This window comes from Peptoanaerobacter stomatis (assembly GCF_000238095.2).
Classification (GTDB): Bacteria; Bacillota; Clostridia; order Peptostreptococcales; family Filifactoraceae; genus Peptoanaerobacter; species Peptoanaerobacter stomatis_A.
Genome location: NZ_JH815225.1, coordinates 1713761 through 1771431, shown reverse-complemented (window position 1 = coordinate 1771431; position 57671 = coordinate 1713761). Strand labels below are relative to the sequence as shown.

51 protein-coding genes (1 of these 51 cut by a window edge) are annotated in these 57671 nt (G+C 31.0%); 18 read left to right on the top strand and 33 right to left on the bottom strand.

Going from position 1 to position 57671, the window contains the following annotated elements:
- Nucleotides 1-271 precede the first annotated feature (271 nt).
- From HMPREF9630_RS07765 to HMPREF9630_RS07710, 12 genes are all read right to left on the bottom strand, one after another.
- Nucleotides 272-613: a hypothetical protein gene (locus HMPREF9630_RS07765; RefSeq protein WP_009527947.1), complete on the bottom strand. Its 342-nt coding sequence runs from the start codon at nt 611-613 to the stop codon at nt 272-274.
- 353 nt (nt 614-966) lie between these two features.
- Entirely contained in the window at nt 967-1971 is a 1005-nt protein-coding gene (gene pta / locus HMPREF9630_RS07760) for a phosphate acetyltransferase (protein WP_009527946.1), read from the bottom strand.
- A gap of 180 nt (nt 1972-2151) precedes the next feature.
- The gene (locus tag HMPREF9630_RS07755; protein ID WP_009527945.1) at nt 2152-2343 is read right to left on the bottom strand and encodes a hypothetical protein; all 192 of its coding nucleotides are present in this window, start codon (nt 2341-2343) and stop codon (nt 2152-2154) included.
- 248 nt (nt 2344-2591) lie between these two features.
- On the bottom strand, nt 2592-3182 hold the full coding sequence (gene yihA, locus HMPREF9630_RS07750; RefSeq protein ID WP_009527944.1) for a ribosome biogenesis GTP-binding protein YihA/YsxC: 591 nt from the start codon (nt 3180-3182) through the stop codon (nt 2592-2594).
- Between the two features lie 274 nt (nt 3183-3456).
- Complete coding sequence (locus HMPREF9630_RS07745; protein WP_009527943.1) at nt 3457-4206, bottom strand: hypothetical protein; 750 nt, start codon at nt 4204-4206, stop codon at nt 3457-3459.
- Between the two features lie 71 nt (nt 4207-4277).
- A complete protein-coding gene (locus HMPREF9630_RS07740; RefSeq protein WP_009527942.1) occupies nt 4278-5621 on the bottom strand; it encodes an MATE family efflux transporter in 1344 nt (447 codons plus the stop codon).
- Between the two features lie 20 nt (nt 5622-5641).
- Nucleotides 5642-6100, bottom strand: a complete 459-nt coding sequence (gene smpB / locus HMPREF9630_RS07735; RefSeq protein WP_009525201.1) for an SsrA-binding protein SmpB — start codon at nt 6098-6100, stop codon at nt 5642-5644.
- A gap of 310 nt (nt 6101-6410) precedes the next feature.
- On the bottom strand, nt 6411-6614 hold the full coding sequence (locus HMPREF9630_RS07730) for a hypothetical protein (protein ID WP_009527941.1): 204 nt from the start codon (nt 6612-6614) through the stop codon (nt 6411-6413).
- A 27-nt stretch (nt 6615-6641) separates the two neighbouring features.
- The gene (gene frr, locus HMPREF9630_RS07725; protein ID WP_009525203.1) at nt 6642-7199 is read right to left on the bottom strand and encodes a ribosome recycling factor; all 558 of its coding nucleotides are present in this window, start codon (nt 7197-7199) and stop codon (nt 6642-6644) included.
- Between the two features lie 52 nt (nt 7200-7251).
- Nucleotides 7252-7467: a hypothetical protein gene (locus HMPREF9630_RS07720; RefSeq protein WP_009527940.1), complete on the bottom strand. Its 216-nt coding sequence runs from the start codon at nt 7465-7467 to the stop codon at nt 7252-7254.
- Nucleotides 7468-7476: 9 nt separating this feature from the next.
- On the bottom strand, nt 7477-8178 hold the full coding sequence (gene pyrH / locus HMPREF9630_RS07715) for a UMP kinase (protein ID WP_009527939.1): 702 nt from the start codon (nt 8176-8178) through the stop codon (nt 7477-7479).
- A 35-nt stretch (nt 8179-8213) separates the two neighbouring features.
- On the bottom strand, nt 8214-8414 hold the full coding sequence (locus HMPREF9630_RS07710; protein WP_009525206.1) for a hypothetical protein: 201 nt from the start codon (nt 8412-8414) through the stop codon (nt 8214-8216).
- 277 nt (nt 8415-8691) lie between these two features.
- Between HMPREF9630_RS07710 and HMPREF9630_RS07705 the strand changes: the two genes are divergently transcribed.
- Entirely contained in the window at nt 8692-9267 is a 576-nt protein-coding gene (locus tag HMPREF9630_RS07705; protein ID WP_009527938.1) for a zinc dependent phospholipase C family protein, read from the top strand.
- 194 nt (nt 9268-9461) lie between these two features.
- Here the strand turns inward: HMPREF9630_RS07705 and HMPREF9630_RS07700 are convergent, their stop codons facing one another.
- From HMPREF9630_RS07700 to HMPREF9630_RS07685, 4 genes are all read right to left on the bottom strand, one after another.
- On the bottom strand, nt 9462-10142 hold the full coding sequence (locus HMPREF9630_RS07700) for a DNA alkylation repair protein (protein WP_009527937.1): 681 nt from the start codon (nt 10140-10142) through the stop codon (nt 9462-9464).
- 217 nt (nt 10143-10359) lie between these two features.
- Nucleotides 10360-11775 (bottom strand): undecaprenyl-phosphate glucose phosphotransferase, encoded by a 1416-nt coding sequence (locus HMPREF9630_RS07695; RefSeq protein WP_009527936.1) that lies wholly within the window; start codon nt 11773-11775, stop codon nt 10360-10362.
- A gap of 32 nt (nt 11776-11807) precedes the next feature.
- Nucleotides 11808-12413 carry an HAD family hydrolase gene (locus tag HMPREF9630_RS07690; protein WP_009527935.1) on the bottom strand — a complete coding sequence of 202 codons (606 nt, stop codon included), beginning with the start codon at nt 12411-12413 and terminating at the stop codon, nt 11808-11810.
- Complete coding sequence (locus HMPREF9630_RS07685) at nt 12410-14218, bottom strand: O-antigen ligase family protein (RefSeq protein ID WP_009527934.1); 1809 nt, start codon at nt 14216-14218, stop codon at nt 12410-12412. The genes HMPREF9630_RS07690 and HMPREF9630_RS07685 overlap by 4 nt, the downstream gene beginning before the upstream one ends.
- Before the next feature lie 387 nt (nt 14219-14605).
- Between HMPREF9630_RS07685 and rbr the strand changes: the two genes are divergently transcribed.
- Nucleotides 14606-15196, top strand: a complete 591-nt coding sequence (rbr, locus tag HMPREF9630_RS07680) for a rubrerythrin (RefSeq protein WP_009527933.1) — start codon at nt 14606-14608, stop codon at nt 15194-15196.
- 116 nt (nt 15197-15312) lie between these two features.
- Here the strand turns inward: rbr and HMPREF9630_RS07675 are convergent, their stop codons facing one another.
- The 11 genes from HMPREF9630_RS07675 to HMPREF9630_RS07625 all read right to left on the bottom strand — a co-directional run bounded on the left by HMPREF9630_RS07675 (nt 15313) and on the right by HMPREF9630_RS07625 (nt 25629).
- Nucleotides 15313-16203: an ROK family protein gene (locus HMPREF9630_RS07675; protein WP_009527932.1), complete on the bottom strand. Its 891-nt coding sequence runs from the start codon at nt 16201-16203 to the stop codon at nt 15313-15315.
- A gap of 11 nt (nt 16204-16214) precedes the next feature.
- Nucleotides 16215-17099: an N-acetylneuraminate lyase gene (locus HMPREF9630_RS07670; RefSeq protein WP_009527931.1), complete on the bottom strand. Its 885-nt coding sequence runs from the start codon at nt 17097-17099 to the stop codon at nt 16215-16217.
- A gap of 137 nt (nt 17100-17236) precedes the next feature.
- A complete protein-coding gene (locus HMPREF9630_RS07665) occupies nt 17237-17929 on the bottom strand; it encodes an N-acetylmannosamine-6-phosphate 2-epimerase (RefSeq protein ID WP_009527930.1) in 693 nt (230 codons plus the stop codon).
- A 42-nt stretch (nt 17930-17971) separates the two neighbouring features.
- The gene (locus HMPREF9630_RS07660; RefSeq protein WP_009527929.1) at nt 17972-18409 is read right to left on the bottom strand and encodes a GNAT family N-acetyltransferase; all 438 of its coding nucleotides are present in this window, start codon (nt 18407-18409) and stop codon (nt 17972-17974) included.
- A 3-nt stretch (nt 18410-18412) separates the two neighbouring features.
- Nucleotides 18413-18859, bottom strand: coding sequence for a NanQ anomerase/TabA/YiaL family protein (locus HMPREF9630_RS07655; RefSeq protein ID WP_009527928.1), 447 nt, complete (start codon nt 18857-18859; stop codon nt 18413-18415).
- Nucleotides 18860-18900: 41 nt separating this feature from the next.
- Nucleotides 18901-19893, bottom strand: a complete 993-nt coding sequence (locus HMPREF9630_RS07650; protein WP_009527927.1) for an ABC transporter ATP-binding protein — start codon at nt 19891-19893, stop codon at nt 18901-18903.
- 1 nt (nt 19894) lies between these two features.
- Complete coding sequence (locus HMPREF9630_RS07645) at nt 19895-20896, bottom strand: ABC transporter ATP-binding protein (protein ID WP_009525219.1); 1002 nt, start codon at nt 20894-20896, stop codon at nt 19895-19897.
- Between the two features lie 12 nt (nt 20897-20908).
- The gene (locus tag HMPREF9630_RS07640; RefSeq protein WP_009527926.1) at nt 20909-21784 is read right to left on the bottom strand and encodes an ABC transporter permease; all 876 of its coding nucleotides are present in this window, start codon (nt 21782-21784) and stop codon (nt 20909-20911) included.
- Nucleotides 21785-21793: 9 nt separating this feature from the next.
- The gene (locus HMPREF9630_RS07635) at nt 21794-22750 is read right to left on the bottom strand and encodes an ABC transporter permease (protein ID WP_009527925.1); all 957 of its coding nucleotides are present in this window, start codon (nt 22748-22750) and stop codon (nt 21794-21796) included.
- Between the two features lie 215 nt (nt 22751-22965).
- Nucleotides 22966-24618, bottom strand: a complete 1653-nt coding sequence (locus HMPREF9630_RS07630) for an ABC transporter substrate-binding protein (protein ID WP_009527924.1) — start codon at nt 24616-24618, stop codon at nt 22966-22968.
- A gap of 177 nt (nt 24619-24795) precedes the next feature.
- Nucleotides 24796-25629: a MurR/RpiR family transcriptional regulator gene (locus HMPREF9630_RS07625; protein WP_009525223.1), complete on the bottom strand. Its 834-nt coding sequence runs from the start codon at nt 25627-25629 to the stop codon at nt 24796-24798.
- Between the two features lie 499 nt (nt 25630-26128).
- Here HMPREF9630_RS07625 and yqeB point away from each other — a divergent pair, with 499 nt between their 5' ends.
- The 11 genes from yqeB to HMPREF9630_RS07570 all read left to right on the top strand — a co-directional run bounded on the left by yqeB (nt 26129) and on the right by HMPREF9630_RS07570 (nt 42372).
- Entirely contained in the window at nt 26129-26926 is a 798-nt protein-coding gene (yqeB, locus tag HMPREF9630_RS07620; RefSeq protein ID WP_009527923.1) for a selenium-dependent molybdenum cofactor biosynthesis protein YqeB, read from the top strand.
- Nucleotides 26927-27344: 418 nt separating this feature from the next.
- A complete protein-coding gene (smc, locus tag HMPREF9630_RS07615; RefSeq protein ID WP_009527922.1) occupies nt 27345-30878 on the top strand; it encodes a chromosome segregation protein SMC in 3534 nt (1177 codons plus the stop codon).
- Between the two features lie 96 nt (nt 30879-30974).
- Nucleotides 30975-32822: a TIGR03960 family B12-binding radical SAM protein gene (locus tag HMPREF9630_RS07610; protein ID WP_009527921.1), complete on the top strand. Its 1848-nt coding sequence runs from the start codon at nt 30975-30977 to the stop codon at nt 32820-32822.
- 413 nt (nt 32823-33235) lie between these two features.
- Nucleotides 33236-33913 carry a TIGR03936 family radical SAM-associated protein gene (locus HMPREF9630_RS07605; RefSeq protein ID WP_009527920.1) on the top strand — a complete coding sequence of 226 codons (678 nt, stop codon included), beginning with the start codon at nt 33236-33238 and terminating at the stop codon, nt 33911-33913.
- A 7-nt stretch (nt 33914-33920) separates the two neighbouring features.
- Nucleotides 33921-35270 (top strand): ribonuclease E/G, encoded by a 1350-nt coding sequence (locus HMPREF9630_RS07600; RefSeq protein WP_009527919.1) that lies wholly within the window; start codon nt 33921-33923, stop codon nt 35268-35270.
- Between the two features lie 82 nt (nt 35271-35352).
- Complete coding sequence (locus HMPREF9630_RS07595; protein ID WP_009527918.1) at nt 35353-35823, top strand: precorrin-2 dehydrogenase/sirohydrochlorin ferrochelatase family protein; 471 nt, start codon at nt 35353-35355, stop codon at nt 35821-35823.
- A 255-nt stretch (nt 35824-36078) separates the two neighbouring features.
- Nucleotides 36079-36960: a hydroxymethylbilane synthase gene (gene hemC, locus HMPREF9630_RS07590; RefSeq protein ID WP_009527917.1), complete on the top strand. Its 882-nt coding sequence runs from the start codon at nt 36079-36081 to the stop codon at nt 36958-36960.
- 262 nt (nt 36961-37222) lie between these two features.
- Nucleotides 37223-38590, top strand: coding sequence for a phosphoglucosamine mutase (glmM, locus tag HMPREF9630_RS07585; RefSeq protein WP_009525232.1), 1368 nt, complete (start codon nt 37223-37225; stop codon nt 38588-38590).
- 340 nt (nt 38591-38930) lie between these two features.
- Nucleotides 38931-40259, top strand: a complete 1329-nt coding sequence (locus HMPREF9630_RS07580) for an efflux RND transporter periplasmic adaptor subunit (protein WP_009527916.1) — start codon at nt 38931-38933, stop codon at nt 40257-40259.
- A gap of 29 nt (nt 40260-40288) precedes the next feature.
- Nucleotides 40289-40996 carry an ABC transporter ATP-binding protein gene (locus HMPREF9630_RS07575; protein ID WP_009527915.1) on the top strand — a complete coding sequence of 236 codons (708 nt, stop codon included), beginning with the start codon at nt 40289-40291 and terminating at the stop codon, nt 40994-40996.
- Between the two features lie 170 nt (nt 40997-41166).
- Nucleotides 41167-42372, top strand: a complete 1206-nt coding sequence (locus HMPREF9630_RS07570) for an ABC transporter permease (RefSeq protein ID WP_009527914.1) — start codon at nt 41167-41169, stop codon at nt 42370-42372.
- Between the two features lie 120 nt (nt 42373-42492).
- On the opposite strand, the gene HMPREF9630_RS07565 is transcribed toward HMPREF9630_RS07570, so the two are convergent.
- Together HMPREF9630_RS07565 and HMPREF9630_RS07560 are read right to left on the bottom strand one after the other, a co-directional pair.
- A complete protein-coding gene (locus HMPREF9630_RS07565; protein WP_009525236.1) occupies nt 42493-42822 on the bottom strand; it encodes a DUF2325 domain-containing protein in 330 nt (109 codons plus the stop codon).
- 300 nt (nt 42823-43122) lie between these two features.
- Nucleotides 43123-44082, bottom strand: a complete 960-nt coding sequence (locus HMPREF9630_RS07560; RefSeq protein WP_009527913.1) for an AraC family transcriptional regulator — start codon at nt 44080-44082, stop codon at nt 43123-43125.
- Between the two features lie 496 nt (nt 44083-44578).
- Between HMPREF9630_RS07560 and HMPREF9630_RS07555 the strand changes: the two genes are divergently transcribed.
- From HMPREF9630_RS07555 to HMPREF9630_RS07535, 5 genes are all read left to right on the top strand, one after another.
- Nucleotides 44579-46345 carry an ABC transporter ATP-binding protein gene (locus HMPREF9630_RS07555; protein ID WP_009527912.1) on the top strand — a complete coding sequence of 589 codons (1767 nt, stop codon included), beginning with the start codon at nt 44579-44581 and terminating at the stop codon, nt 46343-46345.
- Complete coding sequence (locus HMPREF9630_RS07550) at nt 46338-48059, top strand: ABC transporter ATP-binding protein (RefSeq protein WP_009527911.1); 1722 nt, start codon at nt 46338-46340, stop codon at nt 48057-48059. The genes HMPREF9630_RS07555 and HMPREF9630_RS07550 overlap by 8 nt, the downstream gene beginning before the upstream one ends.
- A 969-nt stretch (nt 48060-49028) precedes the next feature.
- Entirely contained in the window at nt 49029-49337 is a 309-nt protein-coding gene (locus HMPREF9630_RS07545; protein WP_009525240.1) for a PadR family transcriptional regulator, read from the top strand.
- 17 nt (nt 49338-49354) lie between these two features.
- The gene (locus HMPREF9630_RS07540) at nt 49355-50083 is read left to right on the top strand and encodes a DUF1700 domain-containing protein (protein ID WP_009527909.1); all 729 of its coding nucleotides are present in this window, start codon (nt 49355-49357) and stop codon (nt 50081-50083) included.
- Entirely contained in the window at nt 50037-50957 is a 921-nt protein-coding gene (locus HMPREF9630_RS07535) for a DUF4097 family beta strand repeat-containing protein (protein ID WP_009527908.1), read from the top strand. The genes HMPREF9630_RS07540 and HMPREF9630_RS07535 overlap by 47 nt, the downstream gene beginning before the upstream one ends.
- Before the next feature lie 307 nt (nt 50958-51264).
- Here HMPREF9630_RS07535 and xdh read toward each other — a convergent pair whose 3' ends face one another.
- The 4 genes from xdh to ygfK all read right to left on the bottom strand — a co-directional run.
- Entirely contained in the window at nt 51265-53841 is a 2577-nt protein-coding gene (gene xdh, locus HMPREF9630_RS07530) for a selenium-dependent xanthine dehydrogenase (RefSeq protein WP_009527907.1), read from the bottom strand.
- A gap of 248 nt (nt 53842-54089) precedes the next feature.
- Complete coding sequence (gene ssnA, locus HMPREF9630_RS07525; RefSeq protein WP_009527906.1) at nt 54090-55412, bottom strand: putative aminohydrolase SsnA; 1323 nt, start codon at nt 55410-55412, stop codon at nt 54090-54092.
- Between the two features lie 325 nt (nt 55413-55737).
- On the bottom strand, nt 55738-56385 hold the full coding sequence (locus HMPREF9630_RS07520; protein ID WP_009527905.1) for a hypothetical protein: 648 nt from the start codon (nt 56383-56385) through the stop codon (nt 55738-55740).
- Nucleotides 56386-56598: 213 nt separating this feature from the next.
- Nucleotides 56599-57671: the 3' end of a putative selenate reductase subunit YgfK gene (gene ygfK / locus HMPREF9630_RS07515; RefSeq protein WP_009527904.1), read on the bottom strand. The gene runs 1975 nt beyond the window's last position; only the last 1073 of its 3048 coding nucleotides appear in the window; the start codon falls outside the window, past its right edge — the gene reads right to left on this strand; its stop codon occupies nt 56599-56601.

Here is a 57671-nt window from a genome sequence, read left to right as displayed (position 1 = left end):
CATTTTTAAATCTGCCGATATAGTTAAAATATACTTATATTAACTGAATGGTATATATTGCTATTTTGACACCTCGCTCATGCACTACGATTTTACTGATAAACTCATTGATTGCGGTCTGTCTAATTATTGAATATATTTATATTTTAAATATGCTTATTTTACTTAGCTAATAAATTTTTAAAAACAGAAATATCAATTATTATATTAACTTTATAGTATAAAACTTTTATAAATATAAAAAGGACCGGCATTAACCGATCCTAATTCTCTATAATATTTCTGCTTTTCTTTTTAATAATTCCACTCCTGCTGTACAAGAAGGACAAAAACAATATTTTCCACCTTTTGCTTTTACTTCTTTTGCTTGTTTTGTGAGATTTGCTGCCGTTTCTTCGCCAAAAACCTGTTTACCTCTTTCAGATTGGAAAAATTCAAGCACTTCATCAATGCTCTGAACACTGTCTTCAGTTACTTCTATAAGTTTTTTTGCAGCCTGCTTTTCCATATCTGTACCTATACTGTCCAAATATGCTTGACCTGCATCTTTTAGTCCCTGATAGCAACTATGTGCACTTATCATCTCTTGTACTATTTGTTTTATTTCTTTCATAATCTTTGCTCCCTTTGATGTATTTATATACAGTTAAGCCCAATTTACACTGAAGCTTAATGTAAGCATAGAAAAATATGTGTACATTTAATAAAAATATAACACTATTTATAGACTTCCCGTATAAATTGTCTACAATATCTATGCTCAGCATTAAAAATAAATTATAAAGAATTACTAATTTATACGAAAATTCAATATAGCTATATAAAATATCGTTTCATAAATTTAATAAAATACATCTATATTCACAGACTTCTCATATAAATTATCTATTGGAAATTAGTATAAAAAAGATTATATTCATAATTGTACCGTATATATTTAATCAGTTACATAATATATTTTATTTTTTAAGCGTTGTTTTTACGTTGTCTTTCTTCTGTTATCTTTATTGCTTCCATTGAAGATATTATACATAATTTATATACATCTTCTTCATTGCAACCTCTTGATAAGTCATTTACAGGAGCATTTAATCCTTGAAGTATAGGTCCTATCGCTTCGAAGTTACCTAATCTCTGCACCATTTTGTATCCTATATTTCCTGCTTGTATATCAGGGAATATAAATACATTTGCTTTTCCTGCAACAGGTGAATCTCCTAATTTTTTTGCTGCAACTTCAGGTACAAAAGCGGCATCGAATTGTAATTCTCCGTCTATTACCAATTCAGGATATTTTTCTTTTGCAATTTCAAAGCCATGTCTAACTTTATCTACTAATTCTCCTTTTCCTGAGCCTTTTGTAGAATAACTAAGCATTGCTATCTTAGGATCAAGTCCATAATTTTTTGCTGTTTCCGCTGATTGTTTAGCTATTTCAGCCAAATCTTCTGATGTAGGCTCTATATTTATTGCACAGTCTCCAAAAACATACAACTCTTTGTCTCTTATCAGCAAATATCCTCCGGAAACTTTTGAATACATAGGATTTACTTTTATTATTTGAAGTGCCGGTTTTACAGTGGCTGCAGTAGTATGGATAGCCCCTGATACCAAACCGTCAGCTCTGCCTGTATACACAAGCAATGTTCCAAAATAATTCTCGTCCTTTAAAGTTTCTCTTGCTTCTTCTTCTGTTACCTTTCCTTTTCTTCTCTCCACAAAAGCTTTAACAAGGTCATCTATTTCAGGATATGTCAACGGATCTATAATTTGAACTCTGCTTATGTCAAACCCGTTTTCATCGGCAACTCTCTGAACTTCTTCCGGTTTTCCAAGTACAATCGGCTCCAATAAGTTGTTATTTTTAAGTCTTGACGCTGCTCCGACTATTCTCTTATCAGTTCCTTCAGGCAACACTATTCTGTGTTGATATTTTCTTATAATTCTCTCTGCATCATAAAAAAAAGACATATTGTTGTTCCTCCAAATAAATTCATTAAAAATTTCAAATTTCCAATATATAAAACTTATTTAAACTGTTAAAAAATATATAAAATCAAAATCATTAATTTTTAAAATAATCTTATATAATACTATTTTAATACACAAATAAATCATAGCTATATAATTTTATTTTAAATAAAAATGATTTTACAGTTCATCAATGTAATTTATATGTTCTTTTATTCGCTGAATTTCATGTTCAAGTATCTCTACTCTTAGCTCCAAATTTTCTTTTTCCTTGTCTTTTGACAAAAATTTTTTGACTAAAACGAATAAAAGCATAAACGGTATAAGTATTATCATTATACCGACAAATATATTAGTTATTTGTATAAACATATGTTTGTTATCTCCTGCCGAATGATTTATAAATCACTTCAGCTTATAGTGAAATTTACAGATAATTAAATCTTATACTAAAGGCTAATAGAGTAATGATGTTTATGTTTTTAAAAATCTATTACTTGAGTAAAATCAATTATACACTTATATAAATGTATCCCTCAATCAAAGGAATATTAGTATAAAAATTCAATTATTTAAAAAATAATCTCACTTTAAAATTAATAAATATTCATCTCAAAAAATCAATTTTTAAGTATCTCTTCCATATAATCCGACACTTCTTCAATACCTGTCTTTTTCAAAGAAGATATAGGGAATATCTTTACCTCATCGCCTTTTATATTTAAAAACTTTTTTATAACTGAAAAAGACTTCTGATATTGTCCTCTTGATATTTTATCCGACTTTGTAGCTATTATATCTACAGGTATATTATAGTATTTACAATATTCATACATCTGTCTGTCAGTTTCTTTCGGCTCATGCCTTATATCAAGCAGCAAAAACAAATGCTTCAAATTTTTACTTTCAGAAAAATATAGCTCCATGGTCTTTCCCCAGCTGTCTTTTTCCTCTTTTGACAATTTTGCATATCCATATCCGGGCAAATCTACAATGTAAAAGTTATCATTTATCAAATAAAAATTTATAGTTCTCGTCTTTCCAGGCATTTGTGATACTCTTGCAAGTGTTTTTCTCTTTAATACTGAATTTACAAGCGAAGATTTTCCTACATTAGAGCGTCCTGCAAATGCTATACAAGGCAAATCATCATCAGGATATGATGACGGATTTACTGCACTTATTTTCAGCTTAGATGATTTTATTATCAAAAGTCACCACCTCCAATAAAAAATATGAATTATAGATGTATAAAAATTTTTTAAATCTATTCTATAACAGAGATAGTTTATCACATTTTTACAATATACACCATAGAAATTAAATATTTTTTAAATATTACGCAAAAAAAATAATCAGCTCTTCTAAAAAATATAAGAAAACTGATTATTTTCATAAAAATATATTTTTAATATTAAAGCATTTCATAAAGATTAAAAATCCGAATTATTTTACCATTTTAACAAAATAAATTATTTTAAAACATCAATCATAAAATGCTTTTGAATAGCTTACAAAAAATTTATCGACAGATGTAAAATTTATTGCTTTCATTCCTAAAAATCCCAAATCTATAACTTCTTTTTGCATATCTATATTTGAATTTATGACGCTGTACTGCTCTTTTACCTTTGCCAATCTCTTGCCAAGCGGTAAACTCAATATATACCTTGTAAGACCTGCCTTTTGATTATCTCCGTACAGCTCTTCTATTGCAAATATTGTATACTCCTGTTTAAATGCATTGTTTACAGAATAATAGTTATTTGGAGATATGCTCATAAAAGCATATTTGTGCCCTTTTTGCAAGCATATATATTCACATATACACATAAGTTTTTCTTGCAACGAATTTCCTCTATATTTAGGAAGTGTGCATACGGTATCAATGATAACAGATTTCAAAATATCTGTAGGAGAAAGATGCATAAAAGTCGGCAGAGATTTTTCTCCATGTGCCATATCTACAGATATAACTCCTGCTAATTCCATATTTGAAAAAGCTGCTACAAAAAAACCTCCTCTTTCAAGTATGTCCAAATTTTCTTGCAAAGTATTTCTAAAAAATATTTCTTTATTCAATATATCTTTTTGAACTGCATCAAAAAAAGGTTCCAATTTTGATATATATTCCTTATCCAATATATAGTATTCAAAATTTTCTGAATTTCTAAAGTTAAGTTCAGCAAATTTATGAAAATTATTTTTTATTTCTGATATATCTATCTTCTTCATATTATCACCTTATCATTGACATCAATACTATAAATATTACTGATATTTTATAATAAATACATTTTTTATTTTTAAAAATCCAATCTTTTTAATATAACTCTTGAAAACATCACGCACATAACAAATGCAACAGCTTCAGAAATAATAAACGAAGCCCAAACCATATTTATATTTTTTTGTAATGAAAAGAAATATGCCAGAGGTAATAAAAATATAATTTGCCTTGTGAGCGACACTATCATTGATGTAACTCCACTTCCAAGCGCCTGAAATACAGATGACATTATTATGGACATACTTGCAAAAACATAGGCAAAGCATATTATTCTTATAGCTTTAACCCCCAAATCAATCATCATATCAGATGCATCAAAGAGTTTTAATAAATTAGCAGGAAATACCTGCATTATAAGTATTCCTATTATCATCATAATAGCCGAATATTTAAACGAACACTTCATAGCAGATATAACTCTGTCTTTTTTTCTTGCTCCATAATTATATGCAACTATCGGTATAAGTCCGTTGGCAAGACCTACCATAGGTAATATTATAAAAGTTTGAAGTTTAAAATATACTCCGAAAAATGCTATTGCAGTAGTAGAAAATGTCATAAGTATATTATTCATTCCGAATATTGTAAAAGAGCCTATACTTTGCATAACTATCGAAGGCAAGCCAACGGAAAATATGCTTTTAATTATCTTAAAATCAGGTCTTATCTGTTTTATATTGAGATGAACATCATCATTTTTAGTAATGTTCAAATATATTCCTACTATAAGCCCGCCAAATTGTCCTAATACGGTAGCTATAGCTGCTCCCTCAACTCCCATATTTAAGACAAATATGAATATCGGATCCAATATTATATTTATTATGGCACCGGTCATCTGAGTAATCATATTATATACCGTTCTGCCTGTTGAACTTAACATTTTCTCAAAGCATATGAGCAATGATAGTGGCATTGAATATATACATACTATTCTCATATACTGCATACCGTAATTTTTTATTTCATCACTGGTGTTTTGACCTGCAAAAAATGATTCTGTTCCAAAAAAACCTATCATCATAAATATTATTCCTGAACATATGGCTAAAAAAATTGCAACATTGGCTATTTTATCGACTTCTTTCTGATTTTTTTCGCCAAGTCTTCTGGATAATATAGAATTTACACCAACATTAGTACCTACCAATACGGCTATCATAAAGTTCTGTACAGGAAAGCAAAGCGATACGGCAGTTAATGCCGCTTCGCTTATCTTGGCAACAAATATAGAGTCCACTATATTATACAATGCCTGTACCAACATTGATACCATCATAGGTGCAGACATACTTATAAGCAATTTATCTATCTGCATTATACCCATCTTATTTTCTGCACTTATTTTAGTGGCATCCATAATTTATTCCTTTCTCTTAATTATCTGTTATTAAACTCTTTAATAGCTCTTTTTATCTTCATATCCGCATCTTTTTTAGCCATATCATGTCGCTTATCATAATTTTTCTTACCTTGGCAAAGTCCTATTTCAACTTTTACTCTTCCGTTTTTAAAATATACTGAAAGCGGTATAAGAGAAAAGCCTTTTTGCATGGTTTGACCTATGAGGTAATTTATCTCACTTTTATGAAGCAATAACTTTCTTACTCTCATAGGATCTACGTTGAATATATTGCCTTGCTCATACGGAGATATATGCACCTGTTTTAAGTAGCATTCCCCTGAGTCGATTGATGCAAAGCCGTCACTTATGTTTATTTTACCTTTTCTTATTGATTTTACTTCTGTTCCTTTAAGCTCTATACCTGCCTCATACTTTTCTTTTATATCATAGTTAAACCTTGCTTTCCTATTTGTCGCAACTATTTTAACAGACATATATTATCACCTTCTTTCAACTTTAATACTGTTAAGGCGTTAAACAATTAATATAAAAATAATAAGTAAAAGTATTAAAAGTCAATATCGTTACCCTGTTTATCTGAAATCATTAAATTAAAGATATGTTCAAATTGTTTTGCGATAGGGATTGCTAACGCTTTTATAAATATCTGCTTTGCAGGTATTTATAAAAAAAGTGCCCTGAGCAAAATATATTTGAGCATTATATTAAATATATATATACCATATTAAATACAAATCACTCTAATCTAATTGCTGTAAAATGTCAAAAAATATATATGAAAAATCATATATATTTTTTAAACATTGATGTTATCAACAAAATACGGTTTTCTTCTTTTTTTATTTGTATAACAAGCTCATCACTTAATATATCTTTGTCTTTTTTAGGTTCTATCCTTTCAATTATGACTTCATATCCTGCATTAATAAGTGCTTGTTTTACATCTTCTGCATTTTTGCCTAAATACTTATTCATTAAATCATTCATAATTCAGATTGCCATAAAAACTTTTAATTATATTTCTTTTATATCTTTTTCTTTTTGTACTATCGCTGTTTCTACGTGTTTTACAAATTCGTCTGTCAATTTTTGAATGTTGTCCAATTCTTTTTTTGCCTCATCTTCTGCCAATTGTGCGTCTTTTTCTGCTTTTTTAATCAAATCATTTGCATCACGTCTTAGATTTCTGACTGCAACTTTTGCGTGTTCTCCCATTTTTTGAGCTTGTTTTATAAGCTCTTTTCTTCTTTCTTCTGTAAGTTGTGGTATGTTTATTCTTATCATATTTCCGTCATTTGTAGGATTAAGCCCCAAATCTGCCAATTGTATAGCTTTTTCTATCAAATGTAATGAACCTTTGTCCCAAGGTTGTATTTGTAATGTTCTTGGTTCAGGTGAAGATATTGTTGATATTTGTTTTATCGGTGTCATACTTCCATAATAATCCACTTGTACTTTGTCAAGCATTTTAGGATTTGCTCTACCTGTTCTTATAGTATTTAAATCTTCTTTCAAAACTGATATAGTTTTTTCCATTTTTTCTTTTGCATGATTGTATATTTCTTTTGACATTTTTATTCTCCTTAAATTTTTTTATATATTTAAAATAATATTGTTGATTTTATTATTTGCATTGCTCTTTTAATTTGCTTGTATTTTCTATATATATTGATACTTCTCCGCAGTTTGGACAAACTGCCACTTTAGGTGTAGCCAAATCTCCTGAAAATGCTCTTTTCTTTTTATTAGATTTGATCTGAATGTACTCGCTTCCAAAACCCCATATAACAAGCTCACAATCTTCTACCATCTCCATATCACATCTTATACATTTTCTCATAGCAATCTCTTAGCTTATAACTGTCCCCATATTGGCACCTTCTATAACTCTCACCATATTATCAGTATTTTTTAAAGAAAATACATAAAGAGGAAGTTTGTTGTCCATACATAAGGTTATTGCACTTAAATCCATAACTTTCAAATTTTGTGATAACACATCCATATATGTCAGCTTATCGTATTTTTTGGCATTCGGATTTATTGCAGGGTCGCTATCATACACACCGTCAACATTTTTTGCAAGCAACAATACATCCGCACCAATTTCAACAGCTCTTAATGCCGCCGCCGTATCTGTAGAGAAAAACGGACTGCCTGTTCCGGCAGAAAATATAACTACTCTTTTTCTTGAAAGGTGTCTTACTGCTCTTCTTCTTATATATGGTTCGGCTACTTGACGCATTTCGATTGAAGTCTGTACTCTTGTACTTACTCCTTCCGCTTCAAGATATGATTGCAGAGCAAGTGAATTCATAACTGTTGCAAGCATACCTATGTAATCAGCCTGTGCTCTGTCCATATTCTTGCCTGTTCTTCCTCTAAAAAAATTACCTCCACCTACTACTATAGCCACTTCCACGCCTTCATTCAATATTTTTTTGATAGATATGGCTACACTTTTCAGCATTTCTTCGTCAAATCCGAAACCTTTATCTCCTGATAGTGCCTCACCACTAATTTTAAGTAAAACTCTTTTATATGCAGGCATTTTATTCTCCTTTTAGTTTTATGTAAAAAAACACATTAAGCATCAAAATTTTCCAACTGAAATTCAATCGGCATATCTTGAATTCTTTTTGTAATTTGTCTGTCTTCTTCAAATATTACTTGTCTTTGTATAAAGGTCTGTAAAAGTTCTTCAACAGGCACATCTTTTAACTTGCTTATAGTATGAAGTCTTGACATCATATGCTCTTCAATCTCAATAGTCAGCTTAATCTTCAATCCCCCCTGTCAAAAATATTTTGTTTAATTATTAATTAAAATTATAACATATTTTATACAAAATAAAAATATATTACTAAATTAATTTTTTTAATTGTAAAATTTATAAATACTATTTAATTTTTTTGTATTTTATAGTAGAATTAATTTTATGTTTTAAAAACTGATAATTATTTATTTTTATTCTAAAGCCCATTTAAATTAAGATATGCTAATATCCTTTAATTTAAACGGCATTGGTATTTTATGGCGTAGTAGCGTCTAAGAAAGGTTATTAATGATAATTCCTACTCACAGATTAATCGGAGAAAACATATATAAAAGCGTACTTCTCAACAACAAAATACGCCTTGATAAAAGATGGCTTGTTTGGGGATCAGTCCTCCCTGATTTGATGCCGAAATATATGAAACAAAAACATTTTTTCAGTGTATCTTATGATTATATACTGAATATGATTGAAAAATTGTATAATGACAGCAATAATATAAGCATGAAGGAGTTTTCTATAAGGCTCGGCATAATCACACATTATGTTTCAGATTTTTTTTGCACTCCACACAATGATAGAGCATATTATCACAATCATATAAAAGAGCATATGCAATTTGAAGCAAAGCTTCATTTATTGTTTACAAAACAAAGAGATGTACATCTTTTGGATATACCGAGGGTTGACACTATAAATTATGAAAACATAAAATCTATCATAGATGAAATGCACACAGAATATGAAAGCAAGGGGGTATCTTATGAAAATGACTTATACAGCACTTTAAATGCAGTAGATACTATATCTTGCCTTATGGTTTCTCATTGTTTTGATGTTTACGGTCTGCCTGTTATTGCTTAGGCAAATCAGCTTATATTTGATTAATGGATAAAAATTATATAAACTGTTTTATTTTAAATACTCTTGATTTTGCTTAGCCGATAAATTATCGAAAACAAAAATATCTGTTATTCTATTAAAAATAAGTATAAAATATAAAAAAGTACAACACAGTTTTTTGATATTTTCAAAAATTATGTTGTACTTTTTTCTTATCATTTAATTTTTAGTGTTCTTAAATACTTCTTTTTATCATCATCTACTCTATAGCTCTCTATGGCTTTTTGTATACTCTTATTATGAGTGAATTTATCCAATTTTTTACTTTGTATCAATTTTATTGTAGAATCATACTGTTTTACGAGTGCCACGCTCACATACCAAGCAATAGCCATATTTATGTAGTATTCTTCACTTTTAATATCTGTAACAAGAGTCAGCATCTCTTCTTCAAAATCGTCATCAAGATAGTTCGCAAGCAGTGTAACTATTGCAAATCTGACTGTATAAGTTTTATCGCTTTTAATCCATATCTTTATCTTGTCATAGACTTCTTTTTTATATTTTTTGAAGATTTTAGGAGATAATAGGTCGCAAGTTGCCCAGTTGTCTATATATGGCAAAAACTCGTCTATTTTATTTATACACTCATCATAGTCTTTTATAGCTTCTATTACAAAAGCGTGTAGATTGTTTTCATCATAATACTTATGAGGTAATGAATTTAAAAATTCGTCTTTCAATTCGCTTTTTGCAAACTCTTTAGCAAATTTGCGAAGAACCGGCGTTCTTACCCCGATTATATTGTCTTCATCTATATTGGGTATGAGTTTTTTGTGAAAATCTTTGTACGATAAGTCTTGCAATTCAAACAGTTGTTCTATAACAGATTTCATACAATCTCCTTTTTATTCAATGTGATTATATATTACACTGATACTTTCCCATAATTAAATATATATTATATTTCTTATAAACAATGCAAAAACTATTTTGCGAGCAAACTTGCTAATGCTTTTATAAATATTCACCTTCAAGTATTTATAAAAAGTTGTATAAATTAAAAATATATTAAGCATACCTTAATCTAAACAGTATTTTTAGTAAATAATATCAATACGCATTTTTAAAACCGTTTTTTATTGTAAGCACTATTATTTTCAAATCTAATGATATACTCCAGTTTTCTATATAGAAAATATCATATTCTATTCTTTTTTTAATTGATGTATCTCCTCTTAGACCGTTAGCTTGCGCCCATCCTGTGATTCCCGGTCTTACTTGGTGTTTTACCATATATTTCGGTATTTCTTCTTTAAACTTTTCTACAAAAAAAGGTCTTTCCGGTCTTGGACCTATAAATGACATTTCTCCTTTTAATACATTGAAAAATTGTGGAAATTCGTCTATATTCATCCGCCTTATAAACTTACCTACTTTTGTTTTTCTGTTGTCATCTTTTGTTGTCCATTTATCTTTTTCTTCTTCTTTTGTCTGCTCTCTCATTGAGCGAAATTTATACATATAAAATTTTTTTCTGTTATATCCGACTCTCTCCTGTTTAAATATTATTTTCCCCGGACTTTCTATCTTTATAGCTATAGCTGTCACAAGCATTATCGGAGATGTGAGAACTATTGCTATTATGGATAATATTATATCGGACAGCCTTTTTATAACTTTATTTATAGGATTTTCAAGCGGAACATGTCTTATATTTATTATAGTTATGTCATCTATCTGTTCAACTACGGGTTTTGAAGGTATATATTTAAGGTAATCCGGTATTATCTGCGTTTTTATACCAGATTTTTCGCATACTCTTATTATTTTGTCAAGATGCTCATATTCTTTCAATTTTATGCCTATTACCACTTCGTCTACTCGTTTGTCTGCAAGATATTCTTCAAGCATACTATAATCATATCTTTGTATATAGGACAGTTTATATTTTTCTTTCAATCTTTTTTGTCTATTTATATTTACTTTTTCTTCAAATATAGCTACTATTTTATATCCCCATTGCAAATTTTGCTGTGTCTTTTGCAAAAAATCCATAGCTGTATCGCTATTACCTATGAGCACCGCTCGTTTTATATTGAAACCTTTACGTCTTATACGTCTTAGCATATATCTGAGCACTATTCTCGATATAGCTGTAAGCAACATATTCCAAAACATAAATATGAGCGTCATATATCTTGAATAATTGACATCTTTTAAAATAAACAATACGGTAAAAAATGCTATTGTTGCAACTATATTAGCCTTTACAATCTTGGATATTTCTTCAACAAGGCTTTTAAGTCTTTGCGCAGTATATACTTTAAACAAATAATATGAAAATAGATATAAAGGCACAACAATTACAACATATTGCATATACTGAGAAAATGTTACGGATTGTACATACAATATCAAATCGCTTGTCGCTCTCATACGATATGCAAGCATATAGGTAAATGCTATTATGAGTGCATCTATCATTATATTTATAAAGTTTAATATCTTCTGATTTTCTTTAATCAAATCATCAACTCCATAATCATACTTTCACAATATTACAAATTAATGCCGAACAGTTCTTTTAAATCCGTTTTTAGTTTTTCTGCATCTTGATTAAAAACTAAACCGTTTATATTGCAAGATTTGGCTGAATTTACATTTTCCGTTTTGTCATCTATAAAAAGTGTATTTTCATCTGTCAAGTCATATTTTTTAAGTACATATTCATATATGTCTTTATTGGGTTTAAACATTTTTATCTTGCCTGATATTACTATTGCATCAAAGTTTTGTACAACATCAAAATAATCTATAACATCGGCAAAATAATCAGGAGCGTTCGATAGTATTATCAATTTATATCCGTTTTGTTTAAGGGACTTTATTATTTCTTTAACACCGTCTATATAAGGCATACATTTATACCAATCTACAAAAAGCCTGTCAACATTATCATAAAGTCTTTCAGGTAACATAGCTTTCGTCTGATTTATATATTCATCGTACTCTATTATGCCCTCATCAAGTGCTGACCAATTATGATTTACAGCATCACATAACAATTTTATATCTTCATCTTTATCTGCAAAGCACCTGACTATATAATCGGCATTGTAATCTACAATAACATTTCCAAAATCAAAAATAATCGTATCTATCATTTTTTATTAACCCCAAATTTATTCTTAATCTTAAAATCTACTCCTGACACAGCTATACCGAGCAATATCCAAAATATAGGTGATACTGCAACAACAGAGTCATTAAAAAATCCGCTGCCCATGTATGCAAGCACACCTGCAAATGCACCTATATATATCGCATTGTCAGATAACAAATCTTCTTTGTATTTTCTCTTCATTTTAACTATGAGCAATATTATTATGAATAAAAATGCTCCTAAACCTATAACTCCAAAATTTATTGCATACAGTAAATACAAATTATGAGGTTTATCGACCAATTCATTAGGATTGCCATATACATACATCTTCGTATATATATCATCTTGATTAAATATTTGCAAAAATGCGTCAGGTCCATAGCCTATTAGAGGCGATTTCAAAATCAAAGGGATTGTAGAAGCAGTTATAAATCCTCTACCTGAGCCTAATCTTTCCATACCTTTAAATCCTATTCTTTCCGCTTTTTCAGGATACATAGGCATACCTAAATGATTTACAAACTGAACTTTATCAGTCACATCAAAATTAAATAAGTTACCGTCTATTTTAACCAAATGATATAAATGTTCAGTTTCGTCAACATTGCTTTTTCTTTTTGTCACTCCTATAGAAAAATTGGCATATCTTCCATCTTTGAATACGACGCTGCCCTGCTCAGGAGTTTCAAACGCTAAGACAGTTCCATTTTCATCATAAAAAGAACTTTGCTTGTTATCAAATTTAAGCGTAACATCATTATAGATTATAGTATAAGACGTATCATCTGTTTTTATGTCTTTTAGAGGTATTTGTTCTCTTATATAAACCTCCTCCTGTTTACCGGAGGCACTTATTTTCTTTATATCTTCAACTAAAGACGTAAATCTTGACATCATACCAAGTTTCGCCGTAATACCTACAAATATGACAATAACAGCTAATGCAACCATACTCATTTTTTTATTCGATATAATCTTAGATATAAATGTTATACATAAGATTATGCCTGATATAAAAACAGCCATTACACCTGATCTTGCATTCGCACCTAGTAACATCAACACAGAAAGCACAGACATAAGCCCTGATATTATCTTATATTTTTTTTCTTTAACGCACACGAAATATAAACACCAAAACATTGACACAACAGACATAAGCATAGAAGAATAGTTGTAATGAGTCGTAAACAAATACATATTTTTAAAAGAAAACTGAGTTACAGTCATAGCGCTTCTGTATTCTTTAAGAGCCTCAGGTATATATAAGCTTGTCGCAAACGGCCTTAAAAATATATCCTTTCCTATATATTGAGTAAAACCGACTATACCGCATAAAACTGTAAATATAGCCAACACTATAATTATTGAATGTTCTGTTTTTTTGTCATATTCAATTGTAAGAGCATAAAAAAACAATATGAAATATCCTATATATGCATACAATCCTTCATATCTTGACGGAGCACCTCCATATGAAATAACTCCGTTACCTCCAAATATTGTAGATATTATAGCCATAAAAAGCAATACTGCAAAAGCAATTATAAAAGGCTTTAAAGATTTTATCTTTATTATGCTTTCACTGGAAATGGTAAAAAACAATATTCCGGCAACAATAACTCCACTTATTATAAGCATAACAGATTTTGCATACGATAATATATCATTATCCACACCTACACCTTTCCAATGCATTTGCACCTCAAAAGGTATCTGTACCTCAACCAATCTCATAGTAACAGGTATTATTAAAAGCCCTAAAATAAACGGCAGTATCTTAATAAATCTTTTTAAATCCATATAATTCTCCATTTTTTCAAATATATTTTTTTACTTCGATAATTATAAATTTTCATCAACATATTTAATATTATACATTTTTTTAGTCATTTTGTATATATTTAATGATGATTATACACACCTTTATAAAAACACTTATATTATTTTTTATTAAAAAATATTTTATAAAAGTTATTAATATTACAATAATTACAAAATTGTATTAATTATAAACTCAATTGAAACAAAACACATACTTTCATATATCAAATTTGTATTTTTTTAAAATCTTTCAAAATGTCTGTTTTAAAAAACTTTTCTATGGTATAATTTATTTATCGATAAATAAAAGTTTAAAAAAATCTATGAAAGTAATTTTCATTTGAAAGAAAAATGGAGGAAATTAAAATGGCAAAATCTTTAAAAGGAACACAAACTTTAGTAAATTTGATGACATCTTTTGCAGGTGAATCACAAGCAAGAACAAGATATACTTTTTTCTCAAGCGTTGCTAAAAAAGAAGGATTTGAAGAAATATCAGCTATATTTATGGAAACTGCTGAAAACGAAAAAGAACACGCAAAAATATTCTACAAATATGTTGCTGAAAAAATGGAGGGAGAAGAATTCCCTGTAGCTACAGAAATAACAGGAACTTTCCCATGCATTATGTCAAACACTTACGATAACCTTATGGCTGCTGCTGCCGGCGAAAATGAAGAATGGACAGAGGCTTATCCTAAATTTGCTGAAATAGCTGAACAAGAAGGTTTTAACGATATAGCAGCATCATTCAGATTAATTGCAAAAGTTGAAAAAGAACACGAAGAAAGATACAGAAGATTAGCTGATGACGTAAAAAACGGCACTGTATTCAAAAAAGAAGAAATTGTTGCTTGGAAGTGTAGAAACTGCGGATTTATATTCGAAGGAAAAGAAGCACCTAAACTATGTCCTGCATGTAAACATCCACAAGCATATTTTGAAGTAAGAAGATAAGCATTATAAAAAAATAAACGCACAAAAAATAGATACCTAAATTACGGGTATCTATTTTTTGTATATTTTTTATTTTGGAGTTGGTTATATCAAAAGAATATCAGTATTATAACTATCTATTTACTTTTTTGCTCATTTAAAAAGTGATAATATGCTCCGAGCATACCTGCTTTGTTTTTGTGCTTTGCACAATCAAATTTTGTATTGTCATATATGTTTTTAAGCAAATATTTTTTCATACATTCTTTTATCTTAGGCAACATATATTCTTTTTGCTCCATTATCCCTCCACCCAATACTACAATGGAAGGATTTATTATATAGCATATGTTTGATATACCTATGCACATATAGTCTATAAGCTTATCTATTTGTTTTATTGCAGTTTCATCACCGTTTTTAGCCAAATCGAATATAAGTTTACCGTTTATGTCTTTCTCACAGTCATTTTTTTCTTCTTTATAACTTTCTATAAGAGCTGTCGTTGATGCCAAATCTTGAAAATCTCCGTCTTTAAGTTTTAAATAGCCTACTTCAAATGCACTGTAGCTGTGCCCGTTATATATTTTTCCGTTTTCTACCATACAAGCGCCTATTCCTGTACCTATGGTCAGACATAATACGCTTTGTTTTCCTTTTCCGGCTCCGCTTATAGCTTCACTCAATCCGGCACAATTCACATCATTTTCAACTTCACATGGCAGATTAAACTCGTCTTTAATCTCTTTTTTCCAATTTACACCTATATATTGTGGAATCTGTTTGCCCGCATATATTATCTCTCCCTTTTTCGTGTCTACCATACCTGCTGTCGATATGCACACTCCTGCTATATCTTCTTGCTCTTCAAGATATTTTCTCACTATATTTTTCACGAGAGATACTATATGCCACCCACCTTTTTTTGCCATAGTATCTGTATCACAGCTAAAAAGTATCTGTTCATTTGCAATAAGCCCATATTTTATAGATGTTCCGCCTATATCTATTGCAATATATTTTTTCATAATACTGTCCATTATTTTAGATATTTTTCATATATCTCTTTAGCTCTTTGTTTTTGAGCTTCACTTGCACTTTTCATAGGTCTTCTGCTGTATCCTGCATGTACTCCTTGTAATTCTAAGCAAGTTTTAAGTGTTGAATACAATCCGTTGTTTAGCACATCTGTTATAAAATCATTTGTTATGTGTTGTAATTCTCTTGCTTCGTCTATTTTACCTTCTTTTACAAGTTCTACTATTTTTCTTGCTCTTATACCGTTCAAATTAAATGTTGAACCTATCGCTCCGTCTACGTTTAATACTGATGCTGACAACATCATTTCATCAAATCCTGCATATATAAGATGCTCAGGATATGCTTTTCTAACTCTTTCAAGCAAATAGAAATCTGCGGCTGTAAACTTAACGCCTATTATTTTTTCATTTTTAAACAATTCTCCGAATTGTTCTACATTTATGTTTACTCCTGTAAGGAACGGTATAGAATAAACTATAAGTCTGTTGTCTACACTATTTATTATCATTTCATAATATTCTTTTATTTCTTCAAAAGAGAATTTATAATAAAAAGGTGTTACTGCAGATATTGCATCATAGCCTAAATCTGTCGTAAATTTTGCAAGTTCTATAGCTTCATATACATTCATAGAGCCTACTTGTGCAATTAATTTTATATCGCTTTTTGACTCATCTTTTGCAATTTCAAATATTCTTTTTTTCTCATCTGTTGAAAGCAGGAAGTTTTCTCCCGTACTTCCTCCTACATATAGTCCGTCCACTTTCATCTTGTCTATGTTGTGACGTATAATCTCTCTTATTCCTTGCTCATTTATACTTCCGTCTTCGTTGAATGATATCAATAATGCACTGTATAAACCTTTTAAATCTTCGTTTTTCATTGCTTTGTTCTCCTAAACATTAAATTTTAATTTATCATAAACTTTTCTAAACAAAAAGCAAACAGATATACAAAAATTATTTAAAATATTTATAAAAAATATAATCCAAAAATTTATTCTTTCGTTAGTTAAAAAAATTATTTGTTTTCATTTATAGCTTTTACAAATCTCTCTGTAATAACCTTAGGCCTTGTTATTATTGAACCTACAACAACGCTGTAACATCCAAGTTCCAACACTCTTTTTGCTTTTTGAGGTGTATCTATATTTCCTTCTGCTATTACAGGATGCTTTACATTTTTTATTATTTCTTTCATAAGTTCAAAATCATTATTTTCTATTTTTAAATTTTTACTCTGCTTAGTGTATCCTACCATAGTAGTTCCTATGAAATCAAAGCCTATCTTATCTGCAAGAATAGCCTCTGAAAGAGTTGAGCAATCCGCCATAAACTTTTGTGTAGGATATTTTTCTCTGACTTTTTTAAAAAACTGCTCCGTATTTTCTCCATTAGGTCTTATATTGTCAGTCGCTTGCATAGCTATTATTTCACAACCCGTTTTTACAAGCTCGTCTACTTGCTCCATAGTTGGTGTTATATATACATCACAGCCTTCATAATCTTTTTTAATAATTCCTATTATAGGCAAGTCTACTGTTTTTTTTATTTCTTTTATATCTTCTACCGAATTGGCACGAATCCCTTTAGCTCCACCTTCTTTGGCAGCACGCGCCATTCTTCCCATTATAAACGAAGAATGTAACGGTTCTTCAGGCAAAGCCTGACAAGATACTATAAGCTCTCCTTTTATCTGTTCTACTGCTCCCATAATCCCCCTCCAATTACGATAACTGTTTAGATTTAACATCTATTATATATCTTTTTTCAACGGTCTTAAAAAATCATTATATACAAATCCAAGTCTTTCATAGAATCTCCTATGTTCATCACTGTGTGTAGTCAATAATGTTATCTTCTTACAACCGCTTGATTTTAAATCTTGCTCCAATTTTTTTAAAAGCATGGTTCCATAGCCATGATTACGAAATTTTTTCCCTATCAATATTTCTTCCAAATAATATATTTTCACTGTATCGAATTGTTTAAAAAATCCAAGAGCAAAACCTATTATTTCATCATTTTTAATCATCATTATACAATATGAACCTAAAACGAAAACAAGCTGTTCTATTCTCATTTTTGCATCTTCATATTCCCATTTTTCGCCTTCTTCTTCTCTAAATGCTATATATTTATCTATGATTTTTTCAACATAATCTCTTGTTATTTGTTTAAAATCAATATCCATTTCTTATACTCTCACTTTAAATATAGCCTTTTTCACTTCTTCTTCTTTTTCCACTATACAAGCTGTCTTGTGAACATCTTGCGGATAGCACACAATATACTCTCCCTCATTTAAGACTATCTGAGATATATCGCCTTTTATATCGGATATCTCTACATAATCGCTGTCTTCGTGATATTCTGTGATATTCGCATTTTCTATGAAAGCTGTACACATTTTTTCTTTTCCTTTTATCATCATGTGCACGTCAATATATTCTTTATGAGCTTCCCAAACTCTGTTTTCAGGTGTAGTTGTATTGTAAGTTGCTATATTTAAAAATAAATTATCTTTATCTATATCATATCTGCCGTTTTCAAATTTAGATACATCATTTTTTTCTAAAAATTCAAATATTTTTTGCAAAAACTCTTCTTCAAATTTTTTATAAGAGAATTTATTATAAATCATCTTTTACTCCTAAATTCATATATTTTAATCATTAAATTTATTTAATACAGATGACAGGCTACCATATGTTCGCTATCTATATTTTTTATTACAGGTGTTTGTGTTTTACATATATCCATAGCTTTTTTACATCTCGTATGAAAAGCACAGCCTGAAGGTTTATTTATAGGCGACGGAACATCTCCTTCCAACACTATTCTGTTCTTATCCGCTCCTACAACAGGTATCGGTATCGCCGATAACAAAGCCTGTGTATATGGATGCAACGGATTTTTATATAATCCTTCCGCTTTTGATATTTCCACTATATTACCAAGATACATAACTATTATTCTATCACTTATATATTCTACAACTGATAAGTCATGTGCTATAAATATATATGTCAAATTGAACTGTTTTTGTATGTCCTGCATAAGATTTAGCACTTGTGCCTGAATGGATACATCCAATGCCGATACAGGCTCGTCCAACACAACTACTTGAGGTTCTACACATAAGGCTCTTGCTATACAAATTCTCTGTCTTTGTCCACCTGAAAATTCATGCGGATAGCGATATATATACTCTGCCTGAAGATTTACAGTTTTAAGTCTGTCAATCATTATCTGCTCACGTTCTTCTTTTGATATATAGCCATGTGCTTTTAGAGGTTCATCAAAGGCATCATATATTGTTTTCATAGGATTTAAAGAGCTGTATGGATCTTGGAATACCATTTGAACCTGCTTTTTAAACTTGAACAGTTCTTCTTTGCTGAATTTTCTGATGTCCTTCATTTCACCGTTCATATTGAATCTTGCTTCTCCGCCTGTAGGTTTTTGAAGCATCATTATGCTTTTTCCAAGTGTTGTTTTTCCGCAACCTGACTCACCTACTATTCCAAGTGTCTCTCCTCTTTTTACTGTAAATGATACATTGTCAACCGCTTTTACATCTGCAACTTTTTTCTTCTTAATAAAGCCTTCATATATAGGGAAATATGTCTGCAAATTCTTAATTTCAAATATTACTTCATTATTTGTATTTGTCATATTATGCCTCCTTATTCCCTTTTAACAATATACACTTCGCTATATGTGTGCCGTCTATCACATAAGTAGGTATATCTTGATTTTTACATTCTTCTTTTGCAAAACTACAGCGATTTGCAAATTCACAGCCTATTTTATATTTCTTAGGATCAGGTGTTTCTCCCGGTATTGTAGCTAATTTTTGATTTTTTGCCATTCCAGGTACAGGCACTGATTTTAAAAGTGCTCTCGTATAAGGATGCATAGGATTTTCAAATACATCTTTCACATCACCATATTCAATAATGCGTCCCATATACATAACTGCAACTTGATTTGCAACCTCAGCAACAAGTCCCATATTATGAGTGATAAGTATTACAGATTTGCCATATTCATCACGCATACCCTTCATCAAATCCATTATCTGAGCTTGTATAGTAACGTCTAATGCCGTTGTAGGCTCATCAGCTATCAAAAGATTAGGATTGTTAACCATCGCTATAGCTATCATAACCCTTTGTTTCATACCGCCTGAAAATTGATGGGGAAAATCGTAAAATCTCTTTTTAGGCTCAGGTATGCCTAATTTTTTGAGCATCTCTATTCCTATCTCTTCTGCATCTTTTTTGGAAACTTTGTTGTGTTGCAAAATATTTTCCATTATTTGATTACCTATTGTATAAACCGGATTTAATGATTGCATCGGATCTTGAAATATCATCCCTATTTCTTTTCCACGAAGTGCTCTTATCTCTTTTGAATATGGCTTGAGATTTACAAGATCTACTTTTTCTCCACTTGAAGTTTCAAAAATAGATGTCCCGTTTGCAACTCTACCGGCTTTTGGAAGAAGATTTATCATACTGTGTACTGTAACCGATTTACCACATCCTGATTCCCCTACTATTGATAATATCTTTCCTTTTTTTACATCAAAAGAAACATCTTTTACTATTTTTATAGAGTCCTTACCCACTTTAAATTCTGTGCAAAGATTTCTTGCTTCTAATAAATTTTCCATAAGTTTCCTCCATTAATTCTTAGGGTCAAGTACATCTCTCAGTGCATCTCCAAAAAAGTTTACACTCATAATAAACAGTGATATTACAGAACCCGGTATTATCCATAACCACCATTGATGTTCTATAACGGTAAGATTTTTTGCAGCATTTATTATAGTTCCCCAAGTTGATATATTAGTAGGCACTCCGAGTCCCAAAAATGAAAGCTCTGTTTCCTGCAATATAAAAAACGCTACGTTTATTGTAGTTGCAACTATTATTGGACTTAAAGTGTTAGGTAGTATCTGTCCGAACATAATAGAAGAATCTGAAATACCGAAAGCCTTATTCACTTCTATATAAGTTTCTTCTCTTATTCTTAGAACTTCATTTCTTACTATACGAAAAACTGTCATCCAACCTGTAAAGCTGAATACAAGTATCATATTTTTTACTCCGGGACCTATTATAGTCACAAGCACCATTACCAATATTATCATAGGAACTGTCTGAATTATCTCAGACATTCTTACAAGCACAGCGTCTATCTTACCTCTAAAATATCCTGCTGTAAGTCCAAGTACAGTACCTATAAATGACGTGGAAAGTGCACTGACAAGACCTATAAATATAGATATTCTTCCACCGTATAAAAGTCTTGCAAACAAATCTCTGCCTATGCTGTCAGTTCCGAATATATGTCCTCCTCCCGGAGCCTGATTTATCATAGACATATCTGTTGCACCCGGATCAAATGATGTTAAAAGCGGTGCCATTATAGACATCAAACTCATAATTACAACAATTATAGCTCCAATCATACCGAGTTTATTATTTATCATCTTTTGCAAAGAGCGTTTTGCCAAGGCAGAACGATTTTTATTTTTTTCCATTGCTAAATTTGTCATTTCTACCTCCTACGCATCCAATCTTATTCTCGGATCAAGTAATGCACTTAATACGTCTACCAAAAAGCTTATTGTAAGCATTACTACCGCAAGTAATAATGTAGTGACCATAATAACCGGATAATCTCCGGAAGTTACTGAGCCCATTAGTGTAGATCCTATCCCCGGCCAGTTGAATACAGTTTCTATAACAACAGAACCGCCTACAAGACCCGGTATACGAAACATTATTGTTACAAGTATAGGTCCCATAGAGTTTCTGAATGCGTGTTTAAAATACACTACTGCCTCTGACACACCTTTACTTCTTGCTGTTTTTATATACTCTTTGTTTATTACATCAAGCATTGAATTACGAGTATATCTTAATACTGTAGCAATCATACCTATTGAAAGAGCACAGGCAGGTAAAATTATGGCTTTAAACTGACTTAATAAATCATTCTTACCATAGAGATTTCTTCCTCCCGCAGGTAAAATTTTCAATTGTAAAGCAAATACAGTTATAAGTATAATACCGAATAAAAATTGCGGTATTGACTGACCAAGTACACCTATAACTCTACCTATATAATCTATAATGCTGTTTTGATTTACAGCTGATAATATTCCAAGTAATATTCCAAGCACTGATGATATTACAAGTGCAGTTGTTGCCAATTGTAAAGTTGCCGGAAGTTTTTGTTTCAATATTTCTTTTATCGGTTGCCCGTTCAATATACTATATCCGAAATCTCCTTTTAAAATATTGCCAATCCAGTTACCATATTGTACCAAAAACGGTTTATTAAGGCCGTATGCCTCTCTTAACTGCTCTTTTAATGTTGCATCTTGAGATGCTTCCGGAGGCAACAAATAGTTTATAGGATCAATCGGCATTGATTTTAAAGCGAAAAAAATCAGAAAGGATATCACTAAAAGCATAGGTATCATAAATAATAATTTTTTCAAAATAAACTTAAACACCGTTTTTACTCCTTTCCATATTTAGTAATAATCTTTTACTCAAGCAGAAAAAAATACCATAAAAAATATTATAATTCATATTGTTTGAATACTATATCGTTTAGTTTCAATTTATTAAAAAATAATTTTTAAATTATATTTAATAATGAAAATGGTACATAAATATGTACCATTTTCCGCTTATATATTTTACATACCCTATCCGTCAAAGTTTTTTATTTCATTTCCCAGTTTTCAAATCCTAAGTCATACGCAAACCAAGGATTACCAAATTGAGCCCCTTTAGTGTCAACTTTTTCACCATTTACAAATATCATATTTTTAAGCATAAATACAGGCATTTTTGTTAAATCTGTTTGTTCTATTGATTGTAATTCTTTTAATGCTGCTGCTTTTGCATTTGCATCTGTAGCTTGTATCAATTCATTATAAGGTTTGTCATAAGATTCATTGTGTCCTATCAATTTAGGGAAGTTTCCATGTGTTGCTGAATATTCTCCATACCATTCATCATAACCGAATGCTGATAATCCTTTTAATGCTATGTCGTAGTTTCTTATGTCAAATAATTCTTGAGTTGCATCTCCTGCAAATTTTTGAAGATTTACTTTTATTCCTACTGCTTCCAAATTAGCAACTATAGCTTCATATAAGCTAACTGATGATTGGTCTGCCATATAATAACGGAATTCTAATGTTTGATTAGTGTCATATCCTGCTTCTGATAAAAGTGATTTTGCTTTTTCAGGATCATATCCAAATTTGTTTATTGTATCGTTATAATTGGCTGTATCTCTTGCAGGTACTCCCAATGATGCTACTTCTCCTATTTCAGGATATATGCTTTTAGCTAAACTTTCTCTATCTATTGCATAGTATATAGCTTCTCTTACTTTAGGATCTTGCAATGCTTTGTTAGCAGGACGAGTGTCATTTCCTGTCAAGTTGAATACTAAATAATAGTAGAATAATGTATCTACCGCTGATTTTTCCCAAGCAGCATTTTCGCTTAATTTGCTTATTTCTGCCGGAACTTTTGAGTTGAAGAAATCAGCTTGTCCATCTGCAACTGCTGTCAATATACTTTCTGAAGGAACTATGTTTACAACAACTTTTTGTATTTTAGGTGCTGTACCTTCATAATTTTCATTAGGTACCAATGTTATATAAGAATCTGTTACTATTTCTTCTACTTTATACATTCCGTTTGTTATAGGATTTTTCCAGAAATCTGCTGTGTTGTATTGTAGCATATCAACGCCTTCAAAACCATGTTTTGGAAGTATAGCAAATTGTGATAATATTGGAATTAAATTTCCTACAGGTTGAGTTAATTTCATAGTTATTTTATTGCCGTCTACTGTAAGTCCGCTAACTGTTTCTGCAGTTTTTTCTTTATACTCTTTTGCACCTTCTATTTTAGAGAATGTTGCTGAGTATATACCGTTTACTTTTGCTCCTCTTAAAGCTCCTTCGATAGAAAATTTAACGTCATCAGCTGTTAAATCTTTACCGTCTGACCATTTAAGTCCGTCTTTTAATGTAAATTCATAAGATAATCCGTCATTAGCAGGCTTATATTCAGATATAAGATCAGGGTTGAACTCTGTAAGAGTGTTGTTTGCTTTAAATAAGCTTCTGAATGTTATAACCTTGTATAAGTCGCCACGATTCCACCAAGGTGTGTCAAAATTAGTACCTTCACCTTGTTTACTGAATATTGTGTACAACGCTTTTTCATCTGTATTTTGAGCAGATGTAGTTTCATTTTTCTTGTCTGTATCAGCAGGTTTTTCTGTGCCGCCACCACAAGCAGTCAATAAAAGCATACATGAAACAAGTGATGCTATTAATGATTTTTTCTTCATTTTGCCCTCCTAAATAATTTTAAAGTTAATTAAAAATTTATTCAAAACATTAAAGTTTTTGAAAACCGATTAATTATTGATTAACAAATATTAAACCCAATATCTAATTAATCATATTCGCATTCTTGCATTGAAAATGTTTTTCATTTAAAAATATCGTTTGCCTAAACTACGCAATCATTTCTTCTTTTTCTTATACTCAACGCTTTTTCTAAGCACGGAGTTTGCTGTCTTTTCTCTCATTAATTCAGACATATCTTCATCTATAAGTGCATATGTTGTACATAACAAATCTGTCACCAACATCTGTGATACCCTGCCTGTAAGACTGCCTCCGTCTATTGGAGACTCCTTGCCCGCTGTAAGCAAGCATATATCTCCGAGCGATGCCAAAGGAGATAAAATATGATTGGTTATGACTACCAAACTCGCATTATTTTTCTTGGCAAGCTCTATAGAATCTATTATATCCTCGGTTACGCCTGATATAGAAAATGCAATAACAAGATCTTTTTCATCGAGTATAGCCGAATTCATCATCTGATAGTGTGAATCTGTAACCGTATATACCGTCTTGCCATATCTAAGCAACCTTGAGCACATATCAAAAACAGCATTTGCACTCGCACCTATACCGAATAAAAATACTCTGTCTGATTTTTTGATTAAAGATGCCACTTTTTCAAGATTTTCCTGAACTATTGCAGAATAAGTTTCTTGTATACTATCTTCAAAATTTCTAACTATTTCTTCCACATAGTTGTCTTTCCTCTTTGCACGAATGGGAGTATTTTCTTTTGCAATATGAAGTTTCATATCTCTAAAACCGTCAAAACCTATGGTTCTGCAAAATCTCAGTACGGTAGCCTCTCCTACCTTAGCATCCTGTGCTACTTCCTGTATACTTTGATATATGAATTTTTCTCCCTGCTTTTTTATGAGGTTTGCAACTTTTTTCTCACTTTTAGAAAGGGAAGGATAATAAGAGTCAATGAGCATATTATAATTCATAATCACTGCCTCCCTAAAGTATATATGTATCTGTCTGATACAAGCTCATTATATCATATAAAAAAAATAAATCAATATATTTTTGAAATTTTATTTTATTTTATTTTAAATTTTTGGAGTTTTATTTTAAACATCATTGTTTTAATTGTAATATTATATTCAGTTTAATTATATATAAGTTTTTCGTATAATAGGATTATCGTAATAAACTATTCTTTATATCCATTTTTATAATACTTGAAGATTTTTTATCACAATGATATAATTTTATAACAATTTATACTTAGCATATATCACCTATATTTTAAGCAAAACTTATATAAATGCTGTTAAAAAAGATAACGGAACATTTTGTTTATTCGTGATGAATTAACTTTAAACTTTCGTCATCTTCATTTATATAATAAAATATTTTGTTTGTACGTATTATTAAACATAGATATTTTTGAACAGCGTTCAACATAAATTTGCCATATTATTTTTTATTTAGGAGTTTGTTATGTTTGAAGATAAACTTATAATAATTCGTGGTGCCGGCGATATAGCTACAGGCACTATAAATAGATTATATAAATGTCATTTTAAAGTATTATGCCTTGAAACTGCAAAGCCGTCTGCAATAAGAAGAACAGTTGCATATAGCGAAGCCGTATACAGCGGAAAAACTACCATAGAAAACACCACTGCCGTAAAAGTATCTTGTATAGATGAAATAAAAAACGCACACAAAAACGGACTTATTCCTGTAATGATAGATGAAAAATGTGATATATTAAAATCACTTAAGACGGATGTGCTTATTGACGCAATAATTGCAAAAAAAAATCTCGGCACAAATATGTCTATGTCAAAGCTGACAATAGCACTTGGTCCAGGTTTTGAGGCCGGAGTTGATGTAAATTATGTAATCGAAACTATGCGCGGACATAATCTCGGACGAGTTATAGAAAAAGGCTTTGCATTGAAAAACACAGGAGTTCCCGGACTTATTGCAGGAAAAAGCGGTGAAAGAGTGATACATTCTCCTGAAAGCGGAGTAATAAAAAATATAAAACAAATAGGCGATATAGTAAAAGCCGATGATATAATCGCAAACGTAGACAACTTTAATGTAAAAGCAAGTATAGACGGTCTATTAAGAGGACTTATAAGAGATGGTTACGAAGTTTTTAAAGGTATGAAAATAGCAGATATAGACCCACGTTTAGATGAATATGAAAACTGTTTTACTATTTCAGACAAAGCAAAATCCATAGCAGGCGGTGTTTTAGAAGCAATGTTTATGCACGGCTTTTAAAATACAATTTTATTTATAAAAAATGTTTTAAATTAAAAGCATAATATATGAACTTGATTTTAAATATAGATTTCTTTATAATTAATGCTGAATATTATAGAGAAATCTATATTTATGATTACACATAATTTCAGAATAAAAAAATATTATAGCAATACTACAATATTTAAATTAATACTGAAACTGAATAGCACTGTACACAATGTGTAAATTTAATAAAATACTATTTATATTTATCGTATAAATTATCTACTGTTCTATTAGATATTAGTATAAGACATACTAAATCAAATACAGTATAATTTTTTATTTAAAACACAATGAATTTATTTATAGTAATTTTTTTACAAAATTATTTATAATTATTTAATTTGAGATTATTATAAACTGATACACAATTTAATTTTAAGGAATAATCATGTATTTAAAAGGTATAGAAATAAAAGGTTTTAAATCCTTTCTTGATAAAACTTCAATAACCTTCCCAAAAGGTATGATATCCATAGTAGGACCTAACGGAAGCGGTAAAAGCAATATCCTCGATGCCATAAGATGGGTACTCGGAGAACAAAGTATCAAATCACTTCGTGGAGATAAGCTTGAAGATGTAATATTTTCAGGCACACAGACCAGAAATGCACTCGGATATTGTGAAGTTACTCTCATCTTGGACAACGAAGACAAAAAAGTGGATATAGATTACACAGAGCTCTCCATAAAGAGAAAAGCCTATCGTTCAGGAGAAAGCCAGTTTTTCATAAACGGAAAAAAATGCCGACTAAAAGATATCAAAGAAATTCTGCTTGATACCGGCATAGGCAAAGAAGGCTACTCCATAATTTCACAAGGCAGAGTAGATGAAATAATAAATTCCACAGGCAATCAAAAAAGAGCACTGCTTGAAGAAGCATCCGGCATTACAAAATATCGCTATAAAAAAGAAGAAGGCGAAAAAAACTTAGCCTCAGCCACAGAAAACTTGGAAAGAATAAATGATATATTTATTGAGATAGAAAATCAAATAAAACCACTTAAACTCCAAAAAGAAAAGGCCGAAAAATATCTTCAATACTCAAAAGAGCTTAAAGTACAAGAAATCAATAAGATACTGAAAAATGAGCAAGAGTTGAAAAAAGACATAGAAAAAATACAAATTCAAAGCTCTCAAATAAAAGATGAACTTTCAAAAAATGAACTGGAGCTAAAAAATACAAACGATACATTATCTTCAACACAAGACGAACTTGACTATATAACAAGAAAAAAAGAAGAATTGAACGCAGAAATATCCGAAAACAAATCAAATCTTGCAAAAAACAGCTCCGAAATATCAATAAAAAATGAAAATATAAAAAATATGTTGGACACCAACGAACTTTTAAAAAGTCAAATAGATGACGCTGATGAAGAACTTGAAAATATAAAACAAAAATATGAACACTTAAAAAATGAATTTGATAACACAACTCATCAAAAAAGCGATATAGCAAATTCAATCACAGCTCACCTTGAAGATAAAAATAATATAAATGCACAAATAAACGAAATATCTTTAAATATACGAACTTATGAGCAAAAAACAAGAGATACCGAAAATGAAATAGCCAAAATCGAAACAAAAATAGAATTTCAAAAGACAAATATAGACAGTTTTGCTCAAAAATTTTTAGAATATGAACAAGAATTCAAAAATCATAATGATATAATCGAAAATCTTAATTCAAAACTGCAAGAAAAAAATCAGAAAATTGATGAAATAAACGAGACCTTAAAAAGTATAGAAGATAAGATTTCAAAAAATGAAGAAACTCTGCAAAAATACCAAAAAGAAAATAATTTGTTGTTAAATAAAATAAACGAAAATAACCTGCATATAAAAGACCTTACAGCAAAGACAAACCTGCTTGAAAACTTGGAAAATGATATGCAAGGCTTTTCAAAAGGTGTAAAATTTCTGCTTAGAAACAAAGACTTAACAGGCATACAAAACGTAGTTGCCAATGTGATTACTGTAAAAAAAGGCTATGAAAAAGCAATCGAACAGCTCTTAGCAGGACGTCTTGAAAACATCATAATAGACAAAGCTCACCAAAGCAAAGACGCAATAGATTATTTAAAAAGAGAAAATTTAGGCAGAGCGACATTTTTACCATTAGATACTATAAAACCGTCACAATTTTCTTACAACGATGAAGGCGTAAAAGCAATAGACGTTGTAGAATATGACAACAAATTTGCAAATATCATATCCAATTTACTCGGAAGAATGATCATAGTAGACGATATGGACACAGGGCTGAAAATTTCAAAAAAATATTCAAACTCATTTAAAATAGCTACGAAAACAGGCGAAATATTCAACATAGGCGGTTCAATCACAGGTGGTTCAAGCAATTTTTCAAAAGAGATATTCACAAGGCGAAACACAATAAATCAAAATAAAGAAGACATAGCAAAATTAAATCAAGCTGTTCAAAATTTGAAAACAGAATTTGAAAACAACAAAAACTCTGTAGATGTATTAAATCAAGAAAACGAAAAAAATAAATACTCTCTATCGTCAAATAAAGATGTATACATATCTTTACAAAACGAGACTGCAACTCTAAAAACCAAGCTTGAACACCAACAGCAAATGCTCGAAAATCTGAACGAAGAAAGAAAAACAGTAGAATATACAAATAAAAAAGCTACCGAATCTTACGAAAATGATATACAGACATTAGAAAATCTAAATCAGACACAAAATGAAATGAATTTAAAATTGACATTTCAAAATGAAAAATTAAGACAAGAAAATGAAAAACTTGATAAATTGCAAAACAGTATAAACGAACTTGAGCTTAAAAAAAGCCTCATAGAGCAATCTTTATCAAATACAAAGCTCCAAATAGACGAATTAAGCGAAACCATCAAATCACATAGCAAAAAGACAGAACAATCCAAAAACAAAATCACATCCAATCTCTCTCAAATAGAGAAATACAAGGAACTCATAAACTCTATTGAAAATGCAAATGTCGATATACAAAATAAAATATCTGAAAATATCGAGAAACTTGGCAAAATTTCATCAGGAGAAAAAGAGAAATCTGAAAATCTGAAAAAGCTCAGAGAAAAAAAGGAACAACTACTGTCTTCACAAAACAATATAAATGCACAGATAATCAAAATTGAAAGTGAAGAAAGCAAAGTAAATTACAAGATACAACTGCTATCAGAGAGTTTAGAACAATCATATTCTATGAGCCTGCAAGATGCAAAAGCCTATGAAGATAAAACCATAATCATAAGCCAAAACACTATCAAAACTTTAAAAGAACAAATTTCAGCCTTAGGCAATGTAAACATAGACTCAATAGAAGAATTTGCCAAAGTCAACGAAAGATATATTTTTTACAAATCTCAAAAAGAAGATTTGGAGCAATCCATATCAAAGATAAACTCCGTAATAAAGAGTTTGGAAAAGAGCATGATTGAAGATTTTAAAACCAATTTTGAAATCATAAACAAAAACTTTGACGATATATTCAAAATTTTATTCGGTGGCGGAAGCGGTAGGCTCATATTGGAAAATGAAGATGACATATTAAATACAAACATAGATATATCCGTACAGCCTCCTGGAAAAAAATTGAGAGGTATATCAATGCTTTCAGGAGGAGAAAAAGCACTGTCTGCAATAGCATTACTATTTGCAATAATAGCAAGAAAACCCGTACCTTTTTGCATACTTGATGAGATAGATGCACCGCTTGATGACGCAAATATATACAGATATATTTCATACCTGCTCACCCTCATAGACACAACTCAATTCGTAACCATAACTCACAGACGAGGAACAATGGAAGCATCTGATTATATATATGGTGTAACCATGCAGGAAAAAGGTATATCTGATATAGTCAGCTTGAAATTAGAAGACGCAAAACACTATATAGAAGAATAAAATATGTTTGAACATCCCTTATTTAAGCAGTGTTTAGAGTTAAAACACCATATAGTGTTGGATTAAAATATATAGTATTAACCCGAAAGGATAAATATGACGGATAAACAATTTTATAAAATATTAAACAAAGTTGAAAAGCCCGGAAGATATATAGGCAAGGAAAAAAACTCCGTAATAAAGGACAAAAACTCCGTTGACGTGAGATTTGCATTCGCTTTTCCCGACACATACGAAATAGGTATGAGCCACTTGGGTATGCAAATACTTTACAATCTGATAAACTCACTTGACTATGCTTGGTGCGAAAGAGTTTTTGCACCTAATGATGACTTTGAACAAGAGATGAGGAAACAAAACATCAAACTCTTCTCCATTGAAAGTCGCTCAAATATGCACGAGTTCGATTTTTTAGGCTTCACATTGCAATACGAAATGTCATTCACAAATATATTGAATATGTTCAATTTAGCAGATATACCGTATTATTCATCTGACAGAGATGACAAATATCCAATAATAGTTGCAGGAGGACCTTGTGCTTACAACTGCGAGCCTATTGCAGACTTTATAGATGTTGTGCAGATAGGTGAAGGCGAAGAGATGATGGTGGAGTTTTTATATTTATACAGAAAGCACAAAAATTCTCCCAACTATTCAAAAAAAGCATTTTTATTAGATGCTGCAAGGAATATAGAAGGCATATACGTCCCTGCATTTTATGATGTAAGTTACAACGATGACAACACTTTTAAAAGCATCACTCCAAAATACGAAGGTGTTCCCCAAAAAATCAAAAAAAGAATAATAAAAGACTTCGACAAATCATTTTATCCGGAAAATATAATCGTGCCAAATATAGAAATAGTACATTCAAGAATAATGCTTGAAATATTTAGAGGTTGCACAAGAGGTTGCAGATTTTGTCAAGCAGGTATGCTATACCGCCCGATAAGAGAAAGAAAACTTGAAACTTTGAAAAGCATATCAAAACAAATGTACAACTCTACCGGATACGAAGAAATATCATTAACCTCTCTAAGTAGCAGTGACTACTCCGATATAAACGGTCTGATAGACGAATTAAATGAAATATACTCAGATGAAAAAACAGCCATATCACTACCTTCGCTGAGATTAGACGGATTTTCACTCGATACCGCTCAAAAAGTACAAAAAGTAAAAAAATCAGGTATGACATTCGCACCGGAAGCAGGCTCTCAAAGAATGAGAGATGTTATAAATAAAGGCGTTGATACTTCAGATTTGGACGACACGCTTACAAAAATATTCACAAGCGGTTGGCATAGAGTGAAACTTTATTCTATGATAGGCTTGCCTTATGAAACTTATGAAGACTTAGACGAGCTTAGAAAACTCGGATATAGAGCATTAAATATTTACAAAGATACGCATAACGGCAAATTAACCGCAAGAATGGGAGTATCGCTGAGTGCATCTCATTTTGTACCAAAACCTTTTACTCCGTTTCAGTGGTTCGGTCAAAACTCATTGGACGAAATGAAGAAAAAACAATTCTATATAAAAGACAATATACGAAATAAAAATGTATCCTTCAGCTACCATGATCCTAAAACATCTCGAATAGAAGCCGTACTTGCAAGAGGTGACAGAAGACAGTCAAAAGCAATACTAAGAGCATACGAATTAGGCGCAAAATTGGACGGTTGGAGTGAGTTTTTCAACTATGACACTTGGATACAAGCGTTTGAAGAAGTCGGATTAGACGTAGATTTTTACGCCACAAGACAAAGAGATTATGAAGAGATATTCCCTTGGGACCACATAGATTGCGGAGTATCAAAAAGATATTTGATTTTAGAAAATGAACGTGCAAAAAAAGAACAATTGACACATGATTGCAGAAAAGGTTGCACAGGATGTATGGTAAACAAAGATATAGCCGTAGGGCTATGCGGTTAAAAATAAATTTCAAAATATATTTTTTTATGATATAATATGCAAAAGGTAGTATGCAGTGTTTTTCCCTAATTTTAAATGTTAGGGGGTGATTGTATGTCAACATTTGAAGTTATAACCATAATGCTTATGGCTTTAGATTTGATATTACAAATCATAGCCCTTTTTATAAACAATAATAAAAATTAGGCAACAAAAAACCACTGTATCCCAACTACAGTGGTTTTTATAAATAATCACTCTAAGGGAAAAGCCGATAGGCTTACTACCTTTTCTAAACACATTATACTTCATACAACAAATAATTTCAACAAAAATTTGACCATTTGAAGGTCTTTTTTATTATTTATAAATTATATATGTATCAACAATATTATAGAAATTGGTATATACAATTAAATATAGAAAGGTAATCGATGATAAGAGTTCAATATCAAAAATTAGGCGATATTTCATATATATCGCACTTGGACATAGTAAAATTAATGGAGAGGATATCAAGAAGAGCAGGAATAAAACTTTCATACTCGCAAGGCTTTTCTCCACATCCCAAAACTTCATTTTCTCCTGCATTATCCGTAGGAATGCAAAGCTACTGCGAATACATTGACTTGGAATTGGAAGACGAGAGCATTTCCTTAGACGAACTTATCGAAAGATACAACACAGCCTCAGTAGAAGGCATAATCTTCACAAAAGCAAAAAAATTCGAAGATAAAACCGAAGCCCTTATGTCATTCATAACACACAGCAAATTTGAATTTGAAATAGACGACGAAATAAACTTTGGCAGCATAATGAATGCAATAGACACCATAAATTCATCCAAGACAATAATGTTCAGCAGAATAAGCAAAAGCGGCAACGAAATACCCTACGATATGAAGGAGTATATTGAAGAATTGAGTTATGACGAAGAAAAAAACATAATAAAATCAACCATATGCACATCCTCCGCAAAGACATTAAACCCACGAGCACTTCTTTCATATATACTCACTCAATCAGGTTTAGAGCAAGACACATTCACCATAATAACAAAGACAGACACATATAATATGAACGAAAACGGAGAAATAACCAGAGCGTTATAAAAATATTATGAAAAAAATAATCATACAAAAAGGACTTTTTCTCGATAAAATAGCATATTTTAAAGACGATATACTCAAAAAACTCAAAATAACAGATAAAAATCAACCATATTTTGAAAAAGATATATTCATAGCAAAAAAAAAGAAACACAACATATCTATGAGCTCGCTTTCTCTGTCATTAGATGAAAATACTGACGGCTTTATGCACTACTACGGCAAAGACAATTTTGAATACAAGCTCTGCCAGATAAAAAAAATCTATAACAACGAAAAAAATCCTAAGCTCACAGACGAGATAACACTTGTAGGAAAATATACAATCTATATAAAAGGAAGTAGCGGACTGTCCATATCAAACAAATCAAAAGATGATGAGATAATAGAGACTTTCAAAAATGCAATAAATCCCTCCATATTATCAGACACAAAAATAATATTGAGAAGTAACTGCACGAAAGATGATATTCACAGTGCAATATCAGAAACAGAAGAATTTGACAAAATATACTCTCAAATTAAGCTAAAAGCAAAACTCACATCAAAACCCCAATTACTTTACAGACAATACGAAAGCGAAGAATTATTTTTATCAAAGCTGAACACAGATATAGACGAGCTCATTATAAACGACAAACAAACAGCAGATAGATTAAAACGCTCATCATTTAAGATAGATAACATCATCTGCAAAAATGAAAACCTGTTCGAAAAAAATCTTATAAACACACAGATAGATGCCCTGCTCAGCGATAAAATATCAATGCAAAACGGAATTAATCTATACATACAAAAAACAGAAGCAATGTATGTAATAGACGTAAACTCCGCAGGCTATTTCAAATACAAAGACAAAAACAAAAATGCACACCACATAAACAGTATTGCAATACCGGAAATCGCAAAACAGATAATGCTCAGAGATTTAAGCGGGATAATTCTGATAGATTTCATAGAGATGAATGACGATAAACTCGCAAAAAATCTCATAAATCAAATGAATACACAATTGGAAAATGACGACAGAAAATCAAGCGTAGTATCAATTACAAAGCTGTCACTTATGCAAATAATCAGAAAAAAAGAAGACTTGTCCATATCCGAGATATTGCTTGATAAAAATTTTACCAAACTCTATTCCGTAGAATATATATTCGAGCAAATATCAGAAAAACTCTCAAATATGCAAATCACAGATGAAGAAAACTTGGAACAAATAAAATCCGTCAACATCCATATTCCTACATTTGAAAGCGAAAAAACTAATAAATATATAAAAATATTAGAAGAAAAATATAATATAAAAATAATACCTGATTATCTAAAAAGAAGTAATTTCAACATAAAAATCCACTAAATAATGCTATATTTCCATACTTTGAATAACATATTATATATCCGTTTTTCAAACAAATATCAGTTTAACACAAGGTGATTATATGCAAAACAACTTATATCCCATAAACTTGGACGTCTCCGATATAAACGTGCTCATAATAGGTCTTGGCACAGTAGGATACAGAAAACTGTGCTCAATTATAGACATATGCAAAAACATCAAGATTGTATCGCTCGACATATCAAAAGACAAGCTAACAAACATATCAGCAAGACAAAATATACACTATGAAATAAAAAAATATGAATCCTGCGACATAGACGGCTACGATATGATTTTTGCCTGTACTGATGACGATAAAACTCAAAGAAAAATACTTTCAGATATAAGCACTGCACAAAAAAACAGATTTATATTGGCAAATTTTTGTAAACATCAAGAAAGCTCCAATTTTGCAAATATGCCCTCAATACAGACCGATGATTACGCCATAGCAATCACAACCTATGGAAATGACCCCAAATTATCCAAAAATATATGTGAAAAACTGGAAAATTTTCCTTTATATTAATATTCGTTTGATTAATAGACAGGCATATTACTATTCTCTCATATAATAGACAATTTATCTGAGTTTTCCATAAATATTTGTTATATTTCATTAAATTTATGCAATACTATTTTTCTATTTGGTTTTAGTATATTTTGTTTATTTTAAATATGCTTAATTTTACTTAGCCAATAAAATTTTAAAAACAAAAATATCCATTATTATATTAACCTTTGTATTACAATAAAATTATTTTAAAAAATTTATGAGGACATTATGAAAATCATAAAAGTAGCAAGCAGAAAAAGTATGCTTGCACTCAAACAAACGCAAATCGTAGTCGATATGCTCAAAAAAATATATCCGAATATTAAATTTGAAATTGTAACCATCGATACCTTAGGAGACAAAAATCTCAATAACAAACTGTCACAAATAGGCTCAAAAGGACTATTTACACAAGAAATCGAAGATATGCTCATAAAAGGTGAAGTATCCATGGCAGTCCACTCACTCAAAGACATCCCCACACAACTAAGCGAAAACTTGCAGATAAGCGCATATATCAAACGTGACACCAACAAAGATATAATGATATTCGCAAAAAACTGCTCAAATATATATGATTTGCCAAAAAATGCAAAAATAGGTACCTCCTCCATAAGACGAGAAGTACAGCTCAAAAAAATAAGTCCAGGCTTTGAAATCTGCAACATAAGAGGCAACATCCAAACACGATTGAGAAAAATGAAAGAAGAAAATTTTGACGCAATAGTTCTCGCAAAAGCAGGTTTAAAAAGGCTCGATATGCTAAAAGATGTAAATTATCAGGAACTTCCTTTCATATCAGCCTCAGGACAAGGCTGTATATGTGTAGAAACCACATCCGACAACGAAGAAATAATCTCTATGCTCGAAAAAATAAACGACAAAACTACTATGGACTGTGTCATGCAAGAAAGAGAATTCTTAGACTATATAGGTGGAGGTTGCCACTCACCCGCAGGTGCATACTGCACAAAAAAAGACAATATCTATAAAATAATCGGCTTTAAATCAGATATAGACGGCACTTCATTCATATATGACGAACAAATATCACAAGCACCCGAAAATTTAGGAATAGACCTCGCAAAAAAAATAATGTCCAAAATATAATTGACTTTAAAGGAACAGAAAACAAAGAAATGTATTTTTCACATCTCTTTGTTTTTTTATTTGCATTAATTTAACGAAAACTGTTACATTTTCATAAATTATGTTATAATTATTTAGATATTTTTTATTATATAACATCTATGTTTCTTAGATATCAGTATTAATCATTAAATATCTTGTATACACTGAAAATATCATCTTACAAATATTATTTATTTTGATAAGCAAATTAAATTATTATAAAAAAACAGGAGAAAATTATATGAGAAAATATTTCGGTACAGACGGAGTCAGAGGTATCGCCAATGAGGAACTCACTCCTACACTTGCATACAAATTGGCAAGAGCAGGTGGATATATCATAAGTAAATATTCACATCACGACGGACAAAAACCTCTTGCAATAATAGGCACAGATACAAGAATATCAAAGGACACTTTAAAATATGCTCTTATGGCGGGCTTTACAAGCGTAGGCATTGATGTAATAGATGCCGGTATAGTTCCTACACCTGCTGTTGCATATCTGACACGATTTTTTAAAGCTGACATAGGTACGGTTATATCCGCATCGCACAATCCTATGGAATATAACGGAATTAAATTTTTCAATTCACAAGGCTTCAAACTTGCAGATGCAATCGAAGAGGAAATCGAAGATTTAATCGAGCAAATGGAAAACAAAAAAGATATTATAAATTCTCCTACTCACAACGCCATAGGCAGACTTGTCAAAAGGGAGAATCCAAAAGAGGCTTATATGGATTTTTTACAAAAAATTGTAAATACAGATTTAAAAGGTCTCAAAGTGGTATTGGATACGTCAAACGGTGCCGCTTATAAAATCGCACCTGAAGTATTTAAGAGATTAAAAGCTACAGTACACACCATAGCAGACAAACCTAACGGCTTAAACATAAATTGGGATTGTGGCTCTACTCATCCCCAAAATCTTCAAAAAGCCGTATTACAACAAAAAGCCGACATAGGTTTGGCATATGACGGCGATTCAGACAGACTTATAGCTGTTGATGAAAAAGGAGAAATCGTAGACGGCGACAAAATAATGCTCATCTGTGCCAAGCATTTAAAAGAACAAGACAAATTAAAAGATAACAAGCTCGTAGTTACGGTTATGAGCAATTTAGGGCTTCACATATCAGCAAAACAAAACGATATAGATTTGAGCATAACAGGTGTAGGCGACAGATATGTACTTGAAGAAATGTTAAAATGCGGTTATTCAATAGGCGGAGAACAATCCGGACATATAATATTTTTGGACTACAACACGACAGGTGACGGAATATTAAGCTCGTTAATACTATCTTCCATATTGAAGCAAAGCAAGAAAAAAATGAGCGAACTTGCAAAAATAATGGACATATATCCTCAAGTTTTGGTAAATGCAAAAGTAGACAACAAATTCAAGCAAACTTATATGGAGATACCGGAGATTGCTCAAAAAATTAAGCAGATAGAAGAAGATATGGCACAGGAAGGCAGAGTGCTTATAAGACCGTCAGGCACAGAGCCTCTTGTAAGGGTAATGATAGAAGGAAAAGATGAAGACAAGATAACAACTATGGCAAACGAACTCGCACAGCTTATTTCAGAAAAATGTAAATAATATTTAAAAAGCATTTAATATTTATTTAAACTTTATAATATAAATTATTATTATGAAATAAAATAGTTATTTACAAAATTTTAAATAATAGCTGTGGAAATTTTATAAGTTATAATTAATTTCAGAATTTATACGCTTTAAAAGACCACACATAAGTTAAACTGTGTGGTTTTTTTATTTAAAACTTTTACTGATTTGATTTATATACTTTTAAATCAGATAAAATTTTAAGCCTATCTAAAAAATTTTGCAAATATGATTTTAAAACAGCTTAGTTTTTGGTAAAAATAAAACTGTAATAAATAAACTTATAAAATTAAAACAGATTAAGGAGTGTTTTATGAAAAAATTTAGCAAGAAAAAAATTATAATATTTGCAATAATCGCTATTATTGCTGTTTTTATAGCCTTCAATTTCTTTGGACCCAAGCCTGAGATGACTACACCGGTTGAAGTCTCTACCTTGGAAAAAGGTAATGTGGAAAGCGTAGTAGAAGTGCAAGGTAATGTATCTTCTGAAGACTCAGCAGAAATAACATCTCCATACAACTATGAAGTTGTCAAGATAAATGTAAAAGAAGGTGATACGGTACAAAAAGGTCAAGTATTGGCAGAGCTTGACGGAGAAGCTCTAAGAGATGAAATAACATTGTTACAAAACGAAATAAAATTCGATGAGCAAAAACTTGGTGAATCATATGACTCAGTAAATGATATTTACAAATCAACAGAATCTCTCAAACTTAACAGTGAAAATGCAAAAATAGCATTGGATAATGCAACAAAAGCATTAGATGATAAAAAACAATTGTTAGATTCAGGTGCTATACCTCAGCAAGAATATGACAATGCAAAAACTGCATTGGAACAAGCACAAATATCATATGACAACGCACAAGAAGCTCTAAAAAAAGGTGAGCATGACATACAGGCACAAATAAATCAAGCTACACCTAAGCAATCTGCACTTACAGCATTAGAAAACAAAAAAATATCACTGTCACAAAAATTAGAAAAATTGGAAAAATTAAAAATAACATCACCAATACAAGGTACAGTTACAAGAGTATATGCAAAAATCGGTAGATATGCACAAGATACTGAAAACCACAAACCTATGTTCATAATAGAAGATGAAAGCAAAAAATATGTAGTGGCAAAAGTCGGCGAGTATGACATATCTAAAATAAAATTAAATCAAGAAGTAAAAATATCAGCAGACGTATTAGGAAAAGACACCGTATCCGGAGTAGTAAACAGAATATCTCCTACAGGCGAAAAATCATCTTCAAGCAACAGCATAATAGTACCTGTAAAAATATTAGTTACACAAAAAGATGAAAGACTTATATCTGGAGTAAATGCAAAAGCCACAATAAAAATACAAGGCGTAAACAACGTGTTCAAAGTACCGTTTGATTCTATACTGACTGTCGAAGATAAAAACTATATATTTACAGTAGAAAACGACACACTTAAAAAGATAGAAGTTACAAAAGGTCTGGAATCTGATTTGGAAACAGAGATTTCATCACCGCAGTTAACAGAGGGTATGCAAATAGTAAAAAGCCCACAAGAAACTTTTATGGACGGACAAAAAGTTCAAATAGTTGACAATTCAATGATGATGCAATATGGAGCTCAACCACAGGAACAAGTCGCAAAATAACAAATTAATTTAGAAATAGGAGCAAGTTAATGTCTGATAACAAGGTAGTACAAGTAATAGACCTGAAAAAGAAATATCAAATGGGCGATAGCGAGCTTATGGCTCTAAAGGGTGTAAACTTTGAAATAGAAAAAGGCGAGTTTGTATCAATTATGGGCTCATCAGGCTCCGGAAAATCCACACTTATGAATATAATAGGCTGTCTTGATAAACAGAGCGAAGGCGAATATATATTGGAAGGCATAAACATAAAAGACAAGACACAAAACGAGCTTGCATATATAAGAAACCAAAAAATAGGCTTTGTATTCCAGTCTTTCAACCTTATATCAAGAACATCGGCACTTAAAAATGTAGAGTTGCCTATGATATACGCAAAAAAAGATTCCAACTACAGAACAAAACGTGCAGAAAAATTGCTTGAAGATGTAGGTCTGTCAGAAAGACTTCACCATATGCCCAACGAATTATCAGGAGGTCAACGCCAAAGAGTAGCAATAGCAAGAGCACTTGCCAACGACCCCCCTATAATATTGGCAGACGAACCCACAGGTAATCTGGACTCAAAATCATCAGTAGAAATAATGCAAATTTTTGCCGAGTTAAATGCACAAGGCAAGACTGTAATATTGGTAACACACGAACCTGATATAGCAGCCTACACAAAACGAATAATAACATTCAAAGACGGAAACATACTAAAAGACGAAATAAACTACAATATATCAAAATTCTAATAAGATTAGACTATGTTTTATTGATAGTTTATCAAAACATTATATTTTAAATTTAAACTTATATTTAAAAATTATTCATCATCTAATCAGATATAGGTATTAAATTCTATCAGCAAAGCTATTACACTTTGTTGAATTATATAAATTTTTAAAGATTTTATGAGGTAAATATGGGATTAATATTAGAAAACTTCAAAATGGCTCTATCATCAATAAAAGCCAACAAGATGCGCTCTTTTTTGACTATGCTCGGCATAATCATAGGTATCGCATCAGTAATTACCATAACATCAGTCGGTGAATCTACCAAAGCCACTATGAACAAGTTTATAAGCGGTTTCGGTAAAAACAGAGTTATGTTATATGTAAATTATGAAGAAGAAAATCAAATTGACGATAACAAATATTTTACTCTTGAAGATGTCGATTATATAAAAGGAAAATTTAAAAATCAATTAGCATATATATCCTTATCAAACGGTTCTGTCAGCACTATAAAAAGAGGTATTAAAGAGCAAAAAGTCAATTTTATGGGTGCAGATTATAACTATATCAAAGAATTAAGCACTTACAAAATAATATACGGTAGAGATTTTCAAGAAAATGATGTAATAGGAAGAAAAAAAGTAACAATAGTAAACAGAGAATTTGCTCAAGCACTGTTTGGAAGAGAAGATATAGTAGGCGAAGAAATAACAGGTACAATAGATGGTGAAACTACTACACTTAAAATAATAGGTGTATATAATAAAGAAAAAACCATCTTTGACTCCATAGGTGGAGGCAATCAAACAGACGCATATATTCCATACACAATTGCAGGTTCAAGCACGGGTTATTTGGATATGAAAGTTGCTGAAAATCTGAATTCAGTAACAGAGAGCAACAAGATAAAAGAATTTGTTACAAGATACAAACAAGCTGACCCTTCGACATATAAAATACAGACTTTAGAAGAACAAGCAGGCATGATAAATCAAATGCTTACTATGTTGTCGCTCGGATTAGGTGCAATAGCTGCAATATCTCTTGTAGTCGGCGGTATAGGTATAATGAATATAATGCTCGTATCAGTAACTGAAAGAACAAAAGAGATAGGTATAAGAAAATCTCTTGGAGCAAGAAAAAAAGACATATTGCTTCAATTCCTGATAGAATCAATAATATTATCAGGTGCAGGAGGTATAATAGGTACACTAATAGGTCTTGGACTGTCAAATATAGCAACCAAATTTATGAACGTGGACTCCACTATATCGATAAATGCCATTATAACAGCAGTAGTATTCTCATTCGGCGTCGGTATATTCTTTGGGATCTTCCCTGCAAATAAAGCATCAAATCTTGACCCGATAGATGCACTTAGATATGAATAGTTTTTAATTTTATAAATATAAAAAGATGTTCCTTGTAATTGGGAACATCTTTTTATATTTATACAGGCTACTTATTCCGATTTTTATTTAAAAATCCAAAAATAAATTTAATCCGCCCTACTACTGAATTATATTTAAATTAGCATTAGGACAGTTTTGACAATTCTTACTACACAACTTACAATTTTGAAGTTTACAGGTAAGGTCTGTACATGAACGCTTACAAAATATACATTCAATATTATCTCTTTTAGCTCTGTCTTTGACATTTATTGTAAGTCCATGCTCTATGAAGTCTGTAAATACTATAACCATATCCACTTCCGGCATTTTTAAGTTTCTCATGCCTTTTTTTCTGCCTTGCCAATGTATGTAATCATTTATGCCGAAATCTTTAAGCGTATTCGGTATTTTGCCTAATGTATCGGCTCCTACTAATAATGCTTTCATTAATATGTTTTTCCTTTCAAAAAAATTAAATGATAATTATTCTTAGTATATTGTATGATTTTTTTTATCAATTGTCAATAGTTATTATGTATATTCTAAGTAAATTGATTTAATGTTTTTACGATTATTATTATTTAATTGACAAATATATTATCTTATATTATAATTACTTTAATAAATGCAATAAGTTAAACAGTTCCACCAAAAAAAGCACACTATGCCAGTAGTGTGCTTTTTAATAGGCTAATTATCACGAAAGATACTGTCTAACCATTTGCAAATAAAAATTACAATTATATCCTAATAAAAACTTAATTTTTTTACTTCTTGTGGAAGATTGCCTTTATATTTTTTAAACAATGTTGAAAATCTGCTGTGCGAATTGTACCCTACCGCTCTTGCAACCTCGGATATATTTAAGTTTGTCGCTATGAGCATATGCTCTGCAACATTCATACGTCTTCTTTGTATATATTCGGTAATGCTCATATTATACTTTTGTTTAAATGAATCTTTCAATTTTGTTTTGCTCATAAGTGCTATTTTGCATAACAAATCCTGTGAAATATCTGATGAGTAGTGGTCGTTGATATATTTACACACATTATCGAGTGATATATCGTCTTGCCTGCTTATCTTGGCTTTACTCTCTTTCCTTTCAAAATATCTGTTTATAGCTATATTCAATAATTCCTTGGCTTTTACCTCGTAATATATCTCACTTGCAGGGAAATTCTTATCATAACTCAAAATATCATCAGCAATTTTTTGTATCTCCGGTATTTCTTCCAAAGAATTTAATTGCTGAAATGCTTCTTCCAATATTTCTTTATCCAAATTTGATGTTTTTTCAACAAACTCTGTTATAAATTTTTCCTTATATTCTATCCCTACGGAAAAATACGGATAACCTCCATGAAGCAAGAATCTGAAAACTCCTTTTTTATGAAAATATGTAAATGTCATATTGTCCGTAACCGACTGATATGGAGTAAGGCACTCACCATGTACGGACTTGATATATGATATGCTTACATAGGTATCGCTTAAATCATCTTGAGTGTGATTTACTATTATGTCTTTTTTTACATTAAAATCGTGGATATTTACGGAAAAATAATCATTTGTGTAAAACCAGTAATATCCGTCCATTTCCTCTACATTTATCTTGTACGTAACTCCTATAGGAGAAAATAAATTGCACTCCTCGTCCAAAGTGAAACCTACACTTGTTAAAAACTTTTCATATCCATAATTCATAACTGCCCCTCCTTTATAGTCAATTCTTAATTTCTATAAATCAATATATGCTCATACTAAACACTAATTACATTATAATTATATATTCAAAAAATCATATTTTCTAAAACAACAAATTATATAAACTTTAGCTATTTTATAATTTACACCAATATTTGGTATAAATATATTTCTATAAGTAAATTAATTATTACGATTAGCCCAACTGATACATTTAGTCATTATTAAACATATACACTTGAAATAAATAATCATATTTTGTATCATTAATTTATCAAGGTATCGCAAAATATTTATATAGTAAACTCAAATATAAACTTCAAAATATAGTAAATTAAAATATTTGCAAGTTTATTAAAAAATATATGTCTTTAATCGGATAATAGCATTGATATACGATTTACATATATTTGTTATTCATTTTTAAGTTATTTTGCTATAAATAAAACTTGCACATATCTTAATTATATATCAGTAAAAGGAGGAATTCAACAATATGAATAAAAAAATAAACATTAAAAATGTTGTAGCTTTTTATGCAAATGAAAAAATGCCACTTTATTATTTGACTGTAATTTTTTCGGCTATTTATGGCATTTTATCCGTTATACCCTACTATCTCATATGGCAGATTGCAAGAGAGCTTATTGTAAACGGTACTTCCGCAGACAAAAACAAGATAGTATCATATGCTGTTTACATATTCGCATCACAAATAATAGGTATAATCGTGAGTTTTTCAGGATTGATGGCATCTCACCTCTTGGCTTTTCGTATTGAAAAAAATATAAGACATAACGCCATTAATCACCTGCTCTCACTGCCTATAGGATATTTTGAAAACGAAGATACAGGCAGAATAAGAAGAATGATTGACGACAACGCATCCAAAACACATACATTCATCGCACATGTATTCCCTGATATCGCATCTTCCACTGTTATACCTATACTTTTTATAATTATGATACTATCCGTAGATTACAGGCTCGGACTGCTTTGCATAGCAGGTGTGATAATAGGAATGGCAAATATGTTTTCCTTAATGGGACCGAAAACTAAAGAGCTGATGGGCGAATATATGCAATCATCAGAAAATTTGAGCATAAACGGAGTCGAATTTATAAGAGGTATCCCTGTTGTAAAAGTATTTAACCAAAGCGTAGAAAGCTTTCAAAGATTTTATGCATCTATAATGGATTATGACGAAAAGGCAAAATTTTTCGTAAACTTTTGCAAAAGACCTATGATATTTTACACGCTGTCTCTATTTATGCCGACAATCCTGCTCGGACCGCTTACGATGATACTTATAAGACACAGCTCGTCACCGCTTGAACTGTTGTCAAAGTCAATTTTATATATATTGATGTCAATGTTGCTCCACTCCGTACTCATGAAACTTGCAACAGTATCTGAAGCAAAAAATATGTTCTTCATATCCATAGAAAAATTGAACGATATTTTTGAAAATAAACAAATGCCTAATATGAACATAGAAAAAACAAATCAAGAAGGCATAAGTTTTGAAAATGTAAGTTTTACTTATATAGGTAAAGAAACTCCTGCAATAAACGATGTAAGCTTCAATTTTGAAAAAAATAAAACATATGCACTTGTAGGTGCAAGCGGTTCAGGTAAATCAACACTGCTTGAGCTAATCGGCAGATTTTACGATATAGACAAAGGCTCTATAAAAATAGACGGTCAGGACATTCGCTCAATAGAAGAAGATATACTTTTGTCAAAACTTTCCATAGTGTTCCAAGAAAGCAAATTGCTCAAAAGGACGCTTAGAGAAAATATAACCATGGGCAAAGATTATTCAGACGATGAAATCTTAAATGCAATCAAATTAAGCGGTTGTGAAGATATACTCTCAAATATGAAAAACGGTTTGGACACTATGATAGGCGAGCAGGGAACATATGTATCAGGCGGAGAGGCACAAAGAATATCTATCGCAAGAGCTTTTTTAAGAAACCCCGACATTTTGCTCTTAGATGAAGCTACCGCTTACGCAGATCCTGAAAATGAACATAAAATAAGCGAAAGCATAGAAAAGTTAAAACAAGGCAAGACATGTATAATGATAGCACACAGATTAAATTCAATCACCAACGTAGATAAGATACTCATAATGCAACACGGAAAACTCATAGACAGCGGAAACCACGAAGAGCTTATGCAAAACAGTCCTTATTACAGACAGCTCTACGAAAACTATTCAAGAAGTATAAAATGGAGGGTTGCAAATGCTTAACATATTACAAAAAAAATTCCTGTTATCTGAAGAAGGCTCAAAAAATATGTTAAAAGGTATAATCTATTGTGCACTTTTAAACATAGCATTTATGATGCCTATGGGTGTAGTGTTCAACTTTATCCGAGAAAGTCTGAACATCTATATGTACCATACTCAAACAGGCTACACCACAATATTATATGTTGTAATGGCAATAATAACTTTTTTTGCTATATATTTTGCCAACAATCTGCAATATGACAGCGTATATACCACAACATATACAGAAACGGCAAACAAGAGAATATCCCTGTCAAACCATATACGCAAATTACCTCTTTCATTTTTTGACAAGAGAGATTTGGCAGATTTGACAGCAACTATAATGGGAGATATGGAAGCCATAGAACACGCATATTCTCATGCAGTACCAGAATTTTACGGCACAATAATATCCGTAACATTAATAGCAATATCAATAGCTGTTATGAATTTAAAAATGGCTGTTTGCCTAATACTTCCATTCCCAATATCTATTTTTATGATTCACTTGGCAAAAAATAAAAAAATGCAATCAGAAAAAAAACACTACAACGAAAAATTAAAAGTAACTGAATTTGTTCAAGAAACCCTTGAAAATATATTGCCTATAAAAGCATATCAAAGAAAAGAAAAAACTATGTCGGAGTTTAAAAAACTGCTCGACAGCGAAGAAAAAGAACATCTTAGAGCAGAGATATACAATCCGTTATTGTTGGCACCCCTTAAAACACTTATGAGAATAGGTGTACCGCTCGCAATATTAGTAGGATTTGGCGAATATACAAACGGAAATCTTGAGCTTGCATCTTATATATGCCTTATAATCGCCTGCGTAGTAATATATGCACCTATGGACGGTTGCCTTTCATTCATAATAGAGTTTATGTATATAGACACACCAGCAAAAAGAATGGACGAAATATTCAATATGAAACTTATGAGTGGAGATGACAAACAAATAGATAATTTCGACATAACACTCGAAAATGTATCATTCGGCTACAATGATACTGAAGTTATAAAAAATGTCAGCTTTACCGCAAAACAAGGTCAAACTACTGCACTTGTAGGCGCATCAGGTTCAGGCAAATCAACACTTGCAAAATTGATGCTCAGATTTTGGGATATAAACTCAGGCACAATAAAATTAGGCGGTAGCGACATACGTCAAATAGAGCCGGAAAATCTGCTCAAACACTATTCAATGGTATTTCAAGATGTAGTGCTTTTCAACAATACAATTATGGAAAATATCAGAATAGGACGCAAAAACGCAACAGACGAAGAAGTAATACAGGTAGCAAAAATAGCAATGGTAGACGAATTTGTACAAGAGCTACCCCAAAAATATGACACAAAAATCGGAGAAAACGGAGTACTTTTATCAGGTGGAGAGCGTCAGAGAATATCAATAGCAAGAGCCATATTAAAAGACGCACCTATAATATTTTTAGACGAATCCACATCAAGCGTAGATGCTGACAACGAAACAAAACTCCAAGAGGCACTGTCAAACCTCGTAAAAAATAAAACCGTAATAGTAATCGCACACAGATTAAGAACTGTTGAAAACGCCGACAAAATAATAGTGCTTAGAGATGGCAAACTCATAGAAGAAGGAACATCAAAACAGCTTATAGACAAAAAAGGCGAATTTTACAAATTATGGAAGCTCCAAAAGAATAATTAGTATATTAAAATATTTATTCTAAATTCATACTTTTCCCCAATATAATAATAGTGATGCTATTACTACTCTCATTAATTCAAATATAATAACAGTATGATTTATAAGAAAACTGTAAATAGTGTTTTATCTTATTAAATTTATAAAACACTATCATTTAGTTGAATTTTGATATAACATATTAAAAGTTAATAGAATAATAGATGTTTTTAATAATTTATTAACTAATTAAAATCAAGTATAACTCATATATACTTTATCCATTAATTAAAATAATATTAGTATTACTATAATTTCAAAAAAGAGAAGTATCCATATTTTCATAGATGACTTCTCTTTTTTCTTTATTTTAGCCTTCTTATAAAAAAAATAATATTTCAAAAAAAGATGTTTTTTAATCATTATACCAGAAATATTGAGCACATTTTATTTTCTATTATGCTTACTATCGTTTTAGAGTGATTTATTTTCAATCCAAATAAAATTTCTCTAAATTGCAATAGCGAATGTATCTTTTTTATTAAATTTAATTTAGTACCTTGCATTATATAGTACCTTGTGTTATACTCTATTTAATAAAAATAATTTTATACTAATATCTGTTTAATTAAGGTATAAAATTTATATACGTTATTAAGTATACTTAATTTTACTTAGCTAATAAATTCTTAAAATATCTATTATTCTACTGTCTTTTATACTGAAAATATTTTAAAAAGCCATATATACTATGAAATAATACAATAAATATTCATATAAAAATATATTATATAGGAATCAAAATTGTATGGCATTTCAAACGGGCAATGGTATTAGTATCATAGTTTATTGCTTATTTCAGCATTTACAAGCATTAAAGCATAGTATATTTCATATCATAAGTAGAATAAAAAAACTATAAAATGATAAATATTTTTTATTTTATTCTTATAGCAAATAATAGATAAAGCTTATTAGTATTAAGGAGGTTTTATGAACATACAATTCAAAAAAGGTGTGTTGGAATTGCTCGTATTATCTCTGCTCATCGAAAAGGATATGTACGGATATGAACTGGTTGAAAAAATATCTGCTCATATAGATATATCGGAGGGTACTATATATCCGCTGTTAAGGCGACTCAAAAATGACGGATATGTGGATACATACTTGCAAGAGTCTCAAACAGGTCCACCACGAAAATATTACAAGCTCACAGACACCGGCAGAGCTTCACAAAACTTGCAAATCAAAGAATGGACTGATTTTACAAGCTCGGTAAATACTATTTTGAAAATATAAAAAAGGAATGATACCATATGAAAAAAAGAGAATTTTTGGACTTGCTCAAATTTTATCTCAAAGATATGCCTCAAATCGTTATAGATGATATCCTCTCGGATTACGAAGAACATTTCAACATAGCAATGGAAAACGGCAAGAGTGAAGAAGATATATGTAGCGAGCTTGGCTCACCTGAGTTGATAGCAAAAGAATATATAAGCGGTGAAAAAATACATCTCGTAGCTAAAAATGCAGAATTTGAACAATCAGACTTCGAAAAAGACGCAGAAGATGAGAACAAAAAAAGCAAAAATTATAAATTTATTTTAACAATATTGGCAATAATAGGTGTAATAAGCATTTTGCCCGCAATATTCGGTTTCGGAATGGGAGTTGTAGGCGTAATAATTGCCATAATATTAGGTATATTAGGCATTTTCTTTGGAATTGTCAGCTCAATAGTAGGGATTGTATTTACTATATTTGTATATGGAATAACACTTATAATATCCGTTATAAACCCCATTTTCGCAAGAAATATTTTCCCTAATCATATAATTACTTCTATTCACCCGCTTACAAGGCTGTTTTCAGCCATTGCCGTAATATCTTTCGGACTTCTTATAATACTGCTTGGACTTTTTATAATAAAGCTTATTATAAAAGGTATAAAAAACATATTTATAACAATTAAATGGAAAAAAAGGAGGAATAACAATGAAAAAACTGCTAAAAGTTCTAATAATATTAATCTTGATAAGTAGTCTGCTTTCAGCTATTTCATTTTTCGCATTCGATTTTGCAAATGTAAGAGATATCTACAGTCATAATTCAATATTTCACAGCCATAGATATAATCCTGTTAAAGACTATATCGAAGATGAAACTGATGATGCTCTTGATGATAATTATGAAGACTACGGCATAATCAATAAAGGCGCAAATTTATTTGCTAAAAGTTTGGAGCAAAATATCTTGGATGGCGTATCCGACATTGTATCCGATACTGTAATTGATGAAATGGCACTTGGTGATTATTTTGAAAATGAAATGTCCAAGGAATACAAATACTTACTAAAGACTGAAAATTTGAATAAATTTGACGAATTGTATATAAACTTGCCGTCTTCATCTTTATGTGTACAAATAGAAAAATCCGATAAATACAAGATAGATTTTTACTCAAAAAGAAAGAGCAATGACAATGTAAAACTTATGAAGATAAATCAAAATGGCTCAAAATATGAAATAACTTCACCTGAAAAGTTTGACAAAAATACACCTTACTTAGTTATTTCAACACCTGATGCTCAAAATCTTAAAGTGAAGTTTAATACGGACAGTGCAGTATTTGTGGCAAAAGAGAGTTTGAAATCCGCCGACTTAAAAACGGATAACGCAGTTATCAGCCTAAGCGGTGAAAAATCCTACAACATAAATATAGACGCGTCCGATTCGATAGCACGGATAGATTTAAAAAATTATGACGCGCAAATAAATGTAAAAAGCGACAGCGGTATAGTAAATATATTAGGTAAAAAATATATGTTGGAAGATAAAACTATAAGCGAAAAAATTAAAAACGGAAAAGACAAAATAAACATAGAAATGGATTCAGGTTTTATAAAAATAAAATAGTTTGAAGTTCAAGCAATAGTATTATACCTATTTTCTAATAAAATTATGGATAGCTTGTATAATTAACATTAATATATATAGTCTACCTGAAAAATTAATTATTATGTTTTCCAATTATTCTATAAGACTTTATACTAATCACTATCTATAATACCAAGTATTTCATATTTGATGAGATTATAAGCAATTTTGTTATAATACAATTATGTGGATATTTAATTGGTTTTTAGCATTAGATAATAAAATAAGTTTCATGGTGAATTAACCTTATTATAAATAAAGCTGATTCACTATGAAACTTAACTGTTTAAAACTTCATATTTTTGAATACGAAGTTATTTTTTTTGAGTTTCTTTTTATTGTATGCAGTATCTTCTAATGGAAGTTTTGTTCTAAATATCCCGTCAAATTTCATATATGCTCCTTGAAGTGCTGCAACTGTCGGTATTGCTGATATTTCAGCCACTCCTTTTGCTCCATATGCAAGTTTGCTGAGATTTTTTTCTACTATTATTACATCTATCTCCGGCACCTGATTGGCTCTAAGCACTCCAAGTGAGCCGAAATCTCCCTGCACAACTCCATTTTTTACAATTACTTTTTCACTCAGTGCATATCCAAGCGCCATAGTAACTCCGCCTTGTATCTGCCCCTGTATATTAATAGGGTTGATAGCTTTTCCTACATCATGAGACGCTATCACCTTTTTTACTTTTCCGTCTTCATCCAAAGCGACACAATGCGTAGCATAAGCATATGAGATATGAGATATAGGATTATCTTTTTTGGAATTAATAGGATCTGTTACGCTCACATATTCTCCTATATAATAGCTTCCGTTAAGTTTTCTAAGTGTAGAATTTATGAGTGCCTCTTGTAATTTAAGAGATGCTCTTCTCACCGCTTCTCCTATGAAAAATGTGTGTTTTGATGTGTTTGCACTGCCAAGTTGCATACATTCGCATTTTATTTGCCCCGGCAAAAGACCGGTCGTTTGGCAAACTATCTGAATAAGTGCAGTTTCTATTCCTTGACCTGAAAATGCTATGTCGGATTTTATTATAACTTTGTCATTTTTTACAAGCAATACGCATTTTCCAACATCTTTACTTCCTACACCATCTCCCATATTTTTCATAGCACAAGCTATTCCTACATATGATTTTGAATAAAAGAAATCTTTTACTGAAATCAAGGTTTCTTTTAATGCAGTATCACTGTCGGCTATCTGTCCGTTAGGCAATATATCTCCTACATCTACTGCATTTTTATATCTTATCTCCCATGCCGATATACCTGCAAGTTCTGCAAGCCTGTTGAGATTGCTCTCAATGGCAAAATTGGACTGTGTAACTCCAAATCCTCTGAATGCTCCTGAACTTATATTGTTTGTAAAAACGGACATACCTTTTATATTTATATTTTGGTAATTATATGGTCCTGCGGAGTGCATACAGCATTTTTCTATGACATTTTCTCCTACTGAGGCATATGCTCCTGTATCTGCTATAATTATAGCTTTTAAAGCTGTAAGTTTTCCGCTTTCATCACAAGCTGTTGTAAATTCCATTTCCATAGCGTGTCTTTTAGAGTGATATTTGATACTTTCTTGCCTTGTAAATGTCATCTTGACAGGTTTCTTTGTTTCAAGTGCAAGAAGCACCGTATGATGCTGAACTGTTATATCATTCTTGCCTCCAAAATCTCCACCCACGTTTTTTATAAATACTTTTATATTATTTTCAGGTAAATCCAATATGTTCACAAGCTGTTTTCGTATATTTGACACATTTTGTGCAGATGTATAAAGTATCAAATCTTCATCTTTAACATATGCAAGTGCCGATTCTGTTTCTAAAAAGGCGTGGTCAGTCATTGGAACGCTGTAATTATTTGTTATTACATATTTTGAATTTTTTATGGCTGAATCTACGTCTCCTCTATTTATAAGGACTTTTTGTAATATATTTCCGTCTTTATGTATATCATATGCGTCTTTTTTAAGAGCATCTTTCATATGTGTTATAGGCTTTAATTCTTCATACTCCACTTCTACTAATGACAACGCCTCTTTTAATCCTTTTTTAGTCTTTGAGGCTATTGCACATATAGCGTCGGATATACATCTCGTTTCTTCGCCTACTCCTACAAATACAGGCGTATCTTGCCTTACAAGCCCTACTTTATTTGATTTTTTCAGAGAGTTTTTGTCTATTATTGCTACCGTATCTTTGTGATTTAATGCTTTTGTGTAATCAATACTTTTTATAAAGGCTCTCGGTACGTCTAATCTCAATGCACCGCCATATAACATATCTTTCATATATAAATCGTCTGTATATTTTGCTATGCCGAGTATCTTATCATCCACTTCTTCTGAAGATAAAATTTCGCCTATTTTACCCTTTGATTTAGATTTTTGTATCTTATCTATTCCTGCAAATATCCTTGAGGCTAATTCTATTGCTTTTTCTATCTTTGCATATCCCGTACATCTGCATATGTTTTTGCTTATAGCTTTTTTTATCTGATATTTTGATGGCAAGTTATATTCATCTATAAGTGCCTTTGCCGACATAATCATCGCAGGAGTACAGTATCCGCACTGTACTGCTCCTACAGTTTTAAAGGCATATACATAAACTTCTTTTTCTTCTTCGTCCAAGCCTTCCACCGTTATTACGCTTTTTCCCAATATATCAGATATTTTTTTATGGCAGGAGTATGTAGCTACACCGTCTATTATAAGCATGCACGCACCGCAACTGCCATCTTCACAACCACGTTTTACCGATGTTATATGCATAATATCCCTTAGGTAGTCTATTAGATACATATCTATATATGAGTTTACTATTTCGCCATTTAGTATAAATTCAAGCATTGTATTCACCTTTTTTTGTAAGTAATACCAATCTCCAATAGAATAACATATATTTATGTGAAAAATCCATAAATAAAAGTATATTTATTAAATTTACACAATACCATTTTTCTATCATTACTAATGAATTTTAGTATATAGCTTATCGTCAATAATTTGCAAAATCAACAATAAATATTTTTAAAGGATAGATTTTTTTCTATCCTTTTATTAAATATATCCATTTTTAAATATTTTTATTTATTATATTACATATTTTTCCAAATTTCGCTTGCTCTTTGAGTAGAATCGGCATTTATCTTATCCATATCGGCAGTAAGTATTATTCTGTCTTTCATGACAAGTTTACCGTTTATTACAGTATGTTTCACCATTCCACCGTTTACTCCGAATAATAAATGTCCGAACCAGTTTGCATCTGACATAGGTGTATGAGGTTTGTAATCTACAACTATTATATCAGCATATGCTCCTTTTTCAATCTTTCCAAGCGGTTTATCCCAATATTTTGCACATATTTTTGGATTGTTTTCAAATTGAAGTGCTTTTGTTTCCATAAAACCTACTGTAGGATCTGCTAAATGATGGCTTTGAAGTATATTTGATACTTTCATTGACTCAAACATATCTTGTGTGTATGCGTCTGAACCCAATCCTACTCTTATGCCTTTTTTAAGCATTTGTACAACAGGTGGCGCTCCTACAGCATTGTTCATATTTGACTCCGGATTTGTAACTACACTTGTGTCTGTAGCTTTTATTATATCCATTTCACCTTGGCTTAAATGTATGCAGTGTATTGCAAGGGTTTTATCTCCTAATATCCCCCAATCGTACAGTCTTTCTCCAACTTTTCTGCCATATTTTTTAAGGCTGTCATATTGGTCTTCTATACCTTCTGTAACGTGTACGTGATATCCTGCATCTACGCCTTCCATAGCTTCTTTTATAAGAGACATAGTTTCATCTGATATAGTAAATGATGCGTGCATTCCGAACAATCCTTTTACCATATCATCGTTATCTTTAAGTGTATGTTTTATAAAATCCACATTTTCTTTTATTCCCGCTTTTGTTGCTTCTTTACCGTCTCTATCTGTTGTTTCAAAGCAAAGAGATGTTCTTACACCTATTTTTTTTGCAACTTCTTCAAGTGCAAAAAGGCTTCCTGGTATGCAATGTCCACTTGCGTGATGGTCAATAAGTGTAGTAACCCCTGATTTTATAGACTCTGCATATGTAGTGTATGCGTTCAGTTTTATATCTTCCAAGCCGAGACTTCTATCCAGTTTCCACCAAAGATTTTCCAATATGTTGAAGAAGTTATCAGTCGCTCCGCTCGGTGCCATTCCTCTTGCATATGCACTGTATATATGTGAGTGAGCGCATATCATACCCGGCATTATAAGTTGACCGTTTGCATCAAGCACCTCTTCATTGGGATTAGCTTTTTTAAGTGTTTCAAAATCTCCTATTTCCTCTACTACATTGCCTTTTATAAGCACTGCTCCATTGTCCATAAATCCGACTTTATCCGAATTTGTTATAAGTCTTCCGTTACCTATTATCATATTCTTCACCTCTGTTATTAAAATTTTTATAATTAATCTGCAATAAGGTCTATAGCTTTCCCTATGGCAGAAATGTAAATTATTTCATATCTTTACAAAAATTTGTTTAAATTATTGTATATCATCTTATTTATTTTTAGTTAAAATCAGACTTATACTATCAAAATTTTAAGTGCAGACATCTATTTAAAAATATAAGTATTTTTTTCTATTTTAAAATGTATTCTTAAAAAATTAAATATTTTTTATTCTATGACTGAAATTCAAATAAGCATTTAAAAATAAATATATGTCATCCATAGATTAAAAGAATTTCAATATTAATTTATAATCTTGCTGAAATAAGTTCAGCCAAGTGAACAGGTTTTCCTTCTCCCAATTTCAGTCCGCTTTCACAGGTATTACAGTATACCAAGATTCTATCAGTCTTATGCCTTGCTACCTGCTCATTCATTTTTTTCAACTTGTCTTCCTCTAAAAGAACTGTGGTATATTTTTCTCCTATCTCTTTGAAAAGTCTTGGAGCTGTTTTCATATTAAGTGGAGTTACCTCCGACAGATTCCATATACCGCAAAACTTTGTCTTTTCAAAGTTTTCTTCAATCTCAACTGCCTTAATGTTCATCTTTTCAAGGCATTTTCTCACTGCATTTTGAGCACTGGCTTTTTTATGAGCCTTCCAACAGTCCTGCACGCTTATCTCTTCTCCGTGAAAATCCTTCCAAGGGAAGTCATCATCTTCCAAGATAAATTCGTAAACGCTTTTTTCCTGCGTATTAGGACTGAGTTCATTTGTAATAATGGCACAATTAGTACAGTTTGTAAGTATAGTATCTCCTTCTTTGAGTAAGTCCTGGGATATCCTGCAACATCCTAATATTTTGACATTTTTAGCTCTCAGATATGCGCAGATTTTCTCGCTTACATCAGCATGTGCCTTTTTAAAATTACATGACGGAAAATAATAAATCATGAAATCACTTCCTTTTTCCCTACAGTACTTCTACAATATATTCATCTAAAATATCAACTATATTAAGCAGTTTTTTCAGCCTTGAATCAATGTATAAAGAAATATTGTGTACGGTTTATTGAATGTGCTTTTGCATAAATTTTTATATACTTATCTTACAGGGCGAAAGCATATTATTGCAATCCGCCCCACAAGATTATTTTTCAAACTTTTCTATACGAAAGGTCTTTCAACTATATTTTCTATCACATAATATGAATATTTTTCTTCAAGTTGTTCAAGCATGTTGATATATTGCTTAGGAATGTTATCTCCACCCTTTTTGTATTCAACTACATCTTTTCCAACTCTGAAAAGGTAAGTGCCGTCAGGTTTTTTGTAGAATCCTTCGTTAGTTGATTCTTCAAAATCGTAAAGTGTCCAAAATACTGTAAATTTGTCTTTGTAAGGTCTTCCTGCATGTGGACAGAACACTCCGCAGTTACCACATTCGTTACACATTCCGTCTATATGCACTATTTGATGACCAAGTTCATATCCATCTACTTCTACCATTACATTGGCTCTATTAGGACAAACTTGTACGCAGACTTCGCATATTTGGTCGCATTTTAGACATCTGTCCCCTTCTTTTTCTCCAACTTGTGGTAATACAAGTATTGCTCTTCTCTTGTAAAGTTCGTTTTCGTCTTCAACTATGTCGAATTTTACAAAGTCAGCTTTGATATTTTCTTTTGACATTATATCAAGGGCTATCTTCTTAGCATCTCCCATACCCTTTACTATAGTAGAAGGTCCTCTCTTGCAATCCCCTGCTACATATACGTCTTTTTTGCTTGTTTCGTTTGTAGCGCTTAGTACAGCATAGCCTTTTTTATCAACAGAAAGTTTATTTTCAGCAAATGCACTTACATCAACTCTTGCACCTGTAGCTCCTACTACTGTATCAAAGTCAAGATCCAAGATTTCTCCTGTTCCTACTACAGATTTTCTTCCACTTTCATCAAAATCGCCAAGAGTCATCTTTTCACATTTGAAAGTCTTGCCGTCAAAACTTACAGGAGCTGTAAGTTCCATTATTTCTATACCTTCTTTTTTGATGTGATCCACTTCTTCTTGTGCAGCCGGCATATAGGCTTCTGTTCTTCTGTATACAAGTACAGCCTTTTCTACGCCTTCAAGTTTGCTTGCTACTCTTACGCAGTCCATTGCAACGTCTCCGGCTCCTACAACCGCTATCTTCTTTCCAGCTTTTGCTACTTTTCCGCTATTTTTGTATTCACCCA

Excerpts from the sequence above, each read along its gene's own strand:
- HMPREF9630_RS07765 (WP_009527947.1), bottom strand. The coding sequence starts at position 613 with ATGAAAGAAATAAAACAAATAGTACAAGAGATGATAAGTGCACATAGT.
- pta (WP_009527946.1), bottom strand. The coding sequence starts at position 1,971 with ATGTCTTTTTTTTATGATGCAGAGAGAATTATAAGAAAATATCAACAC.
- HMPREF9630_RS07755 (WP_009527945.1), bottom strand. The coding sequence starts at position 2,343 with ATGTTTATACAAATAACTAATATATTTGTCGGTATAATGATAATACTT.
- HMPREF9630_RS07745 (WP_009527943.1), bottom strand. The coding sequence starts at position 4,206 with ATGAAGAAGATAGATATATCAGAAATAAAAAATAATTTTCATAAATTT.
- HMPREF9630_RS07740 (WP_009527942.1), bottom strand. The coding sequence starts at position 5,621 with ATGGATGCCACTAAAATAAGTGCAGAAAATAAGATGGGTATAATGCAG.
- smpB (WP_009525201.1), bottom strand. The coding sequence starts at position 6,100 with ATGTCTGTTAAAATAGTTGCGACAAATAGGAAAGCAAGGTTTAACTAT.
- HMPREF9630_RS07730 (WP_009527941.1), bottom strand. The coding sequence starts at position 6,614 with ATGAATGATTTAATGAATAAGTATTTAGGCAAAAATGCAGAAGATGTA.
- frr (WP_009525203.1), bottom strand. The coding sequence starts at position 7,199 with ATGTCAAAAGAAATATACAATCATGCAAAAGAAAAAATGGAAAAAACT.
- HMPREF9630_RS07720 (WP_009527940.1), bottom strand. The coding sequence starts at position 7,467 with ATGAGAAAATGTATAAGATGTGATATGGAGATGGTAGAAGATTGTGAG.
- pyrH (WP_009527939.1), bottom strand. The coding sequence starts at position 8,178 with ATGCCTGCATATAAAAGAGTTTTACTTAAAATTAGTGGTGAGGCACTA.
- HMPREF9630_RS07705 (WP_009527938.1), top strand. The coding sequence starts at position 8,692 with ATGATAATTCCTACTCACAGATTAATCGGAGAAAACATATATAAAAGC.
- HMPREF9630_RS07700 (WP_009527937.1), bottom strand. The coding sequence starts at position 10,142 with ATGAAATCTGTTATAGAACAACTGTTTGAATTGCAAGACTTATCGTAC.
- HMPREF9630_RS07690 (WP_009527935.1), bottom strand. The coding sequence starts at position 12,413 with ATGATAGATACGATTATTTTTGATTTTGGAAATGTTATTGTAGATTAC.
- HMPREF9630_RS07685 (WP_009527934.1), bottom strand. The coding sequence starts at position 14,218 with ATGGATTTAAAAAGATTTATTAAGATACTGCCGTTTATTTTAGGGCTT.
- rbr (WP_009527933.1), top strand. The coding sequence starts at position 14,606 with ATGGCAAAATCTTTAAAAGGAACACAAACTTTAGTAAATTTGATGACA.
- HMPREF9630_RS07675 (WP_009527932.1), bottom strand. The coding sequence starts at position 16,203 with ATGAAAAAATATATTGCAATAGATATAGGCGGAACATCTATAAAATAT.
- HMPREF9630_RS07670 (WP_009527931.1), bottom strand. The coding sequence starts at position 17,099 with ATGAAAAACGAAGATTTAAAAGGTTTATACAGTGCATTATTGATATCA.
- HMPREF9630_RS07665 (WP_009527930.1), bottom strand. The coding sequence starts at position 17,929 with ATGGGAGCAGTAGAACAGATAAAAGGAGAGCTTATAGTATCTTGTCAG.
- HMPREF9630_RS07660 (WP_009527929.1), bottom strand. The coding sequence starts at position 18,409 with ATGGATATTGATTTTAAACAAATAACAAGAGATTATGTTGAAAAAATC.
- HMPREF9630_RS07655 (WP_009527928.1), bottom strand. The coding sequence starts at position 18,859 with ATGATTTATAATAAATTCTCTTATAAAAAATTTGAAGAAGAGTTTTTG.
- HMPREF9630_RS07650 (WP_009527927.1), bottom strand. The coding sequence starts at position 19,893 with ATGACAAATACAAATAATGAAGTAATATTTGAAATTAAGAATTTGCAG.
- HMPREF9630_RS07645 (WP_009525219.1), bottom strand. The coding sequence starts at position 20,896 with ATGGAAAATTTATTAGAAGCAAGAAATCTTTGCACAGAATTTAAAGTG.
- HMPREF9630_RS07640 (WP_009527926.1), bottom strand. The coding sequence starts at position 21,784 with ATGACAAATTTAGCAATGGAAAAAAATAAAAATCGTTCTGCCTTGGCA.
- HMPREF9630_RS07630 (WP_009527924.1), bottom strand. The coding sequence starts at position 24,618 with ATGAAGAAAAAATCATTAATAGCATCACTTGTTTCATGTATGCTTTTA.
- HMPREF9630_RS07625 (WP_009525223.1), bottom strand. The coding sequence starts at position 25,629 with ATGAATTATAATATGCTCATTGACTCTTATTATCCTTCCCTTTCTAAA.
- yqeB (WP_009527923.1), top strand. The coding sequence starts at position 26,129 with ATGTTTGAAGATAAACTTATAATAATTCGTGGTGCCGGCGATATAGCT.
- smc (WP_009527922.1), top strand. The coding sequence starts at position 27,345 with ATGTATTTAAAAGGTATAGAAATAAAAGGTTTTAAATCCTTTCTTGAT.
- HMPREF9630_RS07610 (WP_009527921.1), top strand. The coding sequence starts at position 30,975 with ATGACGGATAAACAATTTTATAAAATATTAAACAAAGTTGAAAAGCCC.
- HMPREF9630_RS07605 (WP_009527920.1), top strand. The coding sequence starts at position 33,236 with ATGATAAGAGTTCAATATCAAAAATTAGGCGATATTTCATATATATCG.
- HMPREF9630_RS07600 (WP_009527919.1), top strand. The coding sequence starts at position 33,921 with ATGAAAAAAATAATCATACAAAAAGGACTTTTTCTCGATAAAATAGCA.
- HMPREF9630_RS07595 (WP_009527918.1), top strand. The coding sequence starts at position 35,353 with ATGCAAAACAACTTATATCCCATAAACTTGGACGTCTCCGATATAAAC.
- hemC (WP_009527917.1), top strand. The coding sequence starts at position 36,079 with ATGAAAATCATAAAAGTAGCAAGCAGAAAAAGTATGCTTGCACTCAAA.
- glmM (WP_009525232.1), top strand. The coding sequence starts at position 37,223 with ATGAGAAAATATTTCGGTACAGACGGAGTCAGAGGTATCGCCAATGAG.
- HMPREF9630_RS07580 (WP_009527916.1), top strand. The coding sequence starts at position 38,931 with ATGAAAAAATTTAGCAAGAAAAAAATTATAATATTTGCAATAATCGCT.
- HMPREF9630_RS07575 (WP_009527915.1), top strand. The coding sequence starts at position 40,289 with ATGTCTGATAACAAGGTAGTACAAGTAATAGACCTGAAAAAGAAATAT.
- HMPREF9630_RS07570 (WP_009527914.1), top strand. The coding sequence starts at position 41,167 with ATGGGATTAATATTAGAAAACTTCAAAATGGCTCTATCATCAATAAAA.
- HMPREF9630_RS07565 (WP_009525236.1), bottom strand. The coding sequence starts at position 42,822 with ATGAAAGCATTATTAGTAGGAGCCGATACATTAGGCAAAATACCGAAT.
- HMPREF9630_RS07560 (WP_009527913.1), bottom strand. The coding sequence starts at position 44,082 with ATGAATTATGGATATGAAAAGTTTTTAACAAGTGTAGGTTTCACTTTG.
- HMPREF9630_RS07555 (WP_009527912.1), top strand. The coding sequence starts at position 44,579 with ATGAATAAAAAAATAAACATTAAAAATGTTGTAGCTTTTTATGCAAAT.
- HMPREF9630_RS07550 (WP_009527911.1), top strand. The coding sequence starts at position 46,338 with ATGCTTAACATATTACAAAAAAAATTCCTGTTATCTGAAGAAGGCTCA.
- HMPREF9630_RS07545 (WP_009525240.1), top strand. The coding sequence starts at position 49,029 with ATGAACATACAATTCAAAAAAGGTGTGTTGGAATTGCTCGTATTATCT.
- HMPREF9630_RS07540 (WP_009527909.1), top strand. The coding sequence starts at position 49,355 with ATGAAAAAAAGAGAATTTTTGGACTTGCTCAAATTTTATCTCAAAGAT.
- HMPREF9630_RS07535 (WP_009527908.1), top strand. The coding sequence starts at position 50,037 with ATGAAAAAACTGCTAAAAGTTCTAATAATATTAATCTTGATAAGTAGT.
- xdh (WP_009527907.1), bottom strand. The coding sequence starts at position 53,841 with ATGCTTGAATTTATACTAAATGGCGAAATAGTAAACTCATATATAGAT.
- ssnA (WP_009527906.1), bottom strand. The coding sequence starts at position 55,412 with ATGATAATAGGTAACGGAAGACTTATAACAAATTCGGATAAAGTCGGA.
- HMPREF9630_RS07520 (WP_009527905.1), bottom strand. The coding sequence starts at position 56,385 with ATGATTTATTATTTTCCGTCATGTAATTTTAAAAAGGCACATGCTGAT.